Source organism: Micromonospora sp. AB353 (genome assembly GCF_049538395.1).
GTDB lineage: Bacteria > Actinomycetota > Actinomycetes > Mycobacteriales > Micromonosporaceae > Micromonospora > Micromonospora aurantiaca.
The window spans coordinates 56,615-113,894 of sequence record NZ_JBMVFV010000003.1; the positions used below are offsets into that span (position 1 = coordinate 56,615).

The window sequence follows — 57,280 nt, forward strand, 5'->3', positions numbered from 1 at the left end:
ACCCGGCCGTTCGGCACGTCGGGATAGACGCCGAGGCCGGCCTGGAGCAACAGCACGGACGCCGCCGCGGACCAGGCCTGCGGGCGGCAGGCGGCCGGGTAGGGCACCGGCCGGCCGAGCGTCGACCGGCCGTCGCCGCCGTACAGTTCGGGCAGGCGGTAGTCGAACGCCTCGGCGGCGGCGAGCAGGCCGTCGGCGAGGCGGAGCGCCGCCGCCCGGTGCCCGTCGCGGGCCAGCCCGGCGAGCACGATCGCGGTGTCGTGCGCCCAGATCGAACCGCAGTGGTACGACAGCGCGCTGAACCCGGCGTCGTCGGTGGACATGGTGCGCAGCCCGAAGCCGTCGGCCATCGAATCGGTGGCGAGTAGCGCCGCGACCTGGGCGGACTCGGCATCCGACAGCAGCCCGGTGCCGAGCAGGTGCCCGATGTTGCTGGTCAGTGAGTCCACCGGGCGCTTGTCCCGGTCCAGCGCCAGCGCGGGCTGCGGGCCGTGGCGGCCGTCGACCCAGAACGTGGACCGGAACCGCGCGGCGAGGCGGTCGGCGTATCCGCGCCAGCGGTCCGCGCCGGGGCGGCCGAACGCGTCCAGCAGGTCCGCACCGTCGGTCGCGGCCCGGTACGCGTACCCCTGCACCTCAGCCAGCACGATCGGGGGCGCGGCCAGCCGGCCGTCGCGGAAGCGCACCGCGTCGCCGGAGTCCTTCCAGCCCTGGTTGGCGAGGCCGTGGCCGGTGGTGTCGATGTACTCGACGAGGCCGTCGCCGTCGGCGTCGGCGTGCTCGCCGAGCCAGTGCAGCGCCGCCTCCAGGTGTGGCAGTAGCGGCTCGACCTGGTCGCCGGGCAGCCCCCAACGCCAGGCGTCGTGGAGCAGGCTGACCCAGAGCATGGTGGCGTCGACGGTGCCGTAGTAGGCCGGCGGCAGCCGGAGCCCCTCGTTCGGGGCGAACTCGTGCCGGCGCAGCTCGTGCAGGATCTTGCCGGGCTGCTCCCCGGTCGCCGGGTCGACGCGGGTGCCCTGGCGGCGGGCCAGTACGCGCAGCGTGCCGGCGGCCAGGTCGGTGCCGAGTGGCAGCATCATCCGGGCGGCCCAGAGACTGTCCCGGCCGAACAGGGTGAGGAACCAGGGCACGCCGGCGCCGAGGAAGACGTCCCCGGGGTGGGCGGGTTCGGCCAGCCGCAGCCCGCGCAGGTCGGCGAGGGAGCGGTCGAGCAGCCGCAGCAGGCGCCGGTCGTCGGCGGTGACCTGCGGCTCGGCCCAGCCGGGCTCGGCCGGTGCGGCGGTCACCACCGCTCGTGGGTCGGTGACGGCGAGTCGCCAGCGCAGCGTGACCGAGGCGCCCGGGTCGACGGTGACCGGCCAGCTCAGCCGCGGCGCGGCGGTCCGCTCGCCGGTGGCGTCCACCGTGGAACCTTCGCCGGTCACGGTGACGGTGAGCCCGTCGGCCGCCCACCGCACCCGGCCCGGCTCGCCGGCCTCGGTTCCCAGCGGGGCGACCGCACGGCCGACCTTGACCTGCTCGATCGGGGCGAGGTCGCAGGCCAGGTCCACGGTGACGGTGGTGTGCACCGGCTCGGTGGCGGTGGAGGACACGACGATCTCCTCGGTGAGACCGCGCGGGCCGGCCCGCCGGGTGCGCTCGACCCGGACGGTGGGGTCGGGGGTGGCGTCGCCGAGCCAGCGGGCCAGGCTGACGAAGCGGACGCTGTCCGGGCCGGTCGCGCCGTGCCCGATCGGCTCCGGCTCCCGCTCGTCGAGGCGCAGCTCGGCGCGGGAGAGCACCCGGGAGTCGGCGTGGAAGGCGCCCTGGACGCCGTGCGGACGGAGCTGGCCGGCCGCGTCGCCGAGCGCGCTGGTGGGGGCGTGCACCACACCGACCAGGTCGTGCAGCAGCGGCTGGAGGTGGCGTTCGGTCACGGGGGGACTCCTGGTACTGATCGGTGGCGGCGGACGTCTTGACAGATGGCCGCAGCGGGGTGCACAGTGCGAAACATTCCAGAAACTTTGAACGATCTAATCCTGCCCCATGGACATTGGATCGTTCAAGGTAGGCGAGAGGGATTTCGTGGGAGAAAAGGTAACGATCGCAACGGTGGCCCGGCATGCCCAGGTCAGCCGGCAGACCGTATCCAATGTGCTCAACACGCCGCACATCGTCCGCGAGGACACCCGGCGGCGGGTGCACGAGGCCATCGCCGCGCTCGGCTACCGGGCGAACCAGGCCGCCCGGCAGATGCGCACTGGCCGGTCCCGCCTCATCGCCGTCCGCATCGAACCCACTCGCGACGGCATCAACGGCTCGGTCCTCGACCGCTTCCTGCACGGCCTCACCGAGACCGCCGACGCCGCCGGCTACCGGGTCCTGCTCTACACCGCCCGCGGCGACGAGCAGGAGATCGCCACCTACGACGACCTGCTCGGCGCGTACGACCTGGACGCGTTCGTGCTCACCGGCACCAAGCACGGCGACCCGCGCACCGCATGGCTGGCCGAGCGGGAGGTGCCGTTCGTGACGTTCGGCCGGCCCTGGGACACCCCCGAGGCACACCCCTGGGTCGACGTCGACGGCGCCGCCGGCACCGCCCAGGCGACCCGGCACCTGCTCGCCGCCGGGCACCGCCGGATCGCCTTCCTCGGCTGGCCCGCCGGCTCGGGCGTCGGCGACGACAGGCGCGCCGGCTGGCGTACCACGATGGCGGAGGCCGGCCTGGACGGCGCCGCACCGGACCGCGCCACCGAGGACGGCATCGCCGAGGGGGAGCGCGAGTCGCGCGCGCTGCTCGCCCTCGACGTGCCGCCGACCGCGGTGGTCTGCGCCAGCGACTCGCTCGCCCTCGGCGCCTGGCAGGCCGCCCGGGACACGGAAGCCGATCTGGCCGTCGTCGGCTTCGACGACACCCCGGTGGCCGCCGCGGTCGGGCTGAGCAGTGTCAGCCAACCGCTCGGCGAGGCCGCCGCTCGCTGCGTCCAGCTGCTCACCGGGCTGCTCGACGGGCAGCAGCGCGACCCCCAGCTCCTGCTCCACCCCTCGCTGGTGCTCCGGCACTCGGCGTGACCCCATCCCCCACCAGGAGAAACAGATGACACCTCGGATTCTCGCCCGGGCTGCGGTGGCCGGCATCGCCGCCGTCGCCCTGCTCGGCTCCGCCGCCTGCGGCAGCGGCTTCGACGACTCGGCCGACGACGCCAAGCAGTCCAGCGGCCCGGCCAACCTGCAGATCCTGATCGGCTCGTCCGGCGAGGCCGAGACCAAGGCCGTCAAGGACGCCGCCGCCGCATGGGCCGGCTCCTCCGGCAACAGCGCCACCGTCACCCCGGCGCAGGACCTCACCCAGCAGCTCGGCCAGGCGCTGGCCGGTGGCACCCCGCCGGACGTGTTCTACGTCGACGCGGCCCGCTTCGCCGACTACGCGAGCGTCGGCGCGCTGGAGCCGTACGGCGACAAGGTGAGCAACCCCGACGACTTCTACGAGAGCCTGCGCACCGCGTTCACCTACGACGGCAAGCTCTACTGCGCGCCGAAGGACTTCTCCACCCTGGCCCTGCAGATCAACACGGACCTGTGGACCAAGGCGGGCCTCACCGACGCCGACGTGCCGACCACCTGGGACCAGCTCACCGCCGTCAGCCAGAAGATCAAGGCGAAGGGCCAGGTGGCGATCGCGCTCGGCGACACCCGGGACCGCATCGGCGCGTTCCTGGTGCAGAACGGCGGCTGGCTGATGAGCTCCGACGGCAAGCAGCCGACCGCGGACACCCCGGAGAACCTCCAGGCGCTCCAGTACGTCAAGTCGCTGCTCACCGCGGGCTACGCGAAGTTCCCCAAACAGCTTGACTCCGGCTGGTCCGGTGAGGCGTTCGGCAAGGGCAAGGCCGTGATGACGATCGAGGGCAACTGGATCAAGGGCGCGCTGCAGAACGACTTCCCGAACGTCAAGTACAAGGTGGTGCCGCTGCCGGCCGGCCCGAAGGGCCAGGGCACGCTCTCCTTCACCCAGTGCTGGGGCATCGCCGCCAAGTCCAAGTACAAGGAGCAGGCGATCAAGTTCGTCGAGGCGATGACCGCCGGCGAGCAGCAGATCGGCTTCGCCAAGGCGTTCGGCGTGATGCCGTCCCGCCAGTCGGTGCGCGACCAGTACACCGGCGCCTTCCCGGCGGACAAGCCGTTCATCGACGGCGTCGAGTACGCCCAGGGTCCGGTGAACGCCCCGAAGATGGACAGCGTGCTGCGTGATCTGGAGGCCGGTCTGCAGGGCCTGGCCACCGGCGACCCGAAGACCATCCTGTCCACCTTCGACAAGAACGCCAAGGCGGCGCTCGGCGGCTGAGGTGTAAGGAGGGGCCCCTTGTTAACAGACGGGTGTTAACAAGGGGCCCTTCCTTCCACCTCCCCCGATGAGGGAGGAGGGGAAGTGGCAACGGACACGCTCGCCTCGCCGGGCACCGCGCCGGCCGGCCGGCCACGCCGCCGTACGGGCGGCATCCGCAGCAACGAGAACATCGCCGGCTGGCTCTTCGTCGCGCCGGTGATCGTGATCCTCGGGCTCTTCCTGTTGCTGCCGATCCTGATGGCGCTCTGGGTGAGTCTCACCGACTGGAACGGGCAGGGCAGCCCGTTCACCGGCGACGTGCCGTTCGTCGGTGCCGACAACTACAGCCGGCTGTTCACCGAGGACGGCCTCGCCCGGCGCGACTTCATGACCGCCATCCGCAACAACATCTACTATGTCGGGATCGTGGTGCCGGTGCAGACCGCGCTCGCGCTCGGTCTCGCGCTGGTGGTCAACAACCGGCTGCTCAAGGGTAAGAGCTTCTTCCGCAGCGCGTTCTACTTCCCCTCGGTCACCAGCTCGGTGGCGATCAGCGTGGTGTTCCTCTTCCTGTTCGCCAACTCCGGCGCGGTCAACCGGCTGCTCGCCCTGCTCGGCATCGACGGGCCGGAGTGGTTCGCCGACGGTCGGGGTGTGCTGCACCTGGTGCTCGGCGCGTTCGGGCTGGACAGCCCGCCGGCCGCGCTCACCTCGGGCGGCCCGTTCGGGCTGAGCTGGTGGGAGTGGCTCTCCGGGCCCAGCGTGGCGATGACGTCGATCATCTGCCTGGTCATCTGGACCACCTCCGGCACGTTCATGCTGATGTACCTGGCCGCGTTGCAGAACGTCCCGGTGGCGCTCGACGAGGCCGGCATGCTCGACGGGGCGAGCCGCTGGCAGCGCTTCCGACACGTGACCCTGCCGCTGATCAAGCCCACCACGTTCCTCGTGGTCACGCTGGGTCTGATCGGCTCCTGGCAGGTCTTCGACCAGGTGTACGTGATGAGCCAGGGCGACCCGGCCAAGACCACGCTCACCCCGGCGTACCTGTCGTACCGGACCGCGTTCCGGGACTTCGACTACGGCTCCGGCGCGGCCATCTCGTTCGTGCTGTTCCTGATCATCATCCTGCTCACCCTGTTCCAGCGCCGCCTGATGGCCGACCGGGACGAGCCCCGGCGCGGCCGGTGGCGGCGGCGACGCATACCGGAGGGGTCCTGACATGGCCGTGCTGACCGACCGGCCGGCGCCCGTCGCGCGCCGCGCCGACCGCCTGCCGCGCGCCCGGGTCAACCGCTTCTTCGGGTACGCCGTCCTGATCTTCTTCGGACTGGTCTACCTCTACCCGTTCGTGATCCAGCTCGGGAACTCGTTCAAGACCGAGCCGGACGCGGCGGCGAACCCGCTCTCCCCGATCCCCGACCCGATCACCCTGGCCGGATTCGAGCGGATCTTCGCCGGCACCAACTTCCCGCTCTGGCTCGGCAACTCGGTGCTGGTCACCGTGCTGGTCACGGTCGGCCGGGTGTTCTTCGCCTCGCTGGCCGGATACGCGCTGGCCCGGCTGCGGTTCCGGGGCCGGACCGGCCTGTTCGCCGCTGTCATCGCGGTGATGGCGGTGCCCCCGGTGGTGCTGCTCATCCCGAAGTTCCTGGTGCTCAATCAGCTCGGTCTCTACGACAGCTACGCCGGCCTGGTGGTGCCGCTGCTCGCCGACGCGGCGGGTGTCTTCATCATGAAGCAGTTCTTCGAGTCGGTCCCGGTGAGCGTGGAGGAGGCGGCCCGGATCGACGGCGCCGGCCTGTTCCGCACGTTCTGGTCGGTGGTGCTTCCGATGGCCCGGCCGGCGCTGATCACGTTGACCATCCTGTCGTTCCAGGGCTCCTGGAACGAGTTCCCGCACAGCCTCGTCTCGGTGCAGGATCCGGACCTGTTCACGCTGCCGCGTGGGCTGGCCGACCTGGTCAGCGGCTCGCTCGGCAAGGGCACCCAGTATCCGCTGAAGCTCGGTGCGGCGCTGCTGGCCACCATCCCGGTGGCGGTGCTGTTCCTGATCTTCCAGCGCTACTTCGTCCGGGGTGCCAACGAGGGCGCGGACAAGGAGTGAGCGGAGGCCGGCGGTCCCGCCCCGTGCCGGGACCGCCGGCCCACCCACGACAGGGTGGACCGGCGGCCGGGCGGAAACTCATCGGTCGGCTGAGGAATTTTCCTCTGCGGTCTCCGGGACCGCCACGTGGAAGCGGAGCTGGGGGACGAGCATGTCGTCCACGTCCAGCGCCCGGGCCGCGCCGTCCGGCTCCCAGCCGGTCGAGCCGAGGAACTTCCGGGTCGCCACGTCGGCGTCGAACGTCCACGCCACCGCCCGGGTCAGCCCGTCGGCGCGCCAGTGGTCGACAGCCGCGGCGAGCAGCCGGCTGCCGTGCCCGCGCCGCCCCCACCGGGGCTCGACAAGCAGGTCCGTCACCGCCGCGACGCCCGAACCGAGCGCCTCGGCCGGCTCGTCCGGGGCGAGCGCGTCGGCGTCGGCCGGACCGGAGGCGACGAACCCCACCAGATACGATTGCGCCGCCTGTTCGACGGCGACCAGCACCCGGTGCGCGCCCGAGGGCGGCTCCTGCACCGCCGCACTCCACCGCCGCGCGAGGTACGCCTCGTCGAGGTTGTCGAGCACGTGCCGGGGCAGGATCCGGCGGTACGCGACCCGCCAGGTCGCGAGCTGGATGCGTGCGATCTCGCCGGCGTCCTCGGGACGCGCGGGTCGGACGTAGCCTGCAGCCATGGCACGTGAGCCTACGCAGGGCGAGGAGGGTGACGGTGGCGCAGGGTGCCGGGCGGACGATCACGCAGGTCGTCGCCGTGGTGGCGCTCGCCGCGGCGGTCACCGTGTTCCTCTCCGTGGCGGCGGTGCGGCACGGCTTCTTCGACCTGCAGGTCTACTACGGCGCGCTGACGTACTGGGCGCGTGACGGCGGGGAGATCTACGACTTCCTGCGCCCCGGCACGCAGTACGGCTTCACCTACCCGCCGTTCGCCGCGCTGGTGATGCTGCCGATGGCGTACCTGCCGTGGAGTGCGGCGATCGTGGTGAGCGTGACCGCGACGGTGCTGGCGAGCGCCGTGGTGATCTGGCGGCTGCTCGACCCGGTGGCCCGCCGGTCCGGCTGGACGCGCTGGTTCGCGCTCGCTGTCGCGCTCTGCCTGGCCGCCGCGTACGAGCCGATGCGCGAGACGGTCAACTTCGGCCAGGTCAACATGCTGCTGCTGTTCCTGGTGGCGGTGGACCTGCTGTGGCTGCTGCCGGCGCGCAGCCGCTGGGCGGGCGTGGGCATCGGCCTGGCCACCGCGATCAAGCTGACGCCCGGCATCTTCATCGTCTACCTGCTGGTCACCGGCCGCTGGCGGGCCGCGCTGACCACTGTCGGCACGGCCGCCGTCGCCACGCTGGTGGCCGCCGGTCTCTTCCCTGATGCCTCCCGGGAGTTCTGGACCGAGGCGCTGTGGAACACCGACCGGGTCGGTGAGCTGGCGTTCGTCTCCAACCAGTCGCTGCGCGGGGTGGTGGCCCGGCTCGACCCGCAGCACCCCAGCACGATCGCCTGGCTGGCGCTCGTACTCCTGACGCTCGTGGTGTGGGCGTGGCGTTCGCGGGCGGCGGTGGCCGCCGGCGACGAGGCCACCGGCCTGGCCCTCACCGGTGCCGTGATGTGCCTGGTCAGCCCGGTGACCTGGGTGCACCACCTGGTCTGGCTGCTGCCCGGGCTGATCCTGCTCGTGGACAACGGCATGGCGGCGCCCGCGCGCAGCCGGCGGCGCCGTCTGCTGCTGGCCGCCGCCTTGATCGGGTACGCGCTGCTGTGCAGCCGGATCGTCTGGTCCTGGGAGAAGGACTTCACCGGCGTGGACGGCTTCGTCGGCAGCAACACGTACGTGTGGATCAGCCTGGCGCTGCTGCTCGGGCTGCCGATCCGGCGCTGGCTCAGCCCGGCCGGCGGTGGGCGTCCCGGCGACGGTGTCCCGGCCGGGTCAGCCGCCGGTGGTGTACCGCAGCTCGCGGAGCAGGATCGGGGTGCGCCCGCCGGAGAGCGGCACCGGATAGGTGGACTCCTCACCGTCCGGTAGGTGCCCGGCCCGTTCGTAGAAGCGGCGGGCGCGGGCGTTGTCGGCGAGCACCCAGAGCCGGTACCCGGTCCAGCCCCGCTCGGCCAGCCCGTCGCGCGCCGCCGCGAGCAGCGTCCGGCCGGCGCCCGAGCCCCAGTGCGCCGGCTCCAGGTAGATCGCCAGCAGTTCGCCGTGCGCCGGGTCGAGGTCGCCGCGATCCTGGTTGTTCCGGTACGGCCCGAACGTGGTGAACCCGACGATCGTGCCGCCGTCCTCGGCGACGAGCGTGGTGAACGGGTGCTCCGGGTCGGCGGTGCCGAGGTCGCGGCGGCGTTGTGCCCAGGCGCGGGGGTTCAGCCGGGTCAGCACCTCCTCGGGCATGATCCCGGCGTACCCGGCCTGCCAGCCGTGGACGTGCACGCGGGCGATCGCCTCGGCGTCGTCCGGTTCCTCCCGGCGAATGGTGAGCACCTGTCCGTTCTATGCCCCGGCGGGCGATCGGTCCAGCCGCCGCTCCTGATGTCGTACCGCTGGATTAGGGTCGCCGGCGATGGCCGTACCGGAATCGCTCTCCCTCGCCCAGGCCCGCCGGGTCGCCCTGGCCGCCCAGGGCTTCGCCGACCCGGCGCCCACCGGCGTGCCCACCCGCCGCCATCTGCGCCGCGTGCTCGACCGGGTCGGGCTGATCCAGATGGACTCGGTGAACGTGCTCCAGCGGGCGCACTACCTGCCGCTCTACAGCCGGCTCGGGCCCTACCCGACCGCCCTGCTGGACACCGCTGCCTACGGCCGCCCGCGTGAGCTGTTCGAATACTGGGCGCACGAGGCGTCGCTGGTGCCGGTGGGGCTGCATCCGGCGTTGCGCTGGCGGATGGCCAAGGCCCGCGACGAGGCGTGGGGCGGGATGCGCCGGATCGCCGAGGAGCAGCCCGAGCTGGTCGCCTGGGTCCGTGACGAGGTGGCCGCCCGGGGGCCGCTGACGGCGGCCGAGATCGAGCACGACGCCCCACGGGAGACCGGCAACTGGGGCTGGAACTGGTCGGCCGTGAAGCGAGCGCTGGAGTTCCTGTTCTGGGCCGGCGAGGTCACCGCCGCCGACCGCACCAACTCGTTCGCCCGCCGCTACGACCTGCCCGAGCGGGTGCTCCCGGCCGCCGTGCTGGACGCGCCCACCCCGACCGACGCCGAGGCGCACCGGTCGCTCGTGTCGATCGCCGCCCGTGCGCTCGGTGTCGCCGCCGAACCGGAGCTGCGCGACTACTTCCGGCTCCCGGTCGCCGGGGCGCGGCGGGCGGTGGCCGAGCTGGTCGAGGCCGGCGAGCTGACCCCGGTCACCGTGCAGGGCTGGCGGCAGCCGGCCTACCTGCACGCCGACGCGCGGCTGCCCCGCTGGGTCCGCGGCAACACGCTGGTCAGCCCGTTCGACCCGCTGGTCTGGGAGCGGGCACGCACCGAGCGGCTGTTCGGCTTCACCTACCGGATCGAGATCTACGTGCCGGCGCCGCAGCGGGTCTACGGCTACTACGTGCTGCCGTTCCGCCAGGGCGAGCGCTTCACCGCCCGGGTCGACCTGAAGGCCGACCGGAAGGCCGGGGCGCTGCTGGTGCCCGCCGCCTGGATCGAGCCGGGCGCCGACCCGGGGGAGACCGCGGTGGCGCTCGCCGCCGAGCTGTACCGGCTCGCCGGCTGGCTCGGCCTGGACGCGGTCGCGCCGCCCGCCGCGGGCGACCTCGCGGGGCCGCTGGCCGCCGCGCTGGTGGGCGTGGCCGGTGTACGGTGAGCGCGTGACGAGCGTTGACCGGCCTGCCACCGCGCCCGACCCGCACACCGAGCCGCACCCGCACGGGCCCGCGCAGCCGGAGTCCGGGCCGCGGGGCGAGGCGCACGCTTACGCGTACGCCGGGCAGCCTTCGCACGCCGAGACGCACGCGCACGCTCCCGCCGGAGCGCCCGGAGCGCCCGGAGCGCCGTGGCCGGGGGGTTACCCGGCGGCGTACCAGCCGGTCGAGAGTGACCGGCTCACCCGGCTGGTGATGCGCCTGCACGCCCGCGCCCCGCGCTGGGCGGTGCCGCTCGCCGCGCTCGGCTGCGTCGGCCTCGGCGTCGCGTACGCGCTGATCAGCGACCCGACCCGCAGCGACCCGGACGCCGCACCGACCTGCCTGCTCAAGCTGACCACGGGGCTGGACTGCCCGGGCTGCGGCGGCACGCGCGCGCTCTGGTACGTGCTGCACGGCGACCTGCCCGCCGCAGCCCGGCACCACTTCCTGTTCGTCTTCGCGCTGCCGTTCCTGACCTGGCTCTTCGTGGCCTGGGCGGGCAACCGGGCGTTCGGCTGGAGGCTGCCCGAGGCCCAGTTCAGCCCCAAGGTCATCGGCGTGTTCCTGGCCGCCTGGGGGGTCTTCTCGGTGGTCCGCAACCTCCCCTGGGCCCCCTTCACCTCGCTCTACGTCTGACCGGAGCGGAGCCCTCGCGAGATCTTGGTACGAAACGGCCCCCAGAGGGGCGCTTTCCTACCAAGATCTCGCCGCGGCAGGCCGCCACGCCGACGGCTGCAACCGCGTGCCCGATTTCCACGGTGGGGGGCGCGGCCACTACAGTCGCAGGAATGCCGGAGATGGTTCAGCCCCAGGTCAAGTTGATCGCGTGGACCCAGTTCCAGGCGCCCGAAGAGGTGCCCTGGTCCACCGACGCCGACGGTGGGCAGGCGCTCGCCGAGTTCGCCGGCCGGGCCTGCTACCAGAGCTGGAAGAAGCCGAACCCGGCCACCGCCACCAACGCCGGCTACCTGGCGCACATCCTGGAGGTCGGCCACCTGAGCGTGCTGGAGCACGGCTCGGTGAGCTTCTACTTCAGCGGCGTCTCCCGCTCGTTCACGCACGAGCTGATCCGGCACCGGCACTTCTCCTACTCGCAGCTCTCCCAGCGCTACGTGCCCGAGCGGGACGCCGCGATGGTCGAGCCGTCGGTGATCGCCGACGACCCGGAGCTGCACAAGAAGTTCGTCGAGGCCACCGACGCGGCGGTGCGGGCGTACACCGAGTTGCTGGAGGGGCTGGAGGCCCGCTTCACCGACGAGCCCAACCCGACGTTGCGCCGCAAGCAGGCCCGCCAGGCGGCCCGGGCGGTGCTGCCGAACGCCACCGAGACGCGGATCGTGGTGACCGGCAACTACCGGGCCTGGCGCCACTTCGTGAAGATGCGCGCCACCGAGCACGCCGACGTGGAGATCCGCGAGCTGGCGGTGGAGTGCCTGCGCCAGCTCAAGGGTGTCGCGCCGAACGTCTTCGCCGACTTCGAGATCTCCACCCTGCCCGACGGCACCGAGGTGGCAGCGTCGCCGCACGCCGAGTGACTCGTCGCCCTTCGCCGCCGGGCCACCGGCGGCCGTCCGCTAGGTTGTGAGCATGACGCACGACCACTCCGCCGCCCCGAGCCGGGGCGCGTCGCGCCCGTTCGGGCGAGTGATGACGGCCATGGTGACCCCGTTCACGCCGGACGGCGGCCTGGACCTCGAGGGTGCCGCCCGGCTGGCCGAATACCTCGTCGACGAGCAGGGCAACGACGCGCTGGTCCTCAACGGCACCACCGGTGAGTCCCCGACCACCACGGAGGCGGAGAAGGAGTCGCTGATCCGCACCGTGGTCGAGGCGGTCGGTGACCGGGCCCGCATCGTCGCGGGGGTGGGCACCAACGACACCCGGCACACCGTCGAGCTGGCCACGCAGGCCGAGAAGGCCGGTGCGCACGGCCTGCTGGTGGTCACGCCGTACTACAACAAGCCGCCGCAGGCCGGGCTGCTGCGTCACTTCACCACGGTCGCCGACTCGACCGGCCTGCCGGTCATGCTCTACGACATCCCGCACCGCGCGGGCGTGGCGATCGCCACCGAGACGCTGGTCACGCTCGCCGAGCACGGCCGGATCGTCGCGGTGAAGGACGCCAAGAGCGATCTGCTCGCCACCGCGGAGGTGCTCAGCCGCACCGACCTGGCGTACTACAGCGGCGAGGACGCGCTCACCCTGCCGATGCTGTCGATCGGCGCGGTCGGCGTGGTCGGCACCTCCACCCACTTCACCGGCGCGCTGACCAAGCAGATGATCGAGGCGTTCGAGGCGGGCGACAACGCCCGGGCGCTCGCCCTGCACCGGCGGTTGCTGCCGCTCTACACCGGCATCTTCCGCACCCAGGGCACGATCCTGGTCAAGGCCGGCCTGGGGACGCAGGGTCGCCCGGCCGGTCCGGTGCGGCCGCCGCTCGTCGACGCCACCGGTGACGAACTGGCCCAGCTGCGCGCCGACTGCGCCGCGGCGGGCCTGCCCCTGCCCGAATGAATCAACGACACGACGGACGCCGCGCGACGGCGTCGCAGAATGAGGTGACGCGTGACCGAGGCGCACATCGAGGGTGAACTGCCCCCGCCGCTGCCCGAGGGCGGCCTGCGGATCATCCCGCTCGGCGGACTCGGCGCCATCGGCCGGAACATGACCGTCTTCGAGTACGACGGCAAGCTGCTGATCGTCGACTGCGGGGTGCTGTTCCCCGACGTCGAGCAGCCGGGCGTGGACCTGATCCTGCCCGACTTCGGCCCGATCCTGGACCGGCTGGCCGACGTGCAGGCGATCGTGCTCACGCACGGCCACGAGGACCACATCGGCGCGGTGCCGTACCTGCTCGCCCACAAGCCGGACATCCCGCTCGTCGGCTCGCAGTTCACGCTTGCGCTCGTCGAGGCGAAGCTGGCCGAGCGGCGGATCCAGCCGTACACGCTGACCGTGCGGGAGGGCGGCCGGGAACGGCTGGGCCCGTTCGAGTGCGAGTTCTTCGCGGTGAACCACTCGATCCCGGACGCGCTCGCGGTGGCCATCCGTACGCCGGCCGGCCTGGTGCTGCACACCGGCGACTTCAAGATGGACCAGCTTCCGCTCGACGGGCGGATCACCGACCTGGCCGGGTTCGCCCGGCTCGGCGCCGAGGGCGTCGACCTGCTGCTGTCCGACTCGACGAACGCGGAGATCCCCGGGTTCGTCACGCCGGAGAAGGAGATCGGCCCGGTCCTCGACTCGATCTTCGCGAAGGCCAAGGGGCGGATCATCGTCGCCTCGTTCGCCTCACACGTGCACCGGGTGCAGCAGGTCTTCGACTCGGCCGTCGAGCACGGCCGCAAGGTGGCGCTGATCGGCCGGTCCATGGTCCGCAACATGGGCATCGCCCGCGACCTGGGCCTGCTCAACATCCCGGCCGGGCTGGTGGTCGGGATCGAGGAGGCCACGAACCTGCCGCCCGAGCAGATCGTGCTGATGTCCACCGGTTCACAGGGCGAGCCGATGAGCGCGCTGGGCCGAATGGCCAGCGGCGACCACCGGCACATCACCATCGCGCCCGGCGACACCGTGGTGCTGGCGTCCTCGCTGGTGCCGGGCAACGAGACCTCGGTCTACCGGGTGATCAACCGACTGGCCCGGGCCGGTGCCGTGGTGGTGCACAAGGACGTCGCGAAGGTGCACGTCTCCGGCCACGCCCCGGCCGGTGAGCTGCTCTACCTGCTCAACGTCGTACGCCCGAGCAACCTGATGCCGGTGCACGGCGAGTGGCGGCACCTGCGGGCGCACGCCCGGCTCGGCATCGAGTCCGGCGTCGCTCCGGACCGGGTCGTGCTCTGCGAGGACGGCGACGTGGTCGACCTGGTCGAGGGCCGCGCCAGCCTGGTCGGCCGGGTCAAGAGCCGGTACGTCTACGTCGACGGCCTCGCCGTCGGCGACGTCAGCGAGTCGCTGCTCACCGAGCGCCGCATCCTCGGCGACGGCGGGTTCATCGCCGCGACGGTGGTGGTCGACTCGGTCACCGGCAAGGTGGTCGCCGGCCCGACCGTCTCCGCGAAGGGCTTCTCCGAGGACCCGGAGGCGTTCAACCCGGTGGTTCCGCTGGTCACCGAGGCGCTGAACCGGGCCGCCGCGGACGGCATCACCGACCCGCACCAGCTCCAGCAGATCGTCCGCCGCACGGTGGGCCGCTGGGTCAACGACGCGTACCGCCGTCGGCCCATGATCGTCCCGACCGTCGTCGAGGTCTGACCCGGCAGCGCCGCGCGCCGGTCCACCGTCCGCGGTGGGCCGGCGCCGTCGCTTTCCGGGTACGCCCCGACACGGCGCGTCGAAACGTGCCGCCGGCACTCATCCGATCGGCGTCCGTCTCCGTACCTCCCGATGGCCGGCGTGCCCCTGCGCCGATCGGGAGGAGCGTGGCGGATGGACCGCAGACGGATGACAGTCATCGGCGTACTGGTGGCGGCGGCCGGGTTGACGGCGGCGGTGACCGTACCGTCGTTCGCCGGTGAGGAACCCCGGCGGGCCGCGCCGGCGGCCGACGGCATCGCGCCGGAGGTCCTCGACGCGATGGGCCGCGACCTCGCGCTGACCCGCGACCAGGCGGCGAAGCGGCTGCGGACCGAGCGGTGGGCGGCCGGCACCGTCACCCGGCTGCGCGGCGAACTCGGCGCCGGCTACGGGGGCAGCTGGCTCAGCGCGGACGGCGCCACGCTCACCGTGGCGGTGGCCGACCCGGCCGGCGAGGCGCGGGTACGTGCGGCGGGCGCGGTCCCGAAGCGGGTGGCCCGGGGCGTCGCCGAGCTGGACGCGGTCAAGAGCCGGCTGGACGCGGCGGGCGCCGACGCCAGCCCGGACGTGGCCGGCTGGTACGTCGACGTGGCAGACAACACGGTGGTCGTGATCGCCCGGCCGGGCGCGGAGGCCGACGGCCGCCGGCTCGCCGCCGCCGCCGGGTCGAAGGCCGGGATGGTCCGGGTGCGGACCGCCGACGAGGCTCCGCGTCCGCTGTTCGACGTGCGGGGCGGCGACGCCTACCTGATCAACAACGCGGGCCGCTGCTCGGTCGGCTTCTCCGTGGTCGGCGGGTTCGTCACCGCCGGGCACTGCGGCCGGCCGGGGGACCGCACCACCGGATCGAACCGGGTCGCCCAGGGCACGTTCGCCGCGTCCTCGTTCCCGGGTGACGACTGGGCGTTCGTGCGGGTGAACGCCGACTGGACGCCACAGGGCGTGGTGACCGACTTCGCCGACGGCGGGACGGTGGCGGTGAACGGCTCCACCGAGGCGCCGGTGGGCGCGTCGATCTGCCGGTCCGGCTCCACCACCGGCACCCGCTGCGGCCTGATCCAGGCGAAGAACGCCACGGTCAACTACCCGGAGGGGACCGTCACCGGACTGACCCGGACGAACGTCTGCGCCGAGCCGGGTGACTCCGGCGGCGCGTGGCTCTCCGGCGACCAGGCGCAGGGCGTCACGTCCGGCGGATCCGGCGACTGCACCCGGGGCGGCACCACGTTCTTCCAGCCGGTCAACGAGATCCTCCAGCGCAACGACCTGACGCTCGTCACCGCGGGCGACCAGCCCGCGCCCACGCAGCCGCCGGCGGGTGGCGGCGAGACCACCCCGCCCGCAACCGCCGAGCCCACCCCGCCGGCGGACGACACCGAGTGCTCCGGGCAGGTGAGCCGCACCGGCCGGATCGCCGCCGGACGGACCCAGGTCCAGCCGGACGGGCGCTTCTACCGGGTGCCCGACGGCACCCAGGAGGCGTGCCTGTCCGCGCCGGACGGCGCCCGCATGTTGCTGGAGCTGCAACGCTTCACCGGCGGCGCGTTCCGCACCGTGGCCCGCGCGGCCACCGCCGACGGCACGGCCCGGCTGACCGCCGAGACGTCGGCCGGCGCCTACCGGTACCGCGTCGTCGGGTTGTCCGGCTCCGGCGAGTACACGCTGGCGTTCTCCGCCCGCTGACCGCCGCACCCAGACCGCGGCCCCCGATCACCACCGCCCGGTGGTCGGGGGCCGCGCCGCGTCGGCGGCACGGTTCCTCCGGGAATCACCACCGCCCGGTGGTCGGGGGCCGCGCCGCGTCCGGGTACTGCCACCTCGGTGTGGCTCAGGGCAGCGCGGCGACCGCTTCGGCGTACGCGGTGCCCGTGCGGACCGCGGCGGCCACCAGCACCGCGAGCTGCGCCGGGGCCACCCCGCAGGACAGGTCGGTGGAGACGCCCGCGGCCAGCACCAGCGTCCCGTCGCCGGGCTCGTGCACGTACGCGGCGGGCAGCAGCCGATCGTGGTTCCAGGCATTGCAGAACGCGTACGCCTCGGCGCGCCGCCCGGCCGGCAGCCGCCGCTGCGCCACCACCCGGGCGTGCAGCACGTCGCCGTCCCGGCCGAGCAGGCGGAACTGGATCGTGGCCTCGCCCCACCGGCCGGCGAGCGTGCCGTCCGGCTCAAGCGTGTACGGCTCGCCCCGGGCGTCGAGCGCGGCGGCGAGCAGCGCCGCGTCCAGCGGTGCCGGTTCCTCCGGCCCGGGCGGCAGGGGGTCGGCCGGATCCTCGGCGTCCGGCTCCTCGTCGAACTCGCTCTCGGCAGCCAGCGACACCGGCGCGGCGAGCGGCCGCTCGGCCAGCCAGGAGGCGATCCGGCCGGACTGGTGCCCGGTGCCGTTGCGGGCGTCGAAGCTGCCGGCCAGCGCCGTCGCCAGTGCCTGCAACTGCGTACCCAGCGTCGCCACGTCCACCTCGGCCGCCGGCCGGGAACCGTGCCCCGGGCGGTGGATGCGCCGCCCACCCAGCCCGGCCTCGGCGGCCAGTCCGCACAGCAGCGCGCCCGCCGCCGCGAACTCCATCGCGGACAGGTCATCGGCCGGGCGGTCCAGCTCGGGCAGCTGCTCGGTGAGGATCTCCAGCCCACGATGCAGGTAGCCGCCCAGCGCGCAGAAGCGCAGATGCGCGGCGAGCAGCGGGAACGCCGTCTTCTCGCTACGGTGCCGGCGGTATGCGTACACGTGCGCCCGGGCGGCCCGCGTCACCGCGCCGGTACGCAGCCACGGCAGCAGCCCCACGGTGAGCGCCCGTTCCGGCTGGTCGGTGCAGGCCGTCGCGCCGGCCGCCGCCGCCTGCCGCTCGCCCCGCCGGGTCGGTGGCGCCTGCGGCTCGACCCAGCCGGTCAGCGCCGGTGCCAGCGCCGCCAGTGCCGCGTCCGGCTCGCCCCAGCCGGCCAGCAGGTCGGCCCGTCGCGCCGGGGCGCACCCCGCACAGCCACCCACCGGGTCGTTCGCGTCCGCCGCCGACCAGCGCTCGTACGCCCGCCGGGCCGCCGGCTCGTCGCCGAGGTGGTCGGCGAGCCGGCAGCGCAGCTCCGCCACCGGCGCGGCGTCCTCGCCCAGCTCCCCGGCGAGCGCGTCCAACAGGGACCGGGCCTGGTCCAGGCCCACCCGGGGAGTGCCGAACGACGCCTCCACCGCCTGCCGCTGATGCCGGCGCAGCCGGGTCAGCTCGTCCGGGCGGGCGTCCAGCAGCCCGGGGTGCCCGTCCAGCGTGGCCCGCATCCGGCGGACCGGCTCCACCGCCCGCCACCGCTCGCCCCGGTGCAGGTACGCCTCGACCAGCGCGAACCGCGCCGACACCGCGGTACGCGGATCGCCGGTGGCGTCCGCCCGCGACGCGATCCGCTCCAGCTCGGCGCAGCGCTCCGCGCCGTCGGGCCGGTCCCGGGCGTCGGCGAGCGCGGCGGCCAGCCCCCTGTCGCGTGCCGTGGTCACCGGAGCGTCCCGCCGGCCAACTCGTCGACGGCGGCGGCGAGCTGGCACCCGGTGGTCACGCCACAGTCGACGAGCCGGTCGAGCTGGTGCGGCGTCACCCCGCGCTCCAGGTCGGTGGTGACCTCGCCGCACACCTGGGCGGACCCGTCGTCGGCGACGTGCACGTACGCCTTCGGCCAGAGCCGGTCGTGGTTCCACGTGTTGCAGAACGCGTGCAGCTCGGGCACGCGCTCGATGCCGAAGTGGTGCGCGACGACGGTGCGCACCTGGAGCAGCTCACCGGCCGCGCCCCGGAGGTGGAACCAGATCAGGTTCCGCTCCCAGCGGCCCACCAGCGCGCCGTCGGGTTCCTCGGCCACCGCGTACCCCCGGTGGCCGAGCACGGCGGCGATCAGCTCACCGGTCAGCGGGCGCAGTTCCTGCGGGTGTCCGGCCAGCGGACCGTCCGGACCGTCCTCGATCTCCGGCGACGCCATCGGGCATCCCTTCTGAGGCGAATAACACAAACGACGGTCCGACCCGTGCTGCGACGCGCGGACACGACCCGGAAAAGCGGCGATCCACCGGGTGCCGCCGTTACCGTGACTCTATGGCGGGCCGTACCTCTCAGGCGAGCCGGCGGCGCGGCGCGTCGCCGCGTGGCACCACGAACAACCGCGCCCGGCAACCGGCGAAGAAGGCGGCGGCGCGGAAGCCGGCGCGGCGGCGACCGGCTCCCGGGCCGAGCCCTGCCGCGTTCGTCGGCCGAGCGGTCGGCGCCGTCTGGATGGGACTTGCGCACACGGTCGGCTGGACGTTCCGGGCGGCCGGGCGGCAGGCCGCGTCCACCCGGGAGCTGGATCCGGAGCACCGCCGCGACGGAGCCGGGCTGCTGCTGTTCGGCCTGGCCATCCTCAGCGCGGTGGGCATCTGGGGCGGCGGCGCCGGGCCGGTGGGCCGGCACCTGGCCGACACCGTACGGCTGTTCATCGGTGCCATCTCGATAATCCTTCCGGTGCTGTTCATGGTCGGCGCGTGGCGGCTGATGCGGACCCCGGCCGACCCGGAGCACCGCGGTCGCGGCCTGGTCGGCTGGGGCTCGATGATGCTGGCTACCGCCGCGATGCTGCACATCGGGCAGAACCCGGTCGACGAGGTCCAGCGTGACTTCGCGGGTGGCCTGATCGGCGCGGGCGTGGGTGACCTGCTGAAGTCGGCGGTGACCGCCTGGGTGGCCATGCCGCTGCTGCTCCTGCTGCTGGTGTTCGGCCTGCTCGTGGTCACCGCGACGCCGATCAACAAGATCCCGGAGCGGCTCGGCCTGCGCGCCGGCCCGGCCGGGGCCGACGCCGACGAGGAGTTCGCCGAGGAGGAGGCACCGGCGAAGCCGGCCCGCAAGCGGCCCGCGAAGCGGATGCCGTCGCCGCTGGAGCCGCTGGATCCGGACGACGAGCTCGCCGGCGTCGACCTCCAGGAGACGCTTGTCCTGCCGCGCAAGCCGCCGAAGGTGCCGGCGAACCGCAAGCCGGTCGAGCCGCCGGAGCACTCGCCGCTGCCCACCCGGGCCGAGCAGCTCGCGCTGACCGGGCTCGCCGGCGACTACACGCTGCCGCCGGCGAACCTGCTCGGCAGCGGCGCCAAGCCGAAGAGCCGCAGCAAGGCCAACGACGAGGTGATCGCGGCGCTGACCGGCGTCTTCGAGCAGTTCGACGTGGACGCCGCCGTCACCGGCTTCACCCGCGGCCCGACAGTCACCCGGTACGAGGTGGAGCTGGGGCCGGGTGTCAAGGTCGAGCGGATCACCCAGCTGTCCCGCAACATCGCGTACGCGGTGAAGTCGCCGGACGTCCGGATCCTCAGCCCGATCCCGGGCAAGAGCGCGGTCGGCGTGGAGATCCCGAACACCGACCCGGAGAACGTGTCGCTCGGCGACGTGCTGCGCTCCCGCGAGGCGACGAGCGACCACCATCCGATGGTGGTGGCGCTCGGCAAGGACATCGAGGGCGGCTACGTGGTGGCAAACCTCGCGAAGATGCCGCACATCCTGATCGCGGGCGCCACCGGCGCGGGCAAGTCGTCCTGCCTCAACTCGCTGCTGGTCTCCATCCTGACCCGGGCCACCCCGGACGAGGTGCGGCTGCTGCTGATCGACCCGAAGCGCGTCGAGATGACCGGCTACGAGGGCATCCCGCACCTGGTCACGCCGATCGTGACCAACCCGAAGAAGGCGGCCGACTCGCTGGAGTGGGTCGTCCGCGAGATGGACATGCGCTACGACGACCTCGCCGCCAACGGGGTCCGGCACATCGACGACTTCAACCGCAAGGTGCGCAACGGCGAGATCAAGGCGCCGCCGGGCAGCGAGCGGGAGATGCGGCCGTACCCGTACCTGCTGGTGATCGTGGACGAGCTGGCCGACCTGATGATGGTCGCGCCGCGCGACGTGGAGGACTCCATCGTCCGGATCACCCAGCTCGCCCGGGCCGCCGGCATCCACCTGGTGCTGGCGACGCAGCGGCCCTCGGTCGACGTGGTCACCGGCCTGATCAAGGCGAACGTGCCGTCCCGGCTCGCGTTCGCCACCTCCTCGCTCGCCGACTCCCGGGTCATCCTGGACCAGCCGGGCGCGGAGAAGCTGCTCGGCCGCGGCGACGGCCTGTTCCTGCCGATGGGCGCGTCGAAGCCGCAGCGCATCCAGGGCGCCTGGGTGACCGAGCGCGAGATCGCCGACGTGGTGAAGTTCTGCAAGGACCAGCGCGAGCCGGAGTTCCGCCCGGACGTGCTTGCCCCGGCGCAGGACAGCAAGAAGAAGATCGACGAGGACATCGGCGACGACCTGGACCTGCTCGTGCAGGCGGTCGAGCTGGTGGTCACCTCGCAGTTCGGGTCGACCTCGATGCTCCAGCGCAAGCTGCGGGTCGGCTTCGCGAAGGCGGGCCGGCTGATGGACCTGATGGAGACGCGGGGCGTGGTCGGCCCGTCGGAGGGCTCCAAGGCCCGCGACGTGCTGGTCAAGCCGGACGAGCTGGAGGAGGTCCTGGCCGGCCTGCGCGGCGGCGAGGACTGACGCCGCCTGCGGCAACTGTCGGCCAGTGGCAGGATGTCCTGCCCCCGGACGGCTCGGCTCGGTCGCGTGCGGCGGATTAGCCTCACGTCATGTCGATGAATGGCGGTTCCTCCTCGGCGTCGTCCTCCTCGGTCACCTTCCGGTCGCTCACCCCGTACCTGCGCGGACGGTGGGGGAGCGTCGCCCTGGCCGGGCTACTTTCGTTGCTCGGAGCCGGTCTCGCGCTGGGCCAGCCGCTGTTGACGCGTGCGGTGATCGAGTTGCTCTCCGCCGGACGCGGCGTGACGGCGTTGGTCGCACTGCTCGTGGTCGTCCTCGTCTCCGCCGCTGTCGTCACCGCCGTCCGGGACCTCGTCCTGCAGCGGACCGGGGAACATGTCGTCCGGGAGACCCGGCGGCGGCTGGCGCGGCACATGCTCCGGCTGCCGATCGCCGAGTACGACGACCGCCGCCTCGGCGACCTGCTGTCACGGCTCGGCGCCGACACCACCCTGTTGCGGGCGGTGGTGACATCCGGGCTGTTCGACCTGGCGACCGGCGCGATCCTCGTTGTCGGTGCCACGGTGGGCATGGCGCTGATCGACTGGAAGCTTCTCGCGGCCACGTTGATCGGGCTGGCGGTCGTCGTCGCGGTCGGTTCGTTCAGCGTTCGTCCGATCCGGAAGCTTTCGCGGGAGGCACAGAGCCGGGTCGGGGACATGACGGCCGCGGTCGAGCGAGCGCTAACCGCCATCAGGACCATTCGTGCGAACCGGGCGGATGACCGCGAGGCGGAGGTCATCGGTGTGCACGCTGATGCCGCCGCTGCCGCCGGTATGCGGCTGGCGCGTCATCAGGCTCTGGTGGGGCCGCTGAACTCCGTCGCCCTACAGTTCGTTCTGCTGCTCGTCCTCGGCCTCGGAGGCAGCCAGGTCGCCGCCGGCCGGATGACGGTGGGGTCCCTCGTGGCCTTCGTGCTCTTCCTCTTCTACATGTCGATGCCGCTGGCTCAGGCGATGCACGCCTACGCACAGTTACAGAGTGGCCTGGCGGCGTTGGAGCGCATCGAGGAGGTGCTCCGGATGCCGAGCGAGCGATCCGGGCCGGGGGTCGAGTTCGTACGGGACCGGCTGGTCGTGGGTCCGGTCCAAGCGGCGGTCGAGTTCGACCGGGTCAGCTTCAGCTATCCGGATGGCCCTCCCGTGCTCAGAGATGTGAGCTTCAGGGTGCCGGCGGGGACGCACACCGCGCTGGTGGGTCCGTCCGCGGCCGGAAAGTCGACGATGCTCATGCTGATCGAACGCTTCTACGACGTCGGGTCCGGATGTGTACGGGTGGGCGGGGTGGACGTGCGCTCGTTGTCGTTCACCGACTTGCGCGGTCAGCTGGGATACGTGGAGCAGGAGGCGTCCGTCCTGGCCGGAACGCTGCGGGACAATCTTCGTCTGGCGGCAGCAGACGCGGACGACGAGCAGATGATGCGCGTGCTGCGGCGGGTGCGGCTGGAAGATGTCCTTCGCCGTTCGACCCACGGGCTCGACACCGAGGTCGGCGAGCACGGAGTGCGGCTGTCCGGGGGTGAGCGCCAACGCCTCGCAATAGCCCGCAGCCTCCTGGCCGATCAGCCTATCCTGCTGCTCGACGAACCGACCAGCAATCTCGACGCGCGTAACGAAGCGCGGTTGCGGGAGACCATCGGTCGGGCCGCCGAGGGACGGACTCTCATCGTGGTCGCGCACCGGCTCTCGACCGTGGTGAACGCCGACCAGATCGTCGTGCTCGATGACGGTCGAGTGGTCGACGTCGGATCCCACGGCGAGTTGACCGACCGCAGCGGCCTCTACCGAGAACTGGCACGCCACCAGCTGCTCGTCGCGTGACCGGTCGCCCGCGCTGTCACAGCCAACCGCGACGTTGCGCCTCGACGCCGGCGGCGAACCGGGTGTCCGCCGACAACAGATCCATCACCACGCCCACATGGCGTCGTACGGTTCGAACACTCATGCCGGTCCGCCGCGCGATCGCTTCGTCCTTGAGGCCGCACGACATGAGCACCAGCACGTCATGCTGCGCCCGCGTGAGGTGGCCCTCCTCCTGCCGGTGCTCGCCCAGCGGCCGGGCCCGTTGCCAGAGCAACTCGAAGTAGTGCCGCAACGCTCGGGTCACCAGTCGTGACCGGATGAACAGGTAGGAGCCGGCCCGCAGCGGGATTACCGCAGCCCGCTCGTCGACGATGTGCAGCTCGAGGGGAACCCCGCTCAAAGCCCGCATCTCCTCCGGCGCTTCCCGCGGATCGTCGGCTGTCCCGTCAGGCAGGCTGAGCGCGGACGGGTCGTAGAGTACGCGTTTGCGCACGGGCTGGTCGCGCCGCATGGCGACGTCGCTGCGGATGGTGCTCATGATGGCGCCGTCGGTGTCGTTGACGATCGCCATCGCGTCCTCGGTCGCGGTGTTGGCCATGCCCACGGTCACGTCCAGGACCTCGTCGTCGCTCAGGACGCGGAAGGGCTGAGAGGTCGGGCCGTCAGCTCCACCGGCGAAGTAGTCACGTTGCAACTCCCGAAGCCGGTGGTGCCCGTCGAGGAGTGCGCGGTGACGCCGCGCCAGTTCTTCGTGCAGGTGCTCCAACGAGCTTTCCAACGCCACCAGCGGCTCCACCGGCCTCAGTTCCGGTCTGACCGTCCCCTGTCGACGGGCCAGGCCCCAGTCCACCAGATCCTCGACCAGGTCTCGGTCCTCGACCGGGCTCGAGCCGGTGAGGTCGACGGTCCCGTGGCTCACCAACGTCGAGTAGCCCTCGGCCAGCCGATCCGGCACCAGCCCGGCAAGCATGTCCGCGTCCGGAACCCGGCTCTCTGCTTCCCCGTGCAACATACGTCCCCCGTAGATGCAGCTTTGAGTTGTCATACAGGATCCGAGTCGGCGGTTGGCCTAAAGCTGTCAACGGCAACTCCATCCTGTTAAGGCAGGGTTACCGGCCGATACGTTACTTAAACATTGACGCGCGTACCGATTGGACCGGCGGAGGCGAGATGAACGAACTGTCGGAGTTGAGATATTCGCTGGAGTCACATCCGGTGGATGAGGAATACCTCCAGGCGTTGCACCGCGCGATGGCGAAGGTGGCCACCGAAACCTGGCGGTTGCGGGCCAACGAGGCGTGGTGCTATGTGGAGCCGCCGTCCCACTGCCGCCGTCTCCAGGGGTGGAAGCTGCACGTGTCCACGACTCTTCCCGAGGCGGCGCAGACGCTGGAGCGGGCCGCCATGGTTCTCCTCGCCGAGCAGGCGGCATTCAAGTTCGCGCGTAGCACGTCGCTGGTGGAGGAGTTGAACTCGCCGCGCTGCCCTCGAGGCAACAGCGGCAAGTTCATCACGGTCTACCCGGACGACGACAACCACTTCCGGCTGCTCGCCGAGGCCCTGCACCGGGCGACCGAGGGAATGGTGGGACCGGCCATCCTGTCCGACCGGCCGTACCGACCGGGCGGCGTGGTGCACTACCGCTACGGCGGATTCCGCGCCAACGACGTGCTCAACAGCGACGGCAGCTACTCACCCATGCTGGTGGCGCCGGACGGCACGTGGATCAAGGACGACCGGGAGGCATGGTTCAGCCCACCCGAGTGGGCGCCCCGGCCGTTCGAGGACATGCCCGAACCGAGGCCGGCGGATCGACGCGGCGGGCCGGTGAAGCTGGCCGACCGATACGTGGTGCGGAAGGCGATCCGGCACTCCAACCGCGGGGGTGTCTATCGCGCCGAGGACACGGCCACCGATGCGACGGTGGTCATCAAGCAGGCTCGTCCGCACGTCGGTGTTGACCCCTCGGGGGAAACCGCGCAGGACCGGCTGCGGTATGAGGCGCGGATGCTCGAACAGTTCGAGCCACACGGCTTCACCCCGCGCAAACTGGCCCTCTTCGCGCAGAGTGACCACATCTTCCTGGTTCAGGAGGAGATCCAGGGCCAACCGTTGCGTCACTGGGTGGAGGAACGTTCACGTCAGCGGGACGGCGGTCTCCTGGCGGCTGACGAGGTGCTCGACGTGGCGCGTCAGCTGGCCGCGGCGGTGGCCACGATCCACGGGGCGAACCTCGTGCTCCGGGACCTGTCGCCCGGAAATGTGATCATCGAGGACGACGGGCGGGTACGCCTCATCGACGTCGAGTTCTTCGCCGGTCCCGGCGACATGGTGCCCCGGGTCTACACGCCGGGCTACGGTGCGCCGGAGGTCGTGCGGACAGCGAGTTGGGGGCCGGCGTCAGGCTACCCGGCCGATCTCTACAGCCTCGGTGCGACGTTGCTCTACCTGGCCAGTTGCATGGAGCCCTACCTGCACGCCGACGAGGCGCCCGGCCGGACGGTGGGAGATCGGATCGCGACTATCCTTGCCGTCGCCCTGCCGCAGAGCGAGGCCGCGCGCCAACTCGCGCCGCTGATCGGCGGTCTCCTCACCGAGCAGCCAGGAATGCGATGGACGATCGACCGGGTCATCGACTTCCTGGATGACCCCGGGCAGGCGGTCCCCGACGTTCGGGTGCCCGAACCGGCGGGTCGCGCGTCGGAGGACGTGGTGCGGCTGCTGGTGGACGACGGCACCGCATACATCGTGGACGCGATGAGGCCTGACCAGCCCCACCTGTGGCCACCGATGGAGGCGTTGGGTGTCACCAACGATCCGTGCAACGTGCAGGCTGGCGCCGGTGGAGTGGTGGCCTACCTGGCGCGTGCGGCGGGCACTCCGGCCGCTTCCGACCTGCGTCCCGGCCTGGCTGTGGCCAGCCGCTGGCTGGCGGCGCGCCTGCGCGACGACACCCGCGTCCTGCCCGGCCTCTACTTTGGCCGCTCGGGTGCAGCCTGGGCGCTGCACAGTGCGGGGGCGGCGTTGGACAACCCCGATCTCGTCGCTCAGGCTGCCCGCTACGCCAAGCTGGCCCCGGTCCGGTGGCCTAATCCGGACATGACGCACGGGACTGCCGGCCTGGGGATGGCGCAGTTGTACTTCTGGTCGGCGACCCAGGACCCCGACTTCAGGCAGCGGGCGAAGGCCGCCGCTGACGGCCTGGCAGACGCCGTGGTGACGGGCCCGGACGGGGTGCGCTGGATGGTGCCGGAGTCGTTCGACTCGGCGCTGGCCGGGCTCACGCACTTCGGGTACGCGCACGGAGTCGCGGGCATGTGCCACTTCCTGCTCGTGGCCGCGCACGCCCTGAACGACGACAGGTACCTGGAACTGGCCCGCGCGGGCGGCGACCTGCTCGCCTCGGTCGTGGAGTGGGAGGGCCCGGCCGCCCTCTGGCCCAGTGGAGACGCCGCCAAGCGGGAGGCCGGCATCGACCCCGGCATCACCTGGTGGTGTAGCGGATCCGCCGGAGTCGGCGCCTTCCTGCTCCGCCTCTGGCGGTCAACCGGGGACGCCCGCTACGAGGAACTGTTGCGGGGCGCCGCCGTCGCGCTGCGCCGGGACAAGTGGTTCCTGACCCCGGTGGCGTGTCACGGTCTCGCCAGTAGCGGCGAGCTCCTGCTGGACATGGCCGCCGCATTCGGCGACGACACCTATCGCGAGTGGGCTGAGGAAATCGCCGCATGTATTCACGCTCGCAATGTGTACCACCGCGGGCGCATGGTTGTCCCGGGCGAGTCGGGCCGGGATATAACAATCGGATTCAACGTCGGGCTGGCGGGTGTTCTCGCATTCCTGCATCGCCTCCGAAATGGTGGAGAGCGAATGTGGATGCTGGATGGTCTGCTGCCGGACCAAACCCCGGAAAGGAGGAAGTAATGGGGAACGCACTGCTTGAGCGGGAGTACGTCGTCGACGACGTGCAGGCGCTGCAGGAACTGGCGGAACTCGACCCGTCGGTAGGCATCGCGGCGGCCGGGTGCTGCTGCATGGTCAGCGCACTGTGCGGCTTGGCGAGCGTCTACAGCTGGGTCACCTGCGGCACCTGCACGAACACCGACAACTGAGGAGGCGGGAATGAGCGCACGATTCGATTGGCCGGAAGCGGCCATCGAACTCGAGGTACTCGAGCAGATGCCCGAGACCGAGCACCTGAACCTGCGGGCGTCGGCGACCTGCTGCGACCCGTGGCTGTCCGTGGTCACCTGCTTCGGCTGCACCATCTCGCGATAGGGGAGGCGATCCATGAGCTACGACGTGGACGCACTGCAGGAACTGCCGGAGGACGGCGTCGGCACCCGGGCGGAGGGATGCTGCGTGGCGGGCTCCTTCATCACCTGTGACACGTGCACGTTCCTGTGCAGCAAGGACAGCGTCTGACCGAGGTCGGACGCGTAGGGACGGGCCGTCGGGGCTGCCGGCGGCCCGTGCCGCGCGTCCACCCGATCAGCTGAACAGCTTCAGCCCGATCACACCGGCCACCACCAGCAGCAGGCAGGCCACGCGCGGCAGGTTGACCGGCTCGCCGAGCGCGAGCATCCCGACCAGCGCGGTACCCACCGCACCGATGCCGACCCACACCGCGTAGCCGGTGCCGACCGGGATGTCGCGCAGCGCGTACGCCAGGCCGGCCATGCTGCCGACCAGGGTGACGGCGAAGACGGCGGAGGGGAGCGGACGGGTGAAACCGGCGCTGCGATCAAGCGCGATCGCCCACGCGGTCTCCAGGAGTCCGGAGATCACCAGCACGATCCAGGCCATGGGACATCACCTCTGACGGGCGGGCCCGGCGCGGAGCGGGCCGGGCGGCGGTTGGGTCACGCGGGGCGTCTTGGCCTGACCGGGTACGCCCACCACTCGTCCGGGACGGCCCGCGGGCCGTCGTGGCCGACGGTAGCACCGGGCGGGCCGGACCGGCGGCGGGGTGAGAAAGCCCACCATGAGTGGAGTTGACGTCAACTTCAAGTTGCAGGATGGATGTCATGACCCTGCTCTTCTCCGACGACGACGTCGCGGCCGCCGTGGACGCCCCGCTCACCGTCGCGGCCATGCGGGACGCGCTGCTGGCCGCGCACGCCGGGCGGCTCATCGCCCCGCCCCGGGCGTCCGCGCCGCTGGGCGGGGGCCGGATGGTGCTCACCGCCGGGCACCTCACCGGGCAGTGGTACGGCTTCCGCTCGTACGACACGTTCGGCCACCCGGAGAGCGGCCAGCTCGTCGTGCTGCACGACGCGAGCACCGGCGCGGTACGCGCCATCGCCGTCGGCGAGGAACTCGGCTCCCGGCGTACCGGAGGACTCGGTGGCGTGGCGGTGGACGCCCTGGCCCGCGCGGACGCCGCCACCGTCGGCGTGGTGGGGTCCGGGCGGCAGGCGTGGACCCAGGTCTGGGCCGCGGCGGCGGTCCGGCCGCTGCGCGAGGTGACCGTGTACAGCCGCTCGGCGGCCCGGCGGGACGCGTTCGCCGCGCGGGTCCGTGCCGAACTGGGCGTGCCGGCCCGCGCCGTCGGCTCGGCCGCCGCCGCGGTACGCGACCGGGACGTCGTGGTGCTCGCCACCACCAGCACCGTCCCGGTGCTCGACGCCGCCGACCTGGCCCCCGGCACCCACGTCAACACCGTCGGCTTCAAGCAGGTCGACAGGCACGAGTTCGGCACCGACCTGCTCGACGCCGCCGACCTGCTGGTCACCGACTCACCCGGGCAGGCCGCCGCGTACGTCCCGCCGATGCTCGCCGCCGTCGAGCCGTACGCCGGGCGGTTGCGCGACCTGGGCGCGGTGCTGGCCGGCGCGGCTCCCGGCCGGACCACCGCGGACCAGATCTCGGTCTTCTGCTCCACCGGCCTGGCCGGCACGGAGGTGTTCCTCCTCGATCGGCTGGCCCGGGTGGCCGTGTCCGCGCGCTGACCCTGGCCGGACGGGTGCGCGGCGCACCGGAACCGGCCCGGTACCCTCGGATGGTGTCTGCCTCCTCCTCCACCCCGCGATCCGACGGGCGCCGCGTCGCCCTGCTGACCCTCGGCTGCGCTCGCAACGAGGTCGACTCGGAGGAGCTGGCCGCCCGGCTGCACGCCGACGGATGGCAGGTCACCACCGACGGCGAGGGCGCCGACGTGGTGGTGGTGAACACCTGCGGGTTCGTCGAGAAGGCCAAGCAGGACTCGATCCAGACGCTGCTGGCGGCCGCCGACACCGGCGCGAAGGTCGTCGCCGCCGGGTGCATGGCCGAGCGGTACGGCCGTGAGCTGGCCGACAGTCTCCCCGAGGCGCAGGCCGTGCTCAGCTTCGACGACTACCCGGACATCGCCGCCCGCCTCGACTCGGTGCTCGCCGGCGAGGCGATCGGCGCGCACACCCCCCGGGACCGGCGGGAACTGCTGCCGCTGACCCCGGTGAAGCGCCGCGACGCGGCGGTGTCGCTACCCGGGCACGGCACCCCGGCCCGGGTCGCACCGGAGACCGACGCGCACACCCCGGCCCACCTGCGGCAGGTGCTGCGGCACCGGCTCGACACCGGCCCGGTGGCCTCGCTGAAGCTCGCCAGCGGCTGCGACCGGCGGTGCGCGTTCTGCGCCATCCCGGCGTTCCGGGGCGCGTTCGTCTCGCGTACCCCGGACGAGCTGCTCGCCGAGGCCGAGTGGCTGGCCAAGACCGGCGTCCGCGAGCTGGTGCTGGTCAGCGAGAACTCCACCTCGTACGGCAAGGACCTGGGTGACCCCCGCGCGCTGGAGAAGCTGCTGCCGCAGCTCGCCGCGATCGACGGGATCGTGCGGGTCCGTGCCAGCTACCTCCAGCCCGCCGAGACCCGGCCCGGCCTGGTCGAGGTGATCGCCACCACGCCCGGCGTGGCCGCGTACTTCGACCTGTCGTTCCAGCACTCCAGCGAGCCGGTGCTGCGCCGGATGCGGCGCTTCGGCTCCACCGACCGGTTCCTGGAACTGCTCGCCTCCGCCCGCGCGCTGGCGCCGGACGCGGGTGCGCGCAGCAACTTCATCGTCGGCTTCCCCGGCGAGACGAAGCAGGACGTGGCCGAGCTGGTCCGGTTCCTGACCGAGGCGCGGCTGGACGCGATCGGCATGTTCGACTACAGCGACGAGGACGGCACCGAGGCCGCCGGACTCACCGGCAAGGTCTCCGCCGCCACGATCAAGCGGCGGTACGACAGGCTCAGCGCGCTGGCCGACGAACTCTGCTCGCAACGCGCCGAGGAGCGCCTCGGCGCGACGGTGGAGGTGCTCGTGGACTCGATCGCCGACGGCGTGGTGGAGGGGCGGGCCGCCCACCAGGCGCCCGAGGTCGACGGCTCGACCACGCTCGTGGCGCCGGTCGGCGGCGGCGTCGATCTGGCCGCGCTGCGCCCCGGTGACCTGGTCCGGGCCACTGTCACGGCGACCGAGGGCGTGGATCTGGTAGCCGTACCGGATGAGATGATCTCGGCGGCGCCCGGCGCGGTACGGTGACGGCGGGCCCTGATGGAGCGGGGAAGCCACGTGGGGCGATGCGGGACATGACGGGAGCGGAGTCGACGGCCGCTGCCCCCGTACCGCTGTTCAACGCGGCGAACGTGCTCACCGGTGCGCGCCTGATGCTGGTGCCGGTCTTCGTGGCCACCGTGATCGCCTCCGGCATGAGCCACGCGGGCTGGCGGATGACGGCCTGCCTGATCTTCGTGGTGGCCTCCGCGACCGACCTGGTCGACGGCTGGATCGCCCGCCGGTACGAACTGGTCACCTCGCTGGGCAAGGTCGCCGACCCGATCGCCGACAAGGCGCTCACCGGCGCCGCTCTGCTGCTGCTCTCCGTCTACGACCGGCTGCCCTGGTGGGTGACGGTGGTGATCCTGGCCCGTGAGCTGGGCATCACCGGGTTGCGCTTCTGGGTGATCCGGCACGGCGTGATCGCGGCCAGCCGGGGCGGCAAGGTCAAGACGGCGCTGCAGATCCTGGCGATCACCTGGTACCTCTGGCCGATGCCGGAGGCGCTCGCCGCGGTCGGCCCGTGGATCATGGGCGCGGCCGTGGTGGTCACCGTGGTCACCGGGTTCGACTACATCGCCCAGGCTTTGCGGCTGCGCCGCCCGGCCCGTTGAGCCGGGCGGACGAGTAAGCCGGCGTGGGGCGGGAAATGGGGGCGGGCATGGACACCGACGCGAGTAACCAGCGGCCCGCCGGCAGCCCGGCGGCCGCCGTCGTGCACCGCCTGCACGAGTGCGGCGAGACGCTGGCCACCGTCGAGTCGTTGACCGGCGGCCTGCTCGCCGCCGCGATCGTGGAGATCGCCGGGGTCAGCTCGATCTACCGGGGCGGCATGGTGGTCTACGCCACCGAACTCAAGGCGACGCTCGCCGGCGTACCGGAGGACCTGCTGGCCGACCGCGGCCCGGTCGACCCGGACGTGGCGGCCGCACTGGCCGAGGGTGGACGGCAGCGCTGCGGCGCCGACTGGGGCCTGGCCACCACCGGCGTGGCCGGTCCGGAACCGCAGGACGACAAGCCGGTCGGCCTGGTCTACGTGGCGGTCGCCGGACCGGACGGCACCGAGGTGCGCCGGCTCGACCTCGAGGGCGGCCGCGACCACATCCGCTCGGCCGCGGTGATCGAGGCGCTGCGGCTGCTCGCCGACCGCATCCAGCTCCCCGCCGACACCGCCGCCGAGGCGGCGGGGGCCGGCCGCCGGTGAGCCCGTGCGGCGCCGACACGCCCGGCGACGGGATCGCCGGACCTGTCGATCCGCCCGGATTTTCAGAGGCGGGGTGGGATGTCGTCGTGGCGACCAACGGGTACGGTTGCGGGAAGGCTCCGGCGGTCGCCGTCGGCGCTGGAGCGGTCCACCGCGTCCGGCGCGACGCGGTCCGGCCGGAGATGGTGGTCCCGTTCAGGGGGAGGTGCGATGGTCCTGCTACGCCGGGTGATCGGTGACGCGCTGCGAGCACGCAGGCAAGGGCAGCACCGTACCCTCCGCGAGGTCTCCTCCGCCGCCAACGTCAGCCTCGGCTACCTCTCCGAGATCGAACGCGGCCAGAAGGAACCCTCCAGCGAACTGCTGGCCGCGATCTGCGACGCGCTCGGCGCCCGCCTGTCCGAGCTGCTCCGCGAGGTGAGCGACACCGTCGCCCTGGCCGAGCAGATGCCCGGCGTGCTGGTTCCGGTGGCCGACGAGCCGGCCTCGGTGACGCCGGCGGCCGTCCGCAAGGCGACGAACAGGAGTGTCCGGCAGGTCACCTCCGACGGCGGGGTCGCCGTCCAGGTCCGGCAGGACTCGCCGCTCAAGGCCACGCTGCGCAGCACCCGCGTACGCCCCGCCGAACGGGATGTGGTCTGCGCCGCCTGACCCCGGCTGTCACGTCGTGGGCAGTGCTGGCGTCCGCGTCGTACTGTTGATCAGGAGCGTACGGGTGCCGGAGTGGCGTCCGGCTGGGACGATGTAGGCGCGACGCTACTGAGGGGACGAGGCGGAGATGGCGAACCCGTTCGTCAAGGGTTGGAAGTACCTGATGGCGCTCTTCGGCGCGAAGATCGACGAGCACGCCGATCCGAAGGTGCAGATCCAGCAGGCCGTCGAGGAGGCACAGCGCCAGCACCAGGCGCTGGTGCAGCAGGCGGCCGCGGTGATCGGCAACCAGCGCCAGCTGGAGATGAAGCTGTCCCGGCAGATGACCGAGGTGGAACAGCTCCAGGGCAACGCTCGGCAGGCGCTCGCCGTGGCCGACCAGGCCCGGGGCCGGGGTGACGAGACCGAGGCCGGGCGCTACGAGCAGACCGCCCAGATGCTGGCCACCCAGCTGGTCTCCGCCGAGCAGGCGCTGGAAGACCTCAAGACCCTGCACGACCAGGCGCTCGGCGCGGCCGCACAGGCCCGCAAGGCGGTCGAGAACAACTCGATGATCCTCCAGCAGAAGCTGGCCGAGCGCACCAAACTGCTCAGCCAGCTCGAGCAGGCCAAGATGCAGGAGAGCGTGGCCCGCTCGCTGGAGTCGATGTCGTCGCTCACCGCGCCCGCCACCACCCCCTCGCTGGACGAGGTCCGCGACCGGATCGAACGCCGCTACGCCACCGCGATGGGCCGCGCCGAGCTGGCCGGCAACTCGGTCGAGGGCCGGATGCTGGAGATCCAGAAGGCCACGCTCGACTCGGCCGGATCGGCGAGACTGGAACAGATCCGGTCGAGCATGGCCGGCGAGCAGCTCGGCAGCCGGTCCGAGACCCCCGCCGTGGGGCAGCCGGCCGACCCGGCCGCCGCCGCCCGGCTCGACGAGATCCGAGCCAGCATGAGCCGGGAGCGTGGCACCGGGGAGACCACGACCGGCTGACGGAGGGGCGGACACGATGGTGGACGAACGGGCCCGGCACTTCCGCAGGCTGCGCAGGCTACGCAACTCGGCGCGGCGGTGGAGCGTACTGGCCGGAGGACTCGGCGGTGCCGCCGCGGTGCTGACTCCGTACGCCGGACTGGGCCTGGCGGACGCGGCCTGGGCCGGCGCCGCGGGCAGCGCGATCGCGGTGGCCGCCTGGCGCTGGGTCGACCACCGGGCGCTGGCCGCCGTGCCGCCACCGCCCGCCCTGGACCCGGCCGAGGCCGCCGCCCGCTCCCGCGCCCGGCTGGTCGCCGCCGTCGAGCGGCTCCCAGTCGGGCCGGGCGTCGTGGCCGAGGTACGCCGGGTCCGCTCCCGCCTCGCGCTGCGCGGTACCGCCGCGGCCGAGCCGTGGGCCCGGCTGGACCGGGCCGCGCTCACCCTGGCCGGGCTGGCCGGACGGCTGACCGGGCTGGCCGAGCCGGCGGTCCGGGAGGCGGCCGAGGCCGACCGGTCCCTGCGTGAGCTGGCGAACCGGGTGGCGGGCGTGGAACGCGCGGCGAAGCTGACCCCGCAGAGCCAGCTGAACGAGGTGCACGCCACGCTCGTGGCCCAGTTGGAGGACGGGGTGGCCGCGTACGAGCGGCTGGTGGTGGCCGCCGCCGGTTACGTGGCCGAGGACGCGCGCCCGAACACCGAGCACCCGTCCGCCGCGCGCCTGACCGAGGCCACCGACCTGCTGCACGGCGTAGCCTCCGCCCTGGCCGAACTCCGCACCCCCCTCCGCGCCCCCTGACAGCCCTCGCTGCCTCGGCTGCCCTTCTCCGGCCCTGCTCCCGGCCCTCCCCGTTGATCAAGGGGTTTGTGTCCTCCCGCCGCCCGGCTCCCGACACAAACCCCTTGATCACCGACCCGAGCGCCCTCGATCAGCCCGCCCGACCTGCGCGATCACCGGAGTGGAGCGGGGCCGAACACCCGGGGGAGCGGGCGCCTCGACTGGGTGATCATGAAGTTGGCGGGGATGTTGATCTCTGGAACTGCCGCCAACTTCATGATCGACGCTGAGGGGAGGGGGAGGGCGGGGTGCGGGACGGGCTAAACAGGGGTTGTGGTGGGGGTGGAGGGGGTCCAGGGGGACGTGCCTACGACGTTCGTCGCACGTACCCGGTAGTGGTAGGTCATTCCTCGCGCGAGGCCGGTGTTGGTGAAGCCTCGGCCGGTCACGTGGAACGTCGCCGGTTCGCGGGTGAAGGCGGCGTCGGTGGCGCGCTGCACGACGAACCCGGCGCCCGGTCCGGCCGGCGTCGGCGCCGACCAGGTCACCGTCACGCTGGCGGTGTCCGGCCCGGACACGCTCGCGGTGACGCTCACAGCGCTCGGTGCGACCGGCCGGGCCGGTGTGGTCACCGTGGCCACGGTCGACCAGGGTGAGGCGGCGCCCAGGTACGTCGTGCGTACCCGGTAGTAGTACGTGGTGTCCGGCGCGACCGCCGGGTCCACATGGGACTCGCCCACGGCGATGGCAGTGGTGCCCGGCCCGCTGGTGAACGTCGGGTTGGTGGCCCGCTGCACGTCCACGCCTGTCGCGAAGGAGTGGTTGGCCCAGCGCAGCGCCACCCGCAGCGGCCCGGTCGGTGGCAGCACCGCTGTCACCCGGGCGGGCGCGGACATGTGCACCGCCGCCGGTACCGCGTTGGACCAGGACGAGCAGCTCACCGCGTTCTCGGCGCGGATCCGGTAGTGGTAGGTGACGCCGGGCGTGACGGTGGCGTCGGTGTACCGGGTGGCGGTGGCCGCCACCGTGATCTCGGTCAGGCCGGTGGTGAAGGTGCTGTCGGTGGCGCGTTGCAGCCGGTGGCTGGTGGGTACGGGCCGGCTGCCGTTGCCGGTCCAGGTCAGCGCGATGGCGGGGAGCGCGGTGGCGCTGCCCGGTGCCGGGGTGGCGGTGAGCCCGGTCGGCGCCTTGGGTGCCACGCGCACCACCAGCGGTCGGCTCATGCCCTGGTCGCGGAGTCCGGCCGAGCGGGTCTGCCAGCGGTACTCCCAGCCGAGGTTGACCAGCTGGTTGACCACGACAGCGGGGCGGCCGTCGACGGGGCTGACCGGGCCGGCGTCCAGCCGTGCGCCGGCCGGGCGGCTCGGGTCGAGCAGCCGTACGCTGTCGCCGATCTTGAACGGCAGGGCTGGTGGTACGGGACGCAGCGCCACCACGACGTCCTCCCGGGGGTTGACCCGGACGGTGTCCTTCCAGCCCAGTTCGCCCGGGTCGGGCGGGCGGACCGTGCCGTCCCAGCCGACCCGGTTGACGATCTGCACGTCGCAGCCCTCGATGTGGACGGGATGGGTACGCGGGGCGTCGCCGACGATCCGCCAGAGCTGGGTGCCGTCGCCGGGCGCACCGACCGCCACCGCCGGGTCGGTGGCGTGCAGCACCTCGGTGGCCGGTTCGGCCGGGCCCAGCGGCAGGGTGGCCGGGGCGAGTGGCCCGGCGACCGGGTGGCCGACGCCGAGGCGTCCCACCGCGCGGCCGTGCCGGGCCTCGAACACCTGCCCGACCGACTTCACCGCCAGCGGCAACGTGACCGGGGCGGTCGCGCCCGCCGGGGTGAACGTGACCGAGGTGGCCCGCGCGGCGACGAGCGTCGGGCGCGGGGTGGAGGTGCCGATCGCGGTGTCGTACGCGGGTTGCGGCACGATCGGCGGCGGCTGGCTGCGGGCGTACGCCCCGGGTAGCCGCTCGGCGAGCCGGCGGGTGTCGTACGGCTGCGCGGGGGTGCCGGTGACCCGGATCTGGAGCAGTGTGCGGGTGTTCGGGCCGTACCCGGGTCGGGTGGGCGGCAGGCCACCGGCGGCGGTCCGGTCGGGTGCGCCGGTGTGGTGGTCGTAGCGCGTGTCGAACCGGGGCAGCGGCGCGGGGCAGTCGTTGTAGAGGATGAGCGTGCTGCCCGGCGACACTGTGGAGAAGTCCACCACCACGTCAGCCCGTTCGCCGGGGGCGAGCAGCAGCGCGTGCCCGTCCACGTTGAGCACCGTCGGATCCTGCCTGTCGTACCGGTAGTCCACCGGCCGGTTGGTCAGCACCACCGGGGCGGGGAGCAGGCCGCCCTCGTTGCCGATCTGGATCATCTCGGGACCGGCCGCGGCCGGGTCGGGCACGCCGCCGTCGCGCCCCTCCGCCGGCCAGTACGCGGGCCGCCCGGGGGCGCGTACCGCCTCGACCATCGGCACCTCACCGGCGTCCGGGTCGGCCGGGCTGCCGTCCTCGGCCCACATCGGCGCATCCGAGGCGGCCCGGTAGAGCTGGAGGTTGAGCGCCCGGTCCGCGCAGGCGTTGAGGATCCGGAACCGGTACGCCTGCGGCTCGACCTCCAGGTACGGGTAGGCCACGCCGTTGACGAGCGGGGTGTCCCCGTACGCGTCGGGGACCGCCGACGGGTGCGGCACGCCCGGCACCAGCGGCGGCTCGTCCGGATCGGTGTCGGGGTCGTGGTGCGGGTTCGGCACCGGGGCGACCCACGGGCTGGCGCCGCCGTCCGGGTCGTGGGTCCACGGCCCGTAGTCCCAGCGGCCGGTCGGGTTGGTGCCGGTGAGCCGGTACGGGTTCTGCCGCGGCTGGTAGACGTGCGGGTGCCACAGGCTGCCCTTGGCGCCCCAGCGGTCCCGGTCCCAGGTGGGATCCTGGGCGGCGAGCTGCGCGTCGTCGGGGACGAACGTCTTGTCCTCGATCACCAGCGGGAGCTGGTCGGCGGGGAGCACGCCGTCGTCGACCAGCCGTTCCTCGGCCGGGTCGGTGAGCAGGTAGAGCGCGATCTGCCCGGAGTAGACGGTGAGCCGGGACAGGCCGAGCGTGTTGTCGTGCAGCCACATCAGCCGGCCGCTCTGGTCGTTCGGGAAGTACAGCGTGGTGGCGCCCGCGCCGGGCGGCGGCATGTCCGGCACCGGCGTCACACCCACCCCCGTCGGGTACGGGGTGATCTCGCCGGCCGGGGTGACCCACTGCCACGGGTTGCCGGCGCTGATCCACCCGGTCTGGGCGCCGGACAGGTGCGGCACGGCGCGGTTCTGCGGGTACGGCGCGGGACCGTCGAGCGGCCCGGCCCCGGCGCCGTCGACCGTCTCGTCGACGGGCAGGAACAGCTCCCCGGCCCGTCCGGTGGGGAGCTGGTTGATGAACTTGATCCGCACCGGGCGGCCCCGCCGGGCCACGATCATCGGGCCGAGGTGCCAGGGGCGGCCGGGCGGGCTGACCGTGTTGTGGCCGGAGGCGTCGGTGCCCAGGTTGAGCTGCCGGTAGCCGCGCAGCCGGGTGGCCGGCAGGTCGCGGTGCAGGCGCTGCGCGTACTCCTGGAGGCCGATCTCGTAGTAGTCGCAGCCCGGCCAGGTGATGGTGTCCGGGACGGCGACGGGCAGGCGGGCGCCGAGCCCGGCGGTGGCCGGCTGCCCGGGCAGCGGCAGCGGGTCGACGAACTTGCGGATGCCGGTGCCGGGTACCGGGCGGCCGTCCGGGTCGAGCGTGGGCAGCGGGCTGGCGGCGGTGTTCGGCACCGGGCCGAACAGGCGCGGGACGGCGGCCGGGTCCAGGCTCGCCGGCGCCCGACCTTGCTCGTCGTCGCCGTCCCGGGCGGCCGGGACGGCGGGCGCGACGGGATCGGCCGGCGTCGGGTCACCGGTGGGCGCGATCTTGACGGCGACGACGGCGGCGCGGTCCGGGCGTCCGGGCCGGCTGCGGCGGAACAGCACCATGGCTCTCCCCGGGGTCGGGGCGCGCCGGCCGACACCCCGGCGTGGCGGGCGTACGCGCTGCTGACGATCCGTGAGCGGTCCACCGCAGCATGCGACGTCACAGGGGTGAGGCGGAAGTACCCAATCGTCCCTATCTCGGCCGATCTTGGGCGTTTCGTGGAAGTTCCACGCCCGGCTGGCAGGCCGGGCACCAGTAGGTGACCCGTTCGCCCAGTTCCTCCTTGCGGATGGCGGTCCCGCAGCGGCGGCACGGCTGGGCCCGGCGGCCGTAGACGTAGCTCGTGCCGCCCCGGTGCAGCACCCCGGTGGTGCTCTGGGTCCAGCGGCCCCGGTTGGCGGCGAGCAGCCGCTGGGCCAGCGCGACGGTGCCGGGCAGGTCCGGCACCGCACCGACCGGCGTCCACGGCGACACGCCGCGCAGGAACAGCACCTCGCACTTGTAGAGGTTGCCCACCCCGGCCAGGTTGCGCTGGTCGAGCAGCGCCTCGCCGATGGTGCGGTCCGGGTCGGCGGCGAGCCGGCGGACCGCCTCGTCGGCGTCCCAGTCCGGGCCGAGCAGGTCCGGCCCGAGGTGGCCGACGAGCGACTCCTCCTCGGCCGTCGGCACCAGCGCCAGCTCGTGCAGGTGGTAGCCGACGGCGACAGCGGCGGGGGAGCGCAGCACCACCCGGATCAGGTGCGCGGGCCGGCCGCTCCAGCGCTCACCCGGGGCGTACGCCCGCCAGGCGCCGTCCATCCGCAGGTGCGAGTGCAGCGTCCAGTGCTCGGCGTCGGTGCCGGTGAGGCGCAGCAGCAGGTGCTTGCCCCGGCTCGCCGACTCGCGCACGGTCCAGCCGGTCAGGTCGGTGGTGGCGAGCTGCGGCACGCGGAAGTCGGACCCGGTGAGCCGGGCCCCGGCGAGCGCGCGTTGCAGGACGCGCGCGGTGTTCCAGACGGTGTCGCCTTCGGGCACCCGGCCATTGTCCCCCGGCCGAGCAGAATTCGCATGTGTCGCTATTTGTACTGAGGTTCCACTTGATCTGCGGAAACGCCAGGATCAGGGGGTTCTGAGGAGATGCCCATGGCACATACCCGACGTCGTACCGTCGTCGCCCTGACCGCCCTGCTCACCGTGGCCGCCGGACTGCCCGGCACGCCCGCGCCGGCCGCGCCCCCACCTGCCGCCGTACCGTCCCGCGCCACCGCGCCCGGCCCCGAACGCTGGTCCGTCGACCTCGCCGTCGCCGGCGGCGACGACGTCAACGTCGCCTGGCGGTCCGGCCGCCTGCGCCTGGCCGACCCCCGGCCCACCGCCCGCACCCGCCCGGCCGCCGTCGGCGGACCGGTCGCCGAGGGCATCCTGCTCTCCGCGCCGCGCACCCTGGACCGGCCCGCGACCCGGGTACGCGCACAGTTCGCGGCCCGCACCGGCGACGGGGGTACGGCGGTGGCCCAGGTACGCGGCTGGCGTGGCCGAGGCTGGACCGAGTGGCGCGACGCCACCGAGGCGGTCTTCGACGCGCCGGTCAGCCGGGTGCAGGCGCGCGTCGTGCTCACCACCAGCGGCAGCGCGTCGGAGGCCACCGTCACCGGCCTGACCCTGGCCGCCGACCGGGTCGCCACCACGGCGGTCCAGCCGGCCGCCGCGCTCACGTACCGGGTGTACGCGACCCGGATCGGCCTGGTCGGCGGCATCACCGCCAACGGGCACACGGTGCGGACGCGGGACCACTTCGCGGCGCTGCCCACCCGGCGCGGACTGTCCCCGCGCAACACCGGTGACTACACCGTCAAGGTCTGCACGACGAGCGGCAGCCGCTGCGAGTACGCCCCGGTGTGGGACGTCGGCCCGTGGAACACCCGCGACGACTGGTGGAACCCGGCGTCGGTCCGGGAGAACTGGAAGGACCTGCCGCGCGGGCTGCCGGAAGCGCAGGCGGCGTACCAGAACGGCTACAACGGCGGGCGCGACCAGTTCGGCCGTACCGTCCGCAACCCGGCCGGGCTGGACCTGGCCGACGGGACGTTCTGGGACGGGCTGCGGCTCACCGACAACGCGTGGGTGGACGTGACGCTGCTGTGGACCGGCGGCGGGGCGCGGGCCGTGGTCGGTTCCGGGCCGCTGAACCTGCGCGCCGGGGCGAGCACCTCGTACGCGAGTCGGGGGCTGGCCGCCACGTACGCCCACGTGCCGGTGCAGTGCTACGTGACCGGGCAGAAGATCACCGGCACGTACCGCACGACGACGAGGTGGTACCGCCTGGTGGGCGGCAACTACGTCAGCCACGCGTACCTGTCCTCGATCTACGGCGGCACAGTCCCCCGCTGCTGACCCTGCCCTCCCGCGTCGTCCCGTCCCCGCTCTCCTCCGCGATCCTGCAGTTTCGGCCCTGCCCCCGGGGGCGTTCGCCCGTTATGCCGGGGCGCCGACTGCAAGATCGCGGGGGAGACGGGTGATGGTGACCAGGGCGCCCGGGGTGGTGTGGAGGGTGTCGGCGGCTCGGCCGGTGTTCACCGCTATCGCGGCCTGGGCGGCGGAGTCGACGTAGACCACCAGGGCGCCGGGTTCCGCGTCGCCGAAGGTGCGGCCGTGGACCGCCTCGTGGCCGTTCACCAGCACCCGGGACGGCAGACCGTCGAGCAGCGTGCCCGGCGCGGCGAGCTGGACGTTGCCGAAGTGGTCGACGGTCAGCACCTCGGCGCTGAAGCCGCCGGGCTCGGCGCGTACCACCGGTTCCGGCAGCCGGACCAGCGTGCCCGGGTCCACTGCCGGTCCCGCCTCGGCCGGCGGTGCGCCGAGCGCCAGCCGGGCGGCCACCGGCGCGAACACGTCCCGGCCGTGGAACGTGCGGGACACGACCGGGCCGAGCCAGTCCGGGTTGGTCAGCTCCACCGCCTCGGTCACCCCGCCGAGCGCCTCCGCGGCCGGGATCAGCAGCCCGTTGTCCGGCCCGACGAGCAGCCCGCCGGGCGCGGCGAGCGCGATTCCGCGCCGCGTCGTGCCGACACCCGGGTCGACCACCGCCACGTGCACGCCCCACGGCAGGTACGGCACCGTCTGCGCGAGTACCGCCGCGCCCCGGCGTACGTCGGCCGGTGGGACCAGGTGCGTCACGTCGATCACCCGGACGGCCGGGGCGAGCCGGGCCAGCACACCGTGGCACGCCGCCACGAACCCGTCGGACAGCCCGTAGTCGGTGGTCAGCGAGATCGAGGCCACCGGCACACCCTACGTGCCCGCTCCCCGGAACTCCGGGCGGTCAGCCGCGCAGACGCAGCCCGCGCGGGGTGGCGCGGAAACCGGCGGCGGTCAGCGCGTCGCGCAGCGGGGAGGCGTGCACGGCCTCGCCGTCGGCGCGTTCCACCGAGATCGCGCCGAGCGCACCGGAGTGCACCGCGTCGGCGAGCGCCTTGCCGGCCGCGCCGAGCGTGTCGGTGTCGTCGGTGAACGACAGGATCGTCCGGCCGCCCCGCTCCACGTAGAGCACCAGGTCACCGCCGACGAGTACGACAAGCGCGCCCGCCTTGCGCCCGGCGCGGTGGCCGGTGGCCGGTGCCGCGCCGTCGCCGGAGTCGACAACGCGTTCCGGCCAGGGCAGCGCCGCGCCGTACGGGTTCGCCGGGTCGGTGGCGGCGAGCACTACTGTCGGCCCGCCCCGGCCCTGGGTGGAGTCGGCGAGCGCCCGGATGCGGTCCACCGCGCCCGGCACCGCGAACTGCGCCGCGCCGAGCCCTTCGACGAAGTAGCCGCGCCGGGCCGCCCCGCGTTCCTCCATCGCGGACAGCACCGGGTAGACCCCGGCGAAGCCGCCGGTGACCTGCTCGGCCACGACCGCGCCCCGGGTCACGACGCCGTGCCGTTCCAGCAGCAGATCGGCGAGGGCGGCGGCCCGGCGGGTGGGGTCGCTGTCGCGTTCGGGCAGCCGGGACCAGCGACCGGCCATCGTGGGCGGGCCACCCCGGCTGGGCAGCGCCACCCGGCCCGGACGGCGGTAACGGGTGCGCGGCGCCGACGGCCGGGACCGGTGCGCCCCGCCGGCGCCGAGCGCGGCCCGTAGCGGGGCGAGCGTGTCGTTGGTGAGGTGACCGGCCCACACCAGATCCCACACCGCGCCCGACAGGGCGGCGTCGTCCGTGGCGCCGACCCGGTCGGACAGCGAGCGGAAGAACAGCGCCTGCCCGTCGGCGAGCGCGTCGAGCACCGACTCGTGCAGCGGGGTCAGCGTCAGGGCCTCGTCCGGCGGCGGGAGCAGCAGCGGCGCCACGTCGGCGTACGCGAGCGTCACCCACCCGTCGCCGCCGGAGATCGCGCCCGCACCGGCCCACACCACTTCGCCGCTGGCGCACAGCTCGTCGAGCTGGGCGGGGGAGTAGTCGGCGACCCGGGCGGGCAGCACCAGGCGTTCCAGCGCGGACGCCGGCACGCTCACCCCCTGCAACTGCTCGACGACGACGGCGACCGCCTCGACGCCCCGGGCCGACGAGCCGACCTGCTGCCAGCGGGGCAGGAACGCGGCGAGCGCGCGCGGCGGCACCGGTTCGATCTCCCGGCGCAGGGCGGCCAGGGAGCGGCGGCGCAGCAGGCGCAGCACCTCCGCGTCGCACCACTGGGTGCCCACCGTGTCCGGGGCGAACTCACCGGAGACCACCCGGCCGCCCGAGGCGAGCCGCCGCAGCGCCTGCTCCACCACGAACACGCCGAGCCCGAACCGGGCCGCGCAGGTGGCGGCCGCGAACGGGCCGTGCGTACGGGCGTACCGGGCGACCAGGTCGGCGAGCGGATCGGCCACCGGCGCGAGGTACGCCTCGGCGACTCCGACGGGCAGCGCCACCCCGAGCGCGTCACGCAGCCGGGCGGCGTCCTCGACGACGACCCAGCGGTCCTCGCCGGCGATGCGGACCCGCAGCACCCGCCGGGCCGCGGCCAGCTCCTCCGGCCAGGACTCCGGCACTCCCCGCTCGGCCAGCTCGGCGCTGCTCAGGTCACCGACCACGCGCAGCAGTTCGACCACGTCCTCCGGGTCGCGGGGGCGTCGCTGCTCGGTGAGCCAGCGCAGTTGGCGCGCGGTCTCGGCGAGCACCTCCGGGTCGAGCAGCTCCCGCAGGTCGACCCGGCCCAGCAGCTCGCCGAGCAGCCCGGAGTCGAGCGCCAGCGCGGCGGCCCGCCGCTCGGCCAGCGGGGCGTCGCCCTCGTAGAGGAACGCGCCGACGTACCCGAACAGCAGCGAGCGGGCGAACGGCGACGGACGTTCGGACTCCACCTCGACCAGGCGTACCTTGCGGGCGGCCAGGTCGCGCATCAGCTCGCCGAGGGCGGGCTGGTCGAAGACGTCCTGGAGGCACTCGCGGGCGGCCTCCAGCGTGACCGGGAAATCGGCGTACTCACGGGCCACGTCGAGCAGTTGCGCGGCGCGCTGGCGTTGCTGCCACAGCGGCTGCCGCCGCCGGGGGTCACGCCGGGGCAGCAGCAGCGACCGGGCCGCGCACTCGCGGAACCGGGACGCGAACAGCGCCGACGTGCCCACCGACTCCTCGACGAGCTGGGCGATCTCGTCCGGCTCGAAGACGACCACGTCGGCACCGGGCGGCGTCTCGGCGGTGTCCGGCAGGCGCACCACGATGCCGTCGTCGGAGGGCATGACCTGGGCGTCCACGCCGTACCGCTCGGCCAGCCGGCGACCGATCGCCAGCGCCCACGGCCCGTTCACGCGCGCGCCGAGCACCGAGTGCACGGCGAGCCGCCAGTCGCCCAGCTCGTCGCGGAACCGTTCGACCACCACCGTCCGGTCGTCCGGCAGCGACCGGGTGGCGGCCTTCTGCTCGCGCAGGTAGCTCATCAGGTTGCCGGCGGCCCAGTCGTCGAGCCCGCCGGCCCGCAGCGCCGCGACCGCGTCGGCGTCGGACTGCCGCAGCAGCGCCCGGACCCGGGCGCCGATCGCCCGCCCCAGCTCGACCGGGCGGCCGAGCTGGTCGCCCTTCCAGAACGGCATCCGGGCCGCCTGCCCCGGCGCGGGGGAGACCAGCACCCGGTCGGGGGTGATCTCCTCGATCCGCCAGGACGACGAGCCGAGCAGGAACACGTCACCGACCCGGGACTCGTAGACCATCTCCTCGTCCAGCTCACCGACCCGCGCGGCCCGCTCGGCGCCGGCCAGGAACACGCCGAACAGGCCCCGGTCGGGGATGGTGCCGCCGCTGGTCACGGCGAGCCGCTGCGCCCCGGGCCGGCCGGTCAGCACGTCGGTGGCGCGGTCCCAGACCAGGCGCGGCCGCAGCTCGGCGAACGCGGTGGACGGGTAGCGCCCGGAGAGCATGTCGAGCACCGCGTGCAGCGCCGAGTCGGGCAGCTCCGCGAACGGCGCCGCGCGCCGGACCAGCACCGCGAGGTCGCCGAGCCGCCACGGCTCCAGCGCCACCATCGCGACGATCTGCTGGGCCAGCACGTCGAGCGGGTTGCGCGGGTAGTGCAGCTCCTCGATCGCCCCGGCGCCCATCCGCTCGGCCACCACCGTGCAGGAGAGCAGGTCGCCCCGGTGCTTGGGGAAGACGACGCCGCGCGAGACCGCACCGACCTGGTGCCCGGCCCGCCCGACCCGTTGCAGCCCGGCCGCCACGCTCGGCGGCGCCTCGATCTGCACCACCAGGTCGACGGCGCCCATGTCGATGCCCAGCTCCAGGCTGGACGTGGCCACCACGGCGGGCAGCCGGCCGGACTTGAGTGCCTCCTCGATCTGCTTGCGCTCCTCCCGGGACACGCTGCCGTGGTGCGCCCGCGCGATCACCGCCGGCACCCCGGCCGCCGCGCCGGACTGCGCCATCACCTCCGCCGGCTGCCGCGGCGCGCGCACCGGCCCGGCGCCGTCGCCGGCCGGCGGGCCATCGGCGCCGGGCAACAGCTCGGATACGCGCACCGGCTCCCCGCCCCGGGCCACGCGGCTGCCGTCCGGGGCGGACGCCGCCTCCACCTCCTCGGCGGCCAGTTCGTTGAGGCGGGCGCAGAGGCGTTCGGCGCTGCGCCGGGAGTTGGTGAACACGATCGTCGACCGGTGCGCGCGGATCAGCGCGAACACGCGCTCCTCGACCGCCGGCCAGATGGAGGGGCGGCGGGGCGCGAGGCCGCCGAGATCGTCCTCGGGTGGCTCCTGCTCGTCGAGGCGTGTCATGTCCTCCACCGGGACCTGGACGCTGACCTCGATGGTCTTGTCCGACGGCGGCTGCACCACGTCGACCGGGCGCGCGCCGCCGAGGAAGCGGGCGCACACGTTGATCGGCCGGACGGTGGCGGACAGTCCGATCCGTTGCGCCGGCCGCTCCAGCAGCGCGTCGAGCCGTTCCAGGGACAGCGCCAGGTGCGCGCCGCGCTTGGTGCCGGCGACCGCGTGCACCTCGTCCACGATGACCGTGTCGACGCCGCGCAGCGAGTCGCGGGCGGCGGAGGTGAGCAGCAGGAAGAGCGACTCGGGCGTGGTGATGAGGATGTCCGGCGGGGTGCGGGCGAAGGCCCGGCGCTCGTCGGCCGGGGTGTCGCCGGTACGCATCCCGACGGTGACGTCCGGCGGGACCAGGCCGAGCCGGGAGGCGGCCTGGCGGATGCCGGTGAGCGGGGCGCGCAGGTTGCGTTCCACGTCGACGGCGAGCGCCTTGAGCGGGCTCACGTAGAGCACCCGGCAGCGGCGCCGGGGATCGGCCGGCGGTGGCTCCTTGGCGAGCCGGTCGAGCGACCAGAGGAACGCCGCGAGCGTCTTGCCGGAGCCGGTCGGCGCGACCACGAGCGCGTTGCGGGCGGCGGCGACCGAGCGCCAGGCGCCCTCCTGGGCCGGGGTGGGCGCGGCGAAGGCAGCGGTGAACCACTCCCGGGTCGCCGCGCCGAACTCCGCCAGCACCCGGCCCGGCCTGCCTGAACCGCCTGACCTGCCCGACCCGCCTGACCTGCCCGACCCGCCTGACCGGGCCACCTCGTCCGCCACGCACCCATCCTGCCGCGCGGGTGTGACATCCGGCCCGCCGCCGGACCGTTCCGTCCCGCGCCCGGCAGTCGAAGAATGGAATGGGCGATTATTCCGTTAAGTCTTACTTAACTGCTTGCTTGTGGGCTGCAACATAAAGTAACTTCACTCGCGATGCGGCGTGGGGTGGAGGCGTGGATGACCGTCGAGGAGCGAGGCCGGGGGTCCGGAACCGACGTGCTCATCCGCAAGGTCGACAGTCGACTGGCCGCGCTCCGCGCCGGGCTGCACGGTCCTGATCTGGAGCTGGCCGAGGAACTCGCCGCGCGGCTGCGCGAGATGATCCTGGCGACCGCCCGGTCCAGCGCCGCCGACCGCGCCCGGGTCCGGGCTGCCGTGCACTACTTCGTCCAGCGCCGGGAGAGCCGGGACGCCCGGCTGCCGCTGCGCTCCCTGGCCGCCGCCCAGCGCGCGGCAGACCGCGCCGCCCACCAGTTGGCCACCCCCAACCCCACCCCCTGACCGCCCTCTCCCACCTGTCTCCCCGCCCTTCCGCGCCTCCCCACCACCCCGGTGATCAAGGAGTTCGCGGCGGGTTCCGGCGCGTTTCCGGACACGAACTCCTTGATCAGCGGGCGATGGAGCGGGTGCACGCCGGGTGGGCGGGTGGGGTAAGGGTGGGTTTTGGGGAAAACCGCCCGGTTCGGTGCCTCTGTGGCGTGTGATCGGTTGTGACACCAGCGTGTTCGCGCGCTGTCACCTCGACCGGGAGTACGCGTGCTCGTCCTGCTGATCGTGCACCTGGTGGCGGCGCTGCTCGCCCCGCTGCTGGTCCGCCGGTGGGGTCCGCGCGCCTGCCTCCTGCTCGCGCTCGCCCCGGCCGCCACGGCGGTCTGGGCGGCGGCGCACACCGGGGCGGTACGCGACGGCGGCGAAGTGGTCGAGACGTACCAGTGGATCTCGCAGCTCCAGCTCGACGTGGCGCTGCGCGTCACGACGCTGTCCTGGCTGATGCTGCTGCTCGTCGGCGGCGTCGGCGCGCTCGTGCTGGTCTACTCCGCCCGCTACTTCCCGCCCGGGTCCATCGGGCTGGCCCGGTTCGCCGCCGTCATGGTCGCCTTCGCCGGGGCGATGCTCGGCCTCGTCGTCTCCGACGACCTGCTGCTGCTCTACGTCTTCTGGGAACTGACCACGGTCTTCTCGTACCTGCTCATCGGGCACAGCACCGAGCGCCGGTCCAGCCGGTGGGCCGCCGCGCAGGCGCTGACAGTGACCACGCTGGGCGGGCTCGCCATGCTCGTCGGGTTCCTGCTGCTCGGCCACCACGCCGGGGGCTACCGGTGGTCGGCGGTGGCCTCGGCTCCGCTGCCCGGCGGCGGGTACCTGGTCGTCGCGGTGCTGCTGATCCTCGCCGGGGCGCTGGCCAAGTCCGCGGTGTTCCCGTTCAACGCGTGGCTGCCGGTGGCGATGGCCGCCCCGACACCGGTGAGCGCGTACCTGCACGCGGCGGCGATGGTGAAGGCCGGCATCTTCCTCATCGGACTGCTCGGCCCGGTGCTCGCCCCGGTCGACGGGTGGCGGCCGGTCACCGTGGCCGCCGGACTGGTCACGCTCGTCATCGGCGGGTGGGCGGCGCTGCGCCAGACCGACCTGAAGCTGCTGCTGGCGTACGGCACGGTCAGCCAGCTCGGCCTGCTGACAGTGGTGTTCGGCGCGGGCACCCCGAAGGCGGCGCTGGCCGGGGTCGCGATGCTGGCGGCACACGCCCTGTTCAAGGCGGCGCTGTTCCTCGTCGTCGGCATCCTCGACCACGAGGCCGGCACCCGTGACCTGCGGGAGCTGTCCGGGGTCAGGCGGACCGCGCCGGTGCTGGCCGTCGTCGCCACGCTTGCCGCCGCCTCGATGGCCGGGGTGCCGCCGCTGCTCGGGTTCGTCGGGAAGGAGGCGGCGCTCGCCGCGTTCACCGGTGCTCCGCTGGTGCTGACCGTGCTGGTGGTGGGCAGCGCGCTCACCGTCGCGTACAGCATCCGGTTCCTCTGGGGCGCGTTCGGCACCCGGCCCGGCACGCCGGACACCGAGCTGGCCCGGCCGCCCGCCGCGATGCTCGTACCCCCGGCGTTGCTCGCCGTGGCGGGGCTCGCCGCCGGTCCGGCGGCCGGGTGGCTGAGCGGCCTGTTCGAGCCGTACGCCGAGCTGTTCGGGCCGGTCGAGGAGCACCTGGCGCTCTGGCACGGACCCACGGCGGCGCTCGGCCTGTCCGCCCTCGTGCTGGCCGGCGGCGTGGTGCTGCACCTGGTCCGCGGCCCGCTGGCGCCCGCGCTGGCCCGGCTGCGCTCGCCGGTGGGCGGCAACCAGGGGTACGAGTGGGTGACGCACGCCTTCGACCGGCTCGCCATCGAGGTCACCGGTGCCACCCAGCGTGGGTCGCTGCCGCAGTACCTCGGCACCGTGCTGCTCGTGCTGGTGTTCGTGCCGGGCGGGGCGATGATCGCCACCGCGCCGTGGCGGGTCGACCTGGCGGTCTGGGACAACCCGGCCCAGCTCGTGGTCTGTGTGGTGATCGCGGTCGCCGCGCTGCTCGCGGTCGGCGCGCGCCGCCGGCTCACCGCGATGCTGCTCGTCGGCGTGACCGGCTACGGCACCGCGATGATGTTCGTCCTCTACGGCGCGCCGGACGTGGCACTGACCCAGTTCCTCGTGGAGACCGCGACGATCGCCGTGTTCGTGCTGGTGCTGCGGCGGCTGCCGGAGCGCTTCTCGGCCCGTCCGCTGCGCCGCAGCCGCTGGGTCCGCCGCGGCATCGGGATCGCCACCGGTGTGGTGATGGCCGGTCTGGCGCTGGCCGCGGCCGGGGCGCGGCGGGCGCCGTCGATCTCCGCCGGCTTCCCGGACCTGGCCCTGCTCGAGGGGTACGGCCGCAACGTCGTGAACGTGACGCTCGTCGACATCCGGGCCTGGGACACGATGGGGGAGATCTCGGTGCTCGTGGTCACCGCGACCGGCGTGGCCAGCCTGATCTACGAGCGGTCCCGCACCGGGCCGCGTCCCCGCCGTCCCCCACCGGCCGCGATGCGCGCCGGGGACCGGCGCACGGTGTGGCTGCGCGGCGGGCAGACGCTGCCGGAACGGCGGCGGTCGATCGTGTTCGAGGTGGTCACCCGGCTGATCTTCCACACCGTCCTGATCTTCTCGCTGTTCCTGCTCTTCTCCGGGCACAACGCCCCCGGTGGCGGCTTCGCCGGCGGGCTCGTGGCCGGCCTCGCGCTGGCCCTGCGCTACCTGGCCGGCGGCCGGTACGAGCTGGCCGAGGCGGCACCGGTCGGGGCCGGCACGGTGCTCGGCGCGGGTCTGGGCGTCTCGGTCGGCAGCGGCGTGCTCGGCCTGGCGCTCACCGGCGAGGTGCTCCAGAGCGTGAAGGTCAATCTGTGGCTGCCGGTGGTCGGTGACTTCTACCTGATCACGTCGCTGTTCTTCGACATCGGCGTCTACCTGGTGGTGGTCGGGTTGGTGCTGGACATCCTGCGCAGCCTGGGCGCCGAGGTGGACCGGCACGTGGAGGCGGCGGGCGAGGCCGGCCGGGGTCTGGTCGTCCAGCGCGAGGGCCGACCATGATTCGCGGGGCGGCCGGGCCGACGCTGGTGCTGGTGCTGGCGGTCGGGGTGCTCGTCGCCGCCGGTGTCACGCTGCTGCTGGAACGCAGCCTGACCCGGATCCTGCTCGGCATCATCCTGCTCGGCAACGGCGTGAACCTGCTCATCCTGCTCGGCGGGCGGTCCGGTGCCGCCCCGCTCGTGGGTTCCGCGTCGCGGGGCGAGATGAGCGACGCGCTGCCGCAGGCCATGGTGCTCACCGCAGTGGTCATCACGTTCGGGCTGACCGCGTTCCTGCTCGCCGTCGCCTACCGGAGCTGGTACACCAGCGGCGACGACGAGGTGCAGGACGACCTGGAGGACCGGCAGATCGTCCGCCTCGCCGAGAGCAACGAGGTGTCCACGGCGGACCTCGGCGGCGAGGGCCCGGACGGCGACCCGGAACAGGTGGACCCGGAGCCGGCCCGTCGACGGTTGCGCCGGGACGGGGAGAACCCGTGAGCGGCCTCGTCCCGCTGCCGGTGGTGGTGCCGCTGCTCGGCGCGGCGCTCACCCTCGTGCTGTCCGGCCGGCCCCGCCTGCAGCGGTCGATCAGCGTGCTCTGCCTGTCCAGCGTCCTGGTGGTGGCGGCGGTGCTGCTGGTGGAGGCGTACCGGTTCGGGCCGGTGGTGGTGCAGGTGGGCGGCTGGCCGGCGCCGGTGGGCATCGTGCTGGTGGCGGACCAGCTCGCGGCGCTGATGGTGCTCGTCTCCTCGGCGGTGACGCTGTGCGTGCTGCTCTACTCGATCGGCCAGGGCCGGGGGGAGACCAGCGAGACCGCGCCGGTGAGCATCTTCCACCCCACGTACCTGGTGCTGACGGGGGGCGTGACGAACGCCTTCCTGGCCGGGGACCTGTTCAACCTGTTCGTCGGCTTCGAGATCCTGCTGGCCGCGAGCTTCGTGCTGATCACGCTCGGCGGCACCGAGGTGCGGTTGCGGACCGGATCGACGTACGTGGTGGTCAGCATCCTGTCGTCGCTGCTGTTCCTCTCCGCCGTGGGGCTGGTGTACGCGGCCACCGGCACGCTGAACATGGCCCAGCTCGCCGGCCGGCTGGACGCGCTGCCGTCGGGCGTACGCCTGACCCTGCAACTGACGCTGCTGCTCGCGTTCGGGATCAAGGCGGCGGTGTTCCCGCTGTCGGCGTGGTTGCCGGACAGCTACCCGACCGCGCCCGCGCCGGTGACCGCGGTCTTCGCCGGCCTGCTCACCAAGGTCGGCGTGTACGCGATCATCCGCACCGAGACGCTGCTGTTCCCCGGCGGCCAGGTCGCCACGCTGCTGATGGTGGTGGCCGGGCTGACCATGGTGGTGGGCATCCTCGGCGCGGTGGCCCAGTCGGACCTGAAGCGGCTGCTGTCGTTCACGCTGGTCAGCCACATCGGCTACATGATCTTCGGGGTGGCTCTGAGCAGCGTCGCCGGCCTGTCCGGGGCGATCTTCTACGTGGTGCACCACATCACCATCCAGACCACGCTGTTCCTGGTCGCCGGACTGGTCGAGGAACGCGCCGGCAGCACCGACCTGCGCCGGATCGGCGGCCTGGCGCGGATCGCGCCGATGCTCGGCGTGCTCTTCTTCGTCCCCGCGATGAACCTCGCCGGCATCCCGCCGTTCTCCGGCTTCCTCGGCAAGCTCGGGCTGCTCCAGGCGGGCGTCGCAGCGGGCGGGACGCTGCCCGCCGTGCTGGTTGCCGCGGGCACCCTGACCAGCCTGCTCACGCTCTACGCGGCCTCCCGGGTGTGGAACATCGCGTTCTGGCGGGAGCCCCGGCTCGCCACCACCACCCCGCCGGCCCAGCTGCCCGGGCTGATGGTCGGGGCGACCACCGCCCTGGTGGCGCTGGGCGTGCTGTTCACGCTGGTGGCCGGGCCGCTGTTCCAGGTCACCGCCGACGCGGCCACCGACCTGCGCGAGCGCACCCCGTACGTGCGGGCGGTCCTGCCCCGGGACGTGCCGTGACCGACGACCTGCCCCCGGGCGGGGGCGCGACCGGTGAGCCCACCGGCGTACCCCGTGCGGCACCCGCCCCCGACGCCCCCGCGCCGGCCGTCGGCCGGGGCGGGCGGCGGCGGGACCAGGCGGTCGCGCTCGGCTGGCTGGTCGTCGCCTGGATGCTGCTGTGGGGCGACGTGTCCTGGGGCAACCTCGTCACCGGGCTGGTGGTCGGCGTGGCCGTGCTGCTGTTCTTCCCGCTGCCGCCGGTCACGTTCGGCGGCCGGGTCCGCCCCCGCGCGCTGCTGGTGTTCGCGGCGACGTTCGTCGCGGAGCTGGTCAGCGCCAGCGTGCACGTGGCAGCACTGGCGCTGCGCTTCGGCTACCGCCCGCGCGGCGCGATCATCGCGGTGCCGCTGCGCGTGCGCACCGACCTCAACCTGGCGCTCACCGCCGAGGTGATCTCGCTGGTGCCGGGCACGCTGATCCTCGACGTCGACCGGGCCGCGGGCGTGCTCTACGTGCACGTGCTCGACGTGCGCGGACCCGAGGACATCACCGGCAGCCGCGAGCGCGTGCTCGCCGTCGAACGGCGCATCGTCCGCGCCATCGGATCTCCCGACGAGGTACGCCGGCTCGACCTCGAACCCGCCGAACGGAGGAACCACCCGTGACAGTCCTGCTCGCCGTCGCGTTGACCGTGCTGCTCTCGGCCACCGCGCTGCTCGCCCTGGCCCGGATCTACCGCGGCCCGTCCCTGCTCGACCGGGTCGTCGGCGCCGACCTGCTGCTGTCGGCGATGCTCGCCGCGGTGGGGGCGGAGGCCGCCGTGAACCGGCACGCCACCACGCTGCCCGTGCTGGTGGTGCTCTCGCTGCTCGGCTTCATCGGGTCGGTGTCGCTGGTGCGCTTCGCGGTCCGGGCCGAATCATGAGTGCCGGCGCGGTCGCGGACTGGGTGGGCGGGGTGCTGCTGCTGGCCGGGGCGCTGCTGGCCCTGGTCGCCGGCATCGGGCTGGTGCGCTTCCCGGACGTGCTGGACCGGATGCACGCGGCCACCAAGCCGCAGGTGCTGGGCGTCCTGCTGCTGCTGGCCGGGCTGGCGCTGCGCCTGCGTACCCCCTCGGACCTGGGCATGCTGGTCCTGGTGGCGATCTTCCAGCTCTCCACCGCGCCGGTGGCCGCGCAGATGATCGGCCGGGCCGCGTACCGTTCCGGGCGGGTCGACCGGACGCTGCTGGACGCCGACGAGCTGGCCGGACGCTGAACCGGACGTGCGGGAGGCTTCCCGGCACCCTCAGCGAACGTCCAGCGGGTACCGATAAAATGGGCTGCATGATCGACTCTCCTGCCCCGGAGGGCAGCAGTAGCCGGCCGGGTAATACCCGGCGAATTCCCTCCCCGACGACCCCGGGAGCCCTGAACCTCCCGTGTTGATCCTCGTCGGTCTCCTTCTCATCACCGTCCTCACCGCCGCCACCGGTTACTTCGTGGCCCAGGAGTTCGGTTACGTCGCCGTGGACCGAGGCAAGCTCAAGCAGCTCGCCGACGATGGCGACCGTGCCGCGGCCCGGGCCCTGGAGGTGACCGGGCGGCTCTCCTTCATGCTGTCCGGCGCGCAGCTCGGCATCACCGTGACCGCCCTGCTCGTCGGTTACGTCGCCGAGCCGTACCTGGGCGCCGGGCTGGCCGACCTGCTCGGCGTGGCCGGGCTGTCCAGCTCGGTGTCGCTGCCGCTGTCGGTGGCCCTCGCCCTGATCATCGCCACCGTGGTGCAGATGGTCCTCGGCGAGCTGGCCCCGAAGAACCTGGCCATCGCGCGGGCCGAACCGCTCGCCCGGGCGCTGTCCCGGTCCACCCTGATCTACCTGAAGATCGCCGGTCCGTTGATCACGCTGTTCGACCGGGCCGCCGTACGGCTGCTCCGCCGCATCGGCATCGAGCCGATCGAGGAGCTGCCCAGCGGCGCCACCCCGAAGGACCTGGAACAGATCATCGCCGAGTCCCGGGAGGAGGGGCACCTCGACGCCGAGATGTCCGACCTGCTGGACCGGGGTCTGGACTTCCGCGAGCTGACCGCCGGCGAGGCGATGGTGCCGCGCGTCGACGTGCACACCATCCGGGCCGACGAACCGGTCAGCCGGATCGTCGAGCTGCTGGACACCGGCCACTCCCGGTTCCCGGTGCGCGGCGCCGAGGGCGTCGACGACCTGGTCGGCGTGGTCGGCATCGCCGACGTGCTCGGGGTGCCCCCGGCGCAGCGCGCGACCACCCGGGTCGACGCGGTGGCCGTACCCCCGTTGCTGGTGCCCGAGACGCTGCCGCTGCCGACGGTGCTGGACCGCCTGCGGTCCGGGCACCGGCAGCTCGCCTGCGTGGTCGACGAGTACGGCGGTTTCGCCGGCGTGATCACGCTGGAGGACCTGGCCGAGGAACTGGTCGGGCCGATCCGCGACGAGGACGACCCGCCGGACCGGGCCGCGGCCCGGCAGGAGGACGGCTCCTGGGTGGTCCCGGCGCGCTGGCGCATCGACGAGGTCGCCGACAGCACCGGCATCGAACTGCCCGAGGCGCCCGAGTACGACACGCTCTCCGGTCTGGTGATGCGGGAGCTGGGCCGGGTGCCCGAGGTCGGTGACCGGCTGGAGATCCCGGTCGCCACGGACGGCGACGAGCCGGCCGGCGGCCCGCGGGTGCTGGTCGAGGTGCTGGCGGTGGACCGGCACGTGGCCGACTCGGTGCGGCTGCGGCCCGCCGCCTCGGTGTCCGGGGAGGGTTCCGCATGAGCCCCGGATTCGCGTTGTTCTTCTCCGTGGTGCTGCTGGCGCTCAACGGGTTCTTCGTGGCCGCCGAGTTCGCGCTCGTCGCGGCCAAGCGGTACCGCCTCGAACAGGCGGCCGCCGGTGGCGGCCGGGCGGCCCGCGCGGCGCTGGACGGCGTCCGCGAGCTGAGCCTGATGCTGGCCGGCGCGCAACTCGGCATCACGCTGTGCACGCTGGGTCTGGGCGCGCTGGCCGAACCGGCCATCGAGCACCTGCTCAGCCCGCTACTGCACGCGGTCGGCCTGCCCGAGGCGGTCAGCCACGTGGTGGCGCTGGTGTTCGCGCTGTCGCTCGTGACGTTCCTGCACCTGGTGGTCGGTGAGATGGCCCCGAAGTCGTGGGCGATCACCGACGCGGAGCGTTCGGCGATGCTGCTGGCGCTGCCGTTCCGGGCGTTCGCCCGGATCGCCCGGCCGGTGCTGTCCGTGCTCAACGGGCTCGCGAACGCGATGCTGCGCCTGTTCGGGGTGCAGCAGCAGGACCAGCTCGCCCAGGTGCACGGCCCGGACGAGCTGCGCATCCTGCTGGAACAGTCCCGGGAGCACGGGCTGCTCGGCGCCGAGCAGCACCAGCTGCTGACCAGCATGCTGGAACTCCAGGGCACCACAGTCGCCCAGGTGATGGAGCCGTTCGACCGGATCGTCACGGTGGGCCGGAGCGAGACCGCCGAGCGGATCGAGCACGTCTCCCGCGACAGCGGCCGGTCCCGGCTCGCCGTGGTCGACACCGGTGGTGAGGTGTGCGGCCTGGTGCACGTACGCGAGGCGGTGCGCGCCGTCACCACCGGCCGTCCGGCGACCGCGGAGGAGCTGATGACCAGCGCCTTCACGCTGCCGGCCGAGGCGTCGGTGACCGAGGCGGTGGCCGCCATGCGGGCGCGGCAGGCGCAGCTCGCGCTGGTGAGCAACGGTGGCGGGCCGACCCGCCCGATCGGGTTCGTCGCGCTGGAGGACCTCCTGGAGGAGGTCATCGGCGAGTTCGACGACGAGACCGACCCGGTGCCGCGAGGCCGCCGGATGCGCTGACCGTCCTGATCCGTACCGGCCCGGCGAGGTGGGAGACCACCTCGCCGGGCCGGCGTCTTTCCGCTTCCCGGCGTCTTTCCGCTTCCGGCGTCGGCTTCGCGGGCGTCCGTTGCCGGCGGCGGGCGGTGGGCGGCCCTCGGCCGGTGGCCGTCTCGGTCGGGCATGGCCGGGCGGGCAGCGGGAAAGCCCCGGCATGCGGTTGACCGGCGTGTCGCGGGACTCCGCCTGGACCGGGCTCTCGGTGAGCACCACGCTGCCCAACCCGAGCACCCGGCCGGGCCTGCGCCTGCCGGGCCGGGTGACGCTCGCCGCCGGCGGATCGGACGTACCGGTCCGGCACATCCGGCTCGGGCTGGTCACCCAGGTCGAACCGGAGGACCCGGAGGCGCCGCGCCGCCTGGTGCAGTTCCAGACGTGGACGATCGCGGGACGGTTCGTGGTGCCGGCCGGACGGCGGCGGGCCGTCGAGTTCGCCGTGCCGCTGCCGTGGGAGTCGCCGGTGACCACGTACGGCGGGGTGCCGCTGCTGAGCCTGCGTACCGGGCTGCGCACCGAGGTGTCGGTGGACCCGGAGGTCGACCAGGGCGCGATGGTGCCGGTGCTGATCCACCCGCTGCCCGCCCAGGAGCACGTGCTCGCCGCGCTGGACACGCTCGGCTTCGCGATCCGGCAGGCCGGGCTGCGCGAGGGGCGGCTGCCGGGGGTGGAGCAGACGCTGCCGTTCCAGCAGTGGTACGGCTTCTGGGCCGCCCCGCTCTACGCCGGCCCGATGACCGAACTCGAAATGATCATGCTGACCGACTCGGCCGGCATGGAGGTGCTGCTCTGGCTGGACCGGCGGCTCTCCCTGGCCGGGATCACCCACCAGAGCATCAGCCGGTTCCGGGTCTGGCACGCCGGTGCCGACAAGCGCGACTGGGTGGCCACTGTGGACGGCTGGCTGCGGCACGCCATCGACAGGCACGCGGCCGCCGCCGCGCACGCCGACTGGTCGGCCACGATCCGCGAGTCGGCGCACGTCAGCCGCCCGCCCGACCGTCCGGTCGCGCCGGGTTACGGCCTCGGGGGTACGGCCGGCGGCGCGGGCATCGGAGGCGGTGGCGGAGGCGGCGACGGCACGTGAGCGCGTGCGTGTGCGCGTGTTCGTTGTTAAGAAGGGGCCCCTGCTCTACCGGAGGCGTTAAGAAGGGGCCCTTCCTTACACCTCAGCCGGCGGCGAGCTTCAGGCTGAACCCGAGGAACAGCACCGCGACCGCCGTGGTGCCGCTCGCGGCCAGCCGCCGGCGCTGCCGGAACTGGGCCGCCAGGTACGTGCCGGTGAAGATCAGCACGGTCAGGTAGAGCGCGCTGGCGACCTGCGCGATCAGCCCGAGCAGCAGGAACGACAGCGCCGGCCACGCGTACCCGGGGTCGACGAACTGGATGAAGAACGAGACGAAGAACAGGATCGCCTTCGGGTTGAGCAGGCTGATCACCAGCGCCCGCCGGAACGGCTCCCGCTGTTCGGCCGGCTCCACCTCGTCGATCAGGCGCGGCGTGGCCGGGTCGTTGCGGTCGCGCCAGCGCCGCCACGCACCACGCAGCATGGCCAGCCCCAGATACCCGAGGTACGCCGCGCCGGCGTACTTGATCACCAGGTAGAGCGGGGGGTACGCCTGGAGCAGCGAGGCCACCCCGGCGGCGGAGAGCACCATCAGCACCGCGTCGCCGACGAACACCCCGGCGGCGGCCCGGTAACCGGTGGCCACGCCCCGGCGGGCGGCGGTGGCCAGCACGAAGAGCGAGTTCGGGCCGGGCAGCAGCACGATCGCCACGGTGCCCAGCACGTACGTCCAGATGTCGGTGATCCCCAGCACGCCGGACATCATGACGCCGCGCCGGCCGCCGGGCGAAGCCTTTCCCGCAGGCTGACCTGTGCATTCGGCCACTCCTGCGCGAGCATCGAGTACTGCACGGTGTCCCGCCAGGAGCCGTCGGCGC

At 73.4% G+C, this 57,280-nt stretch carries 48 protein-coding genes and 1 riboswitch (2 of these 49 cut by a window edge); of the genes, 35 read left to right on the forward strand and 13 right to left on the reverse strand.

Going from position 1 to position 57,280, the window contains the following annotated elements; genetic code table 11:
- Positions 1-1,916: the 5' portion of an amylo-alpha-1,6-glucosidase gene (locus tag ACPCK6_RS02285; protein ID WP_423480192.1), read on the reverse strand. The gene continues 208 nt to the left of window position 1, outside the view; 1,916 of the gene's 2,124 nt are visible here — the first part of the coding sequence; its start codon is at positions 1,914-1,916; its stop codon lies off the left edge, out of view.
- Between the two features lie 175 nt (positions 1,917-2,091).
- Between ACPCK6_RS02285 and ACPCK6_RS02290 the strand changes: the two genes are divergently transcribed.
- The 4 genes from ACPCK6_RS02290 to ACPCK6_RS02305 all read left to right on the forward strand — a co-directional run bounded on the left by ACPCK6_RS02290 (position 2,092) and on the right by ACPCK6_RS02305 (position 6,416).
- On the forward strand, positions 2,092-3,054 hold the full coding sequence (locus tag ACPCK6_RS02290; protein WP_318332956.1) for a LacI family DNA-binding transcriptional regulator: 963 nt from the start codon (positions 2,092-2,094) through the stop codon (positions 3,052-3,054).
- 25 nt (positions 3,055-3,079) lie between these two features.
- A complete protein-coding gene (locus tag ACPCK6_RS02295; RefSeq protein WP_423480193.1) occupies positions 3,080-4,327 on the forward strand; it encodes a sugar ABC transporter substrate-binding protein in 1,248 nt (415 codons plus the stop codon).
- Positions 4,328-4,411: 84 nt separating this feature from the next.
- The gene (locus tag ACPCK6_RS02300; RefSeq protein WP_423480194.1) at positions 4,412-5,530 is read left to right on the forward strand and encodes a carbohydrate ABC transporter permease; all 1,119 of its coding nucleotides are present in this window, start codon (positions 4,412-4,414) and stop codon (positions 5,528-5,530) included.
- A 1-nt stretch (position 5,531) separates the two neighbouring features.
- Entirely contained in the window at positions 5,532-6,416 is an 885-nt protein-coding gene (locus tag ACPCK6_RS02305) for a carbohydrate ABC transporter permease (protein WP_423480195.1), read from the forward strand.
- Between the two features lie 78 nt (positions 6,417-6,494).
- On the opposite strand, the gene ACPCK6_RS02310 is transcribed toward ACPCK6_RS02305, so the two are convergent.
- Positions 6,495-7,088, reverse strand: coding sequence for a GNAT family N-acetyltransferase (locus ACPCK6_RS02310; RefSeq protein ID WP_423480196.1), 594 nt, complete (start codon positions 7,086-7,088; stop codon positions 6,495-6,497).
- A 35-nt stretch (positions 7,089-7,123) separates the two neighbouring features.
- On the opposite strand from ACPCK6_RS02310, the gene ACPCK6_RS02315 reads away from it, so the two are divergent.
- A complete protein-coding gene (locus ACPCK6_RS02315; protein WP_423480197.1) occupies positions 7,124-8,428 on the forward strand; it encodes a glycosyltransferase family 87 protein in 1,305 nt (434 codons plus the stop codon).
- Here the strand turns inward: ACPCK6_RS02315 and ACPCK6_RS02320 are convergent.
- On the reverse strand, positions 8,333-8,878 hold the full coding sequence (locus tag ACPCK6_RS02320) for a GNAT family N-acetyltransferase (RefSeq protein ID WP_396880372.1): 546 nt from the start codon (positions 8,876-8,878) through the stop codon (positions 8,333-8,335). The genes ACPCK6_RS02315 and ACPCK6_RS02320 overlap by 96 nt on opposite strands.
- A 79-nt stretch (positions 8,879-8,957) precedes the next feature.
- On the opposite strand from ACPCK6_RS02320, the gene ACPCK6_RS02325 reads away from it, so the two are divergent.
- From ACPCK6_RS02325 to ACPCK6_RS02350, 6 genes are all read left to right on the forward strand, one after another.
- Positions 8,958-10,187, forward strand: coding sequence for a winged helix-turn-helix domain-containing protein (locus tag ACPCK6_RS02325; protein ID WP_423480198.1), 1,230 nt, complete (start codon positions 8,958-8,960; stop codon positions 10,185-10,187).
- Positions 10,177-10,863, forward strand: coding sequence for a DUF2752 domain-containing protein (locus ACPCK6_RS02330; RefSeq protein WP_423480199.1), 687 nt, complete (start codon positions 10,177-10,179; stop codon positions 10,861-10,863). The genes ACPCK6_RS02325 and ACPCK6_RS02330 overlap by 11 nt, the downstream gene beginning before the upstream one ends.
- A 161-nt stretch (positions 10,864-11,024) precedes the next feature.
- Positions 11,025-11,762 (forward strand): FAD-dependent thymidylate synthase, encoded by a 738-nt coding sequence (thyX, locus tag ACPCK6_RS02335; RefSeq protein WP_026268015.1) that lies wholly within the window; start codon positions 11,025-11,027, stop codon positions 11,760-11,762.
- Between the two features lie 52 nt (positions 11,763-11,814).
- The gene (gene dapA / locus ACPCK6_RS02340; protein WP_423480200.1) at positions 11,815-12,741 is read left to right on the forward strand and encodes a 4-hydroxy-tetrahydrodipicolinate synthase; all 927 of its coding nucleotides are present in this window, start codon (positions 11,815-11,817) and stop codon (positions 12,739-12,741) included.
- 51 nt (positions 12,742-12,792) lie between these two features.
- A complete protein-coding gene (locus ACPCK6_RS02345) occupies positions 12,793-14,481 on the forward strand; it encodes a ribonuclease J (RefSeq protein WP_135243833.1) in 1,689 nt (562 codons plus the stop codon).
- Between the two features lie 174 nt (positions 14,482-14,655).
- Positions 14,656-16,206, forward strand: a complete 1,551-nt coding sequence (locus ACPCK6_RS02350; protein ID WP_423480201.1) for a S1 family peptidase — start codon at positions 14,656-14,658, stop codon at positions 16,204-16,206.
- A 145-nt stretch (positions 16,207-16,351) separates the two neighbouring features.
- Here ACPCK6_RS02350 and ACPCK6_RS02355 read toward each other — a convergent pair whose 3' ends face one another.
- The gene (locus ACPCK6_RS02355) at positions 16,352-18,001 is read right to left on the reverse strand and encodes a YbjN domain-containing protein (RefSeq protein WP_423480202.1); all 1,650 of its coding nucleotides are present in this window, start codon (positions 17,999-18,001) and stop codon (positions 16,352-16,354) included.
- Positions 17,998-18,477 (reverse strand): type III secretion system chaperone family protein, encoded by a 480-nt coding sequence (locus ACPCK6_RS02360; RefSeq protein ID WP_423480203.1) that lies wholly within the window; start codon positions 18,475-18,477, stop codon positions 17,998-18,000. The genes ACPCK6_RS02355 and ACPCK6_RS02360 overlap by 4 nt, the downstream gene beginning before the upstream one ends.
- A 113-nt stretch (positions 18,478-18,590) precedes the next feature.
- On the opposite strand from ACPCK6_RS02360, the gene ACPCK6_RS02365 reads away from it, so the two are divergent.
- Positions 18,591-21,047, forward strand: coding sequence for an FtsK/SpoIIIE family DNA translocase (locus tag ACPCK6_RS02365; RefSeq protein WP_318332968.1), 2,457 nt, complete (start codon positions 18,591-18,593; stop codon positions 21,045-21,047).
- Positions 21,048-21,136: 89 nt separating this feature from the next.
- A complete protein-coding gene (locus ACPCK6_RS02370) occupies positions 21,137-22,906 on the forward strand; it encodes an ABC transporter ATP-binding protein (protein ID WP_423480204.1) in 1,770 nt (589 codons plus the stop codon).
- Between the two features lie 16 nt (positions 22,907-22,922).
- On the opposite strand, the gene ACPCK6_RS02375 is transcribed toward ACPCK6_RS02370, so the two are convergent.
- Positions 22,923-23,858: a hypothetical protein gene (locus tag ACPCK6_RS02375; RefSeq protein WP_423480205.1), complete on the reverse strand. Its 936-nt coding sequence runs from the start codon at positions 23,856-23,858 to the stop codon at positions 22,923-22,925.
- Positions 23,859-24,058: 200 nt separating this feature from the next.
- Here ACPCK6_RS02375 and lanL point away from each other — a divergent pair, with 200 nt between their 5' ends.
- Genes lanL through ACPCK6_RS02395 form a run of 4 tightly spaced genes read left to right on the forward strand, consistent with a single transcriptional unit; the run spans position 24,059 to position 27,310 of the window.
- A complete protein-coding gene (lanL, locus tag ACPCK6_RS02380; protein WP_423480206.1) occupies positions 24,059-26,809 on the forward strand; it encodes a class IV lanthionine synthetase LanL in 2,751 nt (916 codons plus the stop codon).
- On the forward strand, positions 26,809-26,997 hold the full coding sequence (locus tag ACPCK6_RS02385; protein WP_318332972.1) for a hypothetical protein: 189 nt from the start codon (positions 26,809-26,811) through the stop codon (positions 26,995-26,997). Before lanL ends, ACPCK6_RS02385 begins: the two co-directional genes overlap by 1 nt.
- A 10-nt stretch (positions 26,998-27,007) precedes the next feature.
- Positions 27,008-27,163 carry a hypothetical protein gene (locus tag ACPCK6_RS02390; protein WP_318332973.1) on the forward strand — a complete coding sequence of 52 codons (156 nt, stop codon included), beginning with the start codon at positions 27,008-27,010 and terminating at the stop codon, positions 27,161-27,163.
- Between the two features lie 12 nt (positions 27,164-27,175).
- On the forward strand, positions 27,176-27,310 hold the full coding sequence (locus ACPCK6_RS02395; RefSeq protein WP_318332974.1) for an ALQxL family class IV lanthipeptide: 135 nt from the start codon (positions 27,176-27,178) through the stop codon (positions 27,308-27,310).
- A gap of 66 nt (positions 27,311-27,376) precedes the next feature.
- On the opposite strand, the gene ACPCK6_RS02400 is transcribed toward ACPCK6_RS02395, so the two are convergent.
- Positions 27,377-27,691: a DMT family transporter gene (locus ACPCK6_RS02400; protein ID WP_194799812.1), complete on the reverse strand. Its 315-nt coding sequence runs from the start codon at positions 27,689-27,691 to the stop codon at positions 27,377-27,379.
- Between the two features lie 59 nt (positions 27,692-27,750).
- Positions 27,751-27,816, reverse strand: a riboswitch (guanidine-III (ykkC-III) riboswitch).
- A gap of 96 nt (positions 27,817-27,912) precedes the next feature.
- On the opposite strand from ACPCK6_RS02400, the gene ACPCK6_RS02405 reads away from it, so the two are divergent.
- From ACPCK6_RS02405 to pspM, 7 genes are all read left to right on the forward strand, one after another.
- The gene (locus tag ACPCK6_RS02405; RefSeq protein ID WP_396880378.1) at positions 27,913-28,836 is read left to right on the forward strand and encodes an ornithine cyclodeaminase family protein; all 924 of its coding nucleotides are present in this window, start codon (positions 27,913-27,915) and stop codon (positions 28,834-28,836) included.
- A 50-nt stretch (positions 28,837-28,886) separates the two neighbouring features.
- The gene (gene rimO / locus ACPCK6_RS02410) at positions 28,887-30,389 is read left to right on the forward strand and encodes a 30S ribosomal protein S12 methylthiotransferase RimO (RefSeq protein WP_423480207.1); all 1,503 of its coding nucleotides are present in this window, start codon (positions 28,887-28,889) and stop codon (positions 30,387-30,389) included.
- Positions 30,390-30,436: 47 nt separating this feature from the next.
- Positions 30,437-31,018: a CDP-diacylglycerol--glycerol-3-phosphate 3-phosphatidyltransferase gene (gene pgsA, locus ACPCK6_RS02415; protein ID WP_396880380.1), complete on the forward strand. Its 582-nt coding sequence runs from the start codon at positions 30,437-30,439 to the stop codon at positions 31,016-31,018.
- A 47-nt stretch (positions 31,019-31,065) separates the two neighbouring features.
- Positions 31,066-31,608, forward strand: a complete 543-nt coding sequence (locus tag ACPCK6_RS02420; RefSeq protein WP_396880381.1) for a CinA family protein — start codon at positions 31,066-31,068, stop codon at positions 31,606-31,608.
- A 210-nt stretch (positions 31,609-31,818) separates the two neighbouring features.
- Positions 31,819-32,259, forward strand: coding sequence for a helix-turn-helix domain-containing protein (locus ACPCK6_RS02425; protein ID WP_318332980.1), 441 nt, complete (start codon positions 31,819-31,821; stop codon positions 32,257-32,259).
- Between the two features lie 127 nt (positions 32,260-32,386).
- Entirely contained in the window at positions 32,387-33,238 is an 852-nt protein-coding gene (locus ACPCK6_RS02430; protein WP_396880382.1) for a PspA/IM30 family protein, read from the forward strand.
- A 16-nt stretch (positions 33,239-33,254) separates the two neighbouring features.
- A complete protein-coding gene (pspM, locus tag ACPCK6_RS02435; RefSeq protein ID WP_423480208.1) occupies positions 33,255-34,016 on the forward strand; it encodes a phage shock envelope stress response protein PspM in 762 nt (253 codons plus the stop codon).
- A 299-nt stretch (positions 34,017-34,315) separates the two neighbouring features.
- Here pspM and ACPCK6_RS02440 read toward each other — a convergent pair whose 3' ends face one another.
- Entirely contained in the window at positions 34,316-37,963 is a 3,648-nt protein-coding gene (locus ACPCK6_RS02440) for a fibronectin type III domain-containing protein (protein ID WP_423480209.1), read from the reverse strand.
- A gap of 130 nt (positions 37,964-38,093) precedes the next feature.
- Positions 38,094-38,915 carry a DNA-formamidopyrimidine glycosylase family protein gene (locus ACPCK6_RS02445; protein ID WP_423480210.1) on the reverse strand — a complete coding sequence of 274 codons (822 nt, stop codon included), beginning with the start codon at positions 38,913-38,915 and terminating at the stop codon, positions 38,094-38,096.
- 108 nt (positions 38,916-39,023) lie between these two features.
- Here ACPCK6_RS02445 and ACPCK6_RS02450 point away from each other — a divergent pair, with 108 nt between their 5' ends.
- Positions 39,024-40,274 (forward strand): DUF8814 domain-containing protein, encoded by a 1,251-nt coding sequence (locus ACPCK6_RS02450; protein WP_396883591.1) that lies wholly within the window; start codon positions 39,024-39,026, stop codon positions 40,272-40,274.
- Between the two features lie 81 nt (positions 40,275-40,355).
- On the opposite strand, the gene ACPCK6_RS02455 is transcribed toward ACPCK6_RS02450, so the two are convergent.
- On the reverse strand, positions 40,356-41,168 hold the full coding sequence (locus tag ACPCK6_RS02455) for an SAM hydrolase/SAM-dependent halogenase family protein (protein ID WP_423480211.1): 813 nt from the start codon (positions 41,166-41,168) through the stop codon (positions 40,356-40,358).
- Between the two features lie 34 nt (positions 41,169-41,202).
- Positions 41,203-45,825 carry an Lhr family helicase gene (locus tag ACPCK6_RS02460; protein ID WP_423480212.1) on the reverse strand — a complete coding sequence of 1,541 codons (4,623 nt, stop codon included), beginning with the start codon at positions 45,823-45,825 and terminating at the stop codon, positions 41,203-41,205.
- Between the two features lie 261 nt (positions 45,826-46,086).
- Between ACPCK6_RS02460 and ACPCK6_RS02465 the strand changes: the two genes are divergently transcribed.
- The 10 genes from ACPCK6_RS02465 to ACPCK6_RS02510 all read left to right on the forward strand — a co-directional run bounded on the left by ACPCK6_RS02465 (position 46,087) and on the right by ACPCK6_RS02510 (position 56,423).
- Positions 46,087-46,410: a hypothetical protein gene (locus tag ACPCK6_RS02465; RefSeq protein WP_318332988.1), complete on the forward strand. Its 324-nt coding sequence runs from the start codon at positions 46,087-46,089 to the stop codon at positions 46,408-46,410.
- A 255-nt stretch (positions 46,411-46,665) separates the two neighbouring features.
- Positions 46,666-49,500, forward strand: a complete 2,835-nt coding sequence (locus ACPCK6_RS02470) for a Na+/H+ antiporter subunit A (RefSeq protein WP_423480213.1) — start codon at positions 46,666-46,668, stop codon at positions 49,498-49,500.
- Positions 49,497-49,979: a Na(+)/H(+) antiporter subunit C gene (locus ACPCK6_RS02475; RefSeq protein WP_423480214.1), complete on the forward strand. Its 483-nt coding sequence runs from the start codon at positions 49,497-49,499 to the stop codon at positions 49,977-49,979. The genes ACPCK6_RS02470 and ACPCK6_RS02475 overlap by 4 nt, the downstream gene beginning before the upstream one ends.
- Positions 49,976-51,481 (forward strand): Na+/H+ antiporter subunit D, encoded by a 1,506-nt coding sequence (locus ACPCK6_RS02480; protein WP_423480215.1) that lies wholly within the window; start codon positions 49,976-49,978, stop codon positions 51,479-51,481. The genes ACPCK6_RS02475 and ACPCK6_RS02480 overlap by 4 nt, the downstream gene beginning before the upstream one ends.
- A complete protein-coding gene (locus ACPCK6_RS02485) occupies positions 51,478-52,128 on the forward strand; it encodes a Na+/H+ antiporter subunit E (RefSeq protein WP_318332992.1) in 651 nt (216 codons plus the stop codon). Before ACPCK6_RS02480 ends, ACPCK6_RS02485 begins: the two co-directional genes overlap by 4 nt.
- Positions 52,125-52,388, forward strand: a complete 264-nt coding sequence (locus ACPCK6_RS02490; RefSeq protein WP_120571077.1) for an MrpF/PhaF family protein — start codon at positions 52,125-52,127, stop codon at positions 52,386-52,388. Before ACPCK6_RS02485 ends, ACPCK6_RS02490 begins: the two co-directional genes overlap by 4 nt.
- Positions 52,385-52,720 carry a monovalent cation/H(+) antiporter subunit G gene (gene mnhG, locus ACPCK6_RS02495; protein WP_423480216.1) on the forward strand — a complete coding sequence of 112 codons (336 nt, stop codon included), beginning with the start codon at positions 52,385-52,387 and terminating at the stop codon, positions 52,718-52,720. The genes ACPCK6_RS02490 and mnhG overlap by 4 nt, the downstream gene beginning before the upstream one ends.
- Positions 52,721-52,883: 163 nt before the next feature.
- Positions 52,884-54,239, forward strand: coding sequence for a hemolysin family protein (locus ACPCK6_RS02500; protein WP_318332993.1), 1,356 nt, complete (start codon positions 52,884-52,886; stop codon positions 54,237-54,239).
- Positions 54,236-55,300: a hemolysin family protein gene (locus ACPCK6_RS02505; RefSeq protein ID WP_318332994.1), complete on the forward strand. Its 1,065-nt coding sequence runs from the start codon at positions 54,236-54,238 to the stop codon at positions 55,298-55,300. Before ACPCK6_RS02500 ends, ACPCK6_RS02505 begins: the two co-directional genes overlap by 4 nt.
- A gap of 193 nt (positions 55,301-55,493) precedes the next feature.
- The gene (locus tag ACPCK6_RS02510) at positions 55,494-56,423 is read left to right on the forward strand and encodes a sporulation protein (protein ID WP_423480217.1); all 930 of its coding nucleotides are present in this window, start codon (positions 55,494-55,496) and stop codon (positions 56,421-56,423) included.
- An 82-nt stretch (positions 56,424-56,505) separates the two neighbouring features.
- On the opposite strand, the gene leuE is transcribed toward ACPCK6_RS02510, so the two are convergent.
- Together leuE and ACPCK6_RS02520 are read right to left on the reverse strand one after the other, a co-directional pair.
- Positions 56,506-57,168 carry a leucine efflux protein LeuE gene (leuE, locus tag ACPCK6_RS02515; RefSeq protein WP_013284720.1) on the reverse strand — a complete coding sequence of 221 codons (663 nt, stop codon included), beginning with the start codon at positions 57,166-57,168 and terminating at the stop codon, positions 56,506-56,508.
- Positions 57,165-57,280, reverse strand: the final stretch of a protein-coding gene (locus ACPCK6_RS02520) for a bifunctional pyridoxamine 5'-phosphate oxidase family protein/GNAT family N-acetyltransferase (RefSeq protein WP_318332996.1). 1,132 nt of this gene lie beyond the right edge of the window; only the last 116 of its 1,248 coding nucleotides appear in the window; the start codon falls outside the window, past its right edge; the stop codon is at positions 57,165-57,167. Before ACPCK6_RS02520 ends, leuE begins: the two co-directional genes overlap by 4 nt.

Coding starts and splice junctions, on each gene's coding strand:
- ACPCK6_RS02420 (WP_396880381.1), top strand. CDS start 31,066: ATGGACACCGACGCGAGTAACCAGCGGCCCGCCGGCAGCCCGGCGGCC.
- pspM (WP_423480208.1), top strand. CDS start 33,255: ATGGTGGACGAACGGGCCCGGCACTTCCGCAGGCTGCGCAGGCTACGC.
- ACPCK6_RS02400 (WP_194799812.1), bottom strand. CDS start 27,691: ATGGCCTGGATCGTGCTGGTGATCTCCGGACTCCTGGAGACCGCGTGG.
- ACPCK6_RS02450 (WP_396883591.1), top strand. CDS start 39,024: ATGGCACATACCCGACGTCGTACCGTCGTCGCCCTGACCGCCCTGCTC.
- ACPCK6_RS02370 (WP_423480204.1), top strand. CDS start 21,137: ATGTCGATGAATGGCGGTTCCTCCTCGGCGTCGTCCTCCTCGGTCACC.
- mnhG (WP_423480216.1), top strand. CDS start 52,385: ATGAGTGCCGGCGCGGTCGCGGACTGGGTGGGCGGGGTGCTGCTGCTG.
- rimO (WP_423480207.1), top strand. CDS start 28,887: ATGGTGTCTGCCTCCTCCTCCACCCCGCGATCCGACGGGCGCCGCGTC.
- ACPCK6_RS02425 (WP_318332980.1), top strand. CDS start 31,819: ATGGTCCTGCTACGCCGGGTGATCGGTGACGCGCTGCGAGCACGCAGG.
- ACPCK6_RS02350 (WP_423480201.1), top strand. CDS start 14,656: ATGGACCGCAGACGGATGACAGTCATCGGCGTACTGGTGGCGGCGGCC.
- ACPCK6_RS02395 (WP_318332974.1), top strand. CDS start 27,176: ATGAGCTACGACGTGGACGCACTGCAGGAACTGCCGGAGGACGGCGTC.
- ACPCK6_RS02385 (WP_318332972.1), top strand. CDS start 26,809: ATGGGGAACGCACTGCTTGAGCGGGAGTACGTCGTCGACGACGTGCAG.
- ACPCK6_RS02295 (WP_423480193.1), top strand. CDS start 3,080: ATGACACCTCGGATTCTCGCCCGGGCTGCGGTGGCCGGCATCGCCGCC.
- ACPCK6_RS02375 (WP_423480205.1), bottom strand. CDS start 23,858: ATGCTTGCCGGGCTGGTGCCGGATCGGCTGGCCGAGGGCTACTCGACG.
- ACPCK6_RS02465 (WP_318332988.1), top strand. CDS start 46,087: ATGACCGTCGAGGAGCGAGGCCGGGGGTCCGGAACCGACGTGCTCATC.
- dapA (WP_423480200.1), top strand. CDS start 11,815: ATGACGCACGACCACTCCGCCGCCCCGAGCCGGGGCGCGTCGCGCCCG.
- ACPCK6_RS02440 (WP_423480209.1), bottom strand. CDS start 37,963: ATGGTGCTGTTCCGCCGCAGCCGGCCCGGACGCCCGGACCGCGCCGCC.
- ACPCK6_RS02390 (WP_318332973.1), top strand. CDS start 27,008: ATGAGCGCACGATTCGATTGGCCGGAAGCGGCCATCGAACTCGAGGTA.
- leuE (WP_013284720.1), bottom strand. CDS start 57,168: ATGATGTCCGGCGTGCTGGGGATCACCGACATCTGGACGTACGTGCTG.
- ACPCK6_RS02430 (WP_396880382.1), top strand. CDS start 32,387: ATGGCGAACCCGTTCGTCAAGGGTTGGAAGTACCTGATGGCGCTCTTC.
- ACPCK6_RS02475 (WP_423480214.1), top strand. CDS start 49,497: ATGATTCGCGGGGCGGCCGGGCCGACGCTGGTGCTGGTGCTGGCGGTC.
- ACPCK6_RS02310 (WP_423480196.1), bottom strand. CDS start 7,088: ATGGCTGCAGGCTACGTCCGACCCGCGCGTCCCGAGGACGCCGGCGAG.
- lanL (WP_423480206.1), top strand. CDS start 24,059: ATGAACGAACTGTCGGAGTTGAGATATTCGCTGGAGTCACATCCGGTG.
- ACPCK6_RS02505 (WP_318332994.1), top strand. CDS start 54,236: ATGAGCCCCGGATTCGCGTTGTTCTTCTCCGTGGTGCTGCTGGCGCTC.
- thyX (WP_026268015.1), top strand. CDS start 11,025: ATGGTTCAGCCCCAGGTCAAGTTGATCGCGTGGACCCAGTTCCAGGCG.
- ACPCK6_RS02325 (WP_423480198.1), top strand. CDS start 8,958: ATGGCCGTACCGGAATCGCTCTCCCTCGCCCAGGCCCGCCGGGTCGCC.
- ACPCK6_RS02405 (WP_396880378.1), top strand. CDS start 27,913: ATGACCCTGCTCTTCTCCGACGACGACGTCGCGGCCGCCGTGGACGCC.
- ACPCK6_RS02305 (WP_423480195.1), top strand. CDS start 5,532: ATGGCCGTGCTGACCGACCGGCCGGCGCCCGTCGCGCGCCGCGCCGAC.
- pgsA (WP_396880380.1), top strand. CDS start 30,437: ATGACGGGAGCGGAGTCGACGGCCGCTGCCCCCGTACCGCTGTTCAAC.
- ACPCK6_RS02360 (WP_423480203.1), bottom strand. CDS start 18,477: ATGGCGTCGCCGGAGATCGAGGACGGTCCGGACGGTCCGCTGGCCGGA.
- ACPCK6_RS02510 (WP_423480217.1), top strand. CDS start 55,494: ATGCGGTTGACCGGCGTGTCGCGGGACTCCGCCTGGACCGGGCTCTCG.
- ACPCK6_RS02365 (WP_318332968.1), top strand. CDS start 18,591: ATGGCGGGCCGTACCTCTCAGGCGAGCCGGCGGCGCGGCGCGTCGCCG.